Origin of the sequence: Allobosea caraganae, assembly GCF_003351345.1 — a bacterium.
In the GTDB taxonomy this organism is placed as follows: Bacteria; Pseudomonadota; Alphaproteobacteria; order Rhizobiales; family Beijerinckiaceae; genus Allobosea; species Allobosea caraganae.
In genome coordinates, this window is sequence record NZ_QQTO01000007.1 from 225,721 (window position 1) to 281,976 (window position 56,256).

At 67.7% G+C, this 56,256-nt stretch carries 51 protein-coding genes (2 of these 51 cut by a window edge); 22 read left to right on the forward strand and 29 right to left on the reverse strand.

The genetic code is table 11. The annotated features are described in order from the left end of the window. From DWF00_RS03775 to DWF00_RS03800, 6 genes are all read left to right on the forward strand, one after another. Positions 1–361 carry the end of a CTP synthase gene (locus tag DWF00_RS03775; RefSeq protein WP_114830069.1) on the forward strand. It extends 1,268 nt beyond the left edge of the window, so 361 of the gene's 1,629 nt are visible here — the last part of the coding sequence; its start codon lies beyond the left edge, outside the window; it ends in the stop codon at positions 359–361. Between the two features lie 276 nt (positions 362–637). After that, positions 638–1,039, forward strand: a complete 402-nt coding sequence (locus DWF00_RS03780; protein WP_114830070.1) for a DUF350 domain-containing protein — start codon at positions 638–640, stop codon at positions 1,037–1,039. A gap of 10 nt (positions 1,040–1,049) precedes the next feature. Then, complete coding sequence (locus DWF00_RS03785) at positions 1,050–1,682, forward strand: DUF1190 domain-containing protein (RefSeq protein ID WP_114830071.1); 633 nt, start codon at positions 1,050–1,052, stop codon at positions 1,680–1,682. 1 nt (position 1,683) lies between these two features. Beyond that, positions 1,684–2,850 carry a glutathionylspermidine synthase family protein gene (locus tag DWF00_RS03790; protein ID WP_114830072.1) on the forward strand — a complete coding sequence of 389 codons (1,167 nt, stop codon included), beginning with the start codon at positions 1,684–1,686 and terminating at the stop codon, positions 2,848–2,850. 198 nt (positions 2,851–3,048) lie between these two features. After that, positions 3,049–3,924, forward strand: coding sequence for a VOC family protein (locus DWF00_RS03795; protein ID WP_114830073.1), 876 nt, complete (start codon positions 3,049–3,051; stop codon positions 3,922–3,924). 33 nt (positions 3,925–3,957) lie between these two features. Continuing rightward, complete coding sequence (locus DWF00_RS03800; RefSeq protein ID WP_245973735.1) at positions 3,958–4,383, forward strand: DUF350 domain-containing protein; 426 nt, start codon at positions 3,958–3,960, stop codon at positions 4,381–4,383. A gap of 125 nt (positions 4,384–4,508) precedes the next feature. On the opposite strand, the gene mdoH is transcribed toward DWF00_RS03800, so the two are convergent. Together mdoH and DWF00_RS03810 are read right to left on the reverse strand one after the other, a co-directional pair. Beyond that, positions 4,509–6,668: a glucans biosynthesis glucosyltransferase MdoH gene (gene mdoH, locus DWF00_RS03805; protein ID WP_114830165.1), complete on the reverse strand. Its 2,160-nt coding sequence runs from the start codon at positions 6,666–6,668 to the stop codon at positions 4,509–4,511. Between the two features lie 11 nt (positions 6,669–6,679). Beyond that, on the reverse strand, positions 6,680–8,233 hold the full coding sequence (locus DWF00_RS03810) for an OpgD/OpgG family glucan biosynthesis protein (protein WP_245973736.1): 1,554 nt from the start codon (positions 8,231–8,233) through the stop codon (positions 6,680–6,682). Between the two features lie 335 nt (positions 8,234–8,568). Between DWF00_RS03810 and glmU the strand changes: the two genes are divergently transcribed. After that, a complete protein-coding gene (gene glmU, locus DWF00_RS03815) occupies positions 8,569–9,939 on the forward strand; it encodes a bifunctional UDP-N-acetylglucosamine diphosphorylase/glucosamine-1-phosphate N-acetyltransferase GlmU (RefSeq protein ID WP_114830167.1) in 1,371 nt (456 codons plus the stop codon). A gap of 108 nt (positions 9,940–10,047) precedes the next feature. Next, positions 10,048–11,874, forward strand: a complete 1,827-nt coding sequence (gene glmS, locus DWF00_RS03820) for a glutamine--fructose-6-phosphate transaminase (isomerizing) (protein WP_114830074.1) — start codon at positions 10,048–10,050, stop codon at positions 11,872–11,874. Between the two features lie 4 nt (positions 11,875–11,878). Here glmS and DWF00_RS03825 read toward each other — a convergent pair whose 3' ends face one another. Then, positions 11,879–12,277 (reverse strand): YbaN family protein, encoded by a 399-nt coding sequence (locus DWF00_RS03825; protein ID WP_245973737.1) that lies wholly within the window; start codon positions 12,275–12,277, stop codon positions 11,879–11,881. A gap of 142 nt (positions 12,278–12,419) precedes the next feature. On the opposite strand from DWF00_RS03825, the gene DWF00_RS03830 reads away from it, so the two are divergent. Both DWF00_RS03830 and DWF00_RS03835 read left to right on the forward strand, forming a co-directional pair. Continuing rightward, positions 12,420–13,133, forward strand: a complete 714-nt coding sequence (locus DWF00_RS03830) for a DUF502 domain-containing protein (protein WP_114830076.1) — start codon at positions 12,420–12,422, stop codon at positions 13,131–13,133. A 129-nt stretch (positions 13,134–13,262) separates the two neighbouring features. Continuing rightward, entirely contained in the window at positions 13,263–14,102 is an 840-nt protein-coding gene (locus tag DWF00_RS03835) for an FkbM family methyltransferase (protein ID WP_181832717.1), read from the forward strand. A 73-nt stretch (positions 14,103–14,175) separates the two neighbouring features. Here DWF00_RS03835 and DWF00_RS03840 read toward each other — a convergent pair whose 3' ends face one another. Together DWF00_RS03840 and recG are read right to left on the reverse strand one after the other, a co-directional pair. Further along, positions 14,176–15,009 carry an AraC family transcriptional regulator gene (locus DWF00_RS03840; RefSeq protein WP_114830078.1) on the reverse strand — a complete coding sequence of 278 codons (834 nt, stop codon included), beginning with the start codon at positions 15,007–15,009 and terminating at the stop codon, positions 14,176–14,178. Positions 15,010–15,230: 221 nt separating this feature from the next. Then, entirely contained in the window at positions 15,231–17,333 is a 2,103-nt protein-coding gene (gene recG / locus DWF00_RS03845) for an ATP-dependent DNA helicase RecG (protein WP_114830079.1), read from the reverse strand. A 206-nt stretch (positions 17,334–17,539) separates the two neighbouring features. Here recG and DWF00_RS03850 point away from each other — a divergent pair, with 206 nt between their 5' ends. From DWF00_RS03850 to mfd, 3 genes are read left to right on the forward strand one after another with little or no spacing between them, the layout of a single operon-like run. Continuing rightward, on the forward strand, positions 17,540–17,836 hold the full coding sequence (locus DWF00_RS03850; RefSeq protein WP_114830080.1) for an FAD assembly factor SdhE: 297 nt from the start codon (positions 17,540–17,542) through the stop codon (positions 17,834–17,836). A 23-nt stretch (positions 17,837–17,859) separates the two neighbouring features. Then, positions 17,860–18,354, forward strand: a complete 495-nt coding sequence (locus DWF00_RS03855) for a hypothetical protein (RefSeq protein WP_114852997.1) — start codon at positions 17,860–17,862, stop codon at positions 18,352–18,354. Continuing rightward, positions 18,351–21,896: a transcription-repair coupling factor gene (mfd, locus tag DWF00_RS03860; RefSeq protein WP_114830082.1), complete on the forward strand. Its 3,546-nt coding sequence runs from the start codon at positions 18,351–18,353 to the stop codon at positions 21,894–21,896. Before DWF00_RS03855 ends, mfd begins: the two co-directional genes overlap by 4 nt. A gap of 133 nt (positions 21,897–22,029) precedes the next feature. Here the strand turns inward: mfd and DWF00_RS03865 are convergent, their stop codons facing one another. Both DWF00_RS03865 and DWF00_RS03870 read right to left on the reverse strand, forming a co-directional pair. Then, entirely contained in the window at positions 22,030–23,046 is a 1,017-nt protein-coding gene (locus tag DWF00_RS03865) for an AMP-binding protein (protein ID WP_114830083.1), read from the reverse strand. Positions 23,047–23,055: 9 nt separating this feature from the next. Then, a complete protein-coding gene (locus tag DWF00_RS03870; protein WP_245973738.1) occupies positions 23,056–24,927 on the reverse strand; it encodes an extracellular solute-binding protein in 1,872 nt (623 codons plus the stop codon). 238 nt (positions 24,928–25,165) lie between these two features. On the opposite strand from DWF00_RS03870, the gene DWF00_RS03875 reads away from it, so the two are divergent. Then, on the forward strand, positions 25,166–25,969 hold the full coding sequence (locus tag DWF00_RS03875; RefSeq protein WP_114830085.1) for an invasion associated locus B family protein: 804 nt from the start codon (positions 25,166–25,168) through the stop codon (positions 25,967–25,969). Positions 25,970–26,076: 107 nt separating this feature from the next. On the opposite strand, the gene hspQ is transcribed toward DWF00_RS03875, so the two are convergent. Then, positions 26,077–26,406 carry a heat shock protein HspQ gene (gene hspQ, locus DWF00_RS03880; protein WP_114830086.1) on the reverse strand — a complete coding sequence of 110 codons (330 nt, stop codon included), beginning with the start codon at positions 26,404–26,406 and terminating at the stop codon, positions 26,077–26,079. Between the two features lie 125 nt (positions 26,407–26,531). Further along, positions 26,532–27,581 (reverse strand): HpcH/HpaI aldolase/citrate lyase family protein, encoded by a 1,050-nt coding sequence (locus tag DWF00_RS03885; protein WP_114830087.1) that lies wholly within the window; start codon positions 27,579–27,581, stop codon positions 26,532–26,534. A 274-nt stretch (positions 27,582–27,855) separates the two neighbouring features. On the opposite strand from DWF00_RS03885, the gene DWF00_RS03890 reads away from it, so the two are divergent. Together DWF00_RS03890 and DWF00_RS03895 are read left to right on the forward strand one after the other, a co-directional pair. Next, complete coding sequence (locus DWF00_RS03890) at positions 27,856–28,824, forward strand: AEC family transporter (RefSeq protein ID WP_114830088.1); 969 nt, start codon at positions 27,856–27,858, stop codon at positions 28,822–28,824. 41 nt (positions 28,825–28,865) lie between these two features. After that, positions 28,866–30,017, forward strand: a complete 1,152-nt coding sequence (locus DWF00_RS03895) for a CaiB/BaiF CoA transferase family protein (RefSeq protein WP_114830089.1) — start codon at positions 28,866–28,868, stop codon at positions 30,015–30,017. On the opposite strand, the gene DWF00_RS03900 is transcribed toward DWF00_RS03895, so the two are convergent. Continuing rightward, positions 29,997–31,169, reverse strand: coding sequence for a UbiH/UbiF family hydroxylase (locus DWF00_RS03900; RefSeq protein ID WP_114830090.1), 1,173 nt, complete (start codon positions 31,167–31,169; stop codon positions 29,997–29,999). The two genes, DWF00_RS03895 and DWF00_RS03900, sit on opposite strands and share 21 nt — an antisense overlap. Before the next feature lie 285 nt (positions 31,170–31,454). Here DWF00_RS03900 and DWF00_RS03905 point away from each other — a divergent pair, with 285 nt between their 5' ends. The 3 genes from DWF00_RS03905 to DWF00_RS03915 all read left to right on the forward strand — a co-directional run bounded on the left by DWF00_RS03905 (position 31,455) and on the right by DWF00_RS03915 (position 34,061). Continuing rightward, positions 31,455–32,429 carry a quinone oxidoreductase family protein gene (locus DWF00_RS03905; protein ID WP_114830091.1) on the forward strand — a complete coding sequence of 325 codons (975 nt, stop codon included), beginning with the start codon at positions 31,455–31,457 and terminating at the stop codon, positions 32,427–32,429. 84 nt (positions 32,430–32,513) lie between these two features. Continuing rightward, complete coding sequence (locus DWF00_RS03910; protein WP_147283724.1) at positions 32,514–33,578, forward strand: hypothetical protein; 1,065 nt, start codon at positions 32,514–32,516, stop codon at positions 33,576–33,578. Between the two features lie 99 nt (positions 33,579–33,677). Next, on the forward strand, positions 33,678–34,061 hold the full coding sequence (locus DWF00_RS03915; protein ID WP_114830093.1) for a hypothetical protein: 384 nt from the start codon (positions 33,678–33,680) through the stop codon (positions 34,059–34,061). A gap of 16 nt (positions 34,062–34,077) precedes the next feature. On the opposite strand, the gene rimO is transcribed toward DWF00_RS03915, so the two are convergent. The 18 genes from rimO to kdpF all read right to left on the reverse strand — a co-directional run bounded on the left by rimO (position 34,078) and on the right by kdpF (position 53,541). Continuing rightward, positions 34,078–35,397 (reverse strand): 30S ribosomal protein S12 methylthiotransferase RimO, encoded by a 1,320-nt coding sequence (gene rimO, locus DWF00_RS03920; protein WP_114830094.1) that lies wholly within the window; start codon positions 35,395–35,397, stop codon positions 34,078–34,080. Between the two features lie 102 nt (positions 35,398–35,499). Next, positions 35,500–36,360 (reverse strand): sulfurtransferase, encoded by an 861-nt coding sequence (locus tag DWF00_RS03925; RefSeq protein WP_114830095.1) that lies wholly within the window; start codon positions 36,358–36,360, stop codon positions 35,500–35,502. Continuing rightward, positions 36,357–36,794, reverse strand: coding sequence for an OsmC family protein (locus tag DWF00_RS03930; protein ID WP_114830168.1), 438 nt, complete (start codon positions 36,792–36,794; stop codon positions 36,357–36,359). Before DWF00_RS03930 ends, DWF00_RS03925 begins: the two co-directional genes overlap by 4 nt. Positions 36,795–36,986: 192 nt before the next feature. After that, entirely contained in the window at positions 36,987–38,033 is a 1,047-nt protein-coding gene (locus DWF00_RS03935) for a sulfate/molybdate ABC transporter ATP-binding protein (RefSeq protein ID WP_114830096.1), read from the reverse strand. A 14-nt stretch (positions 38,034–38,047) separates the two neighbouring features. Then, the gene (cysW, locus tag DWF00_RS03940) at positions 38,048–38,917 is read right to left on the reverse strand and encodes a sulfate ABC transporter permease subunit CysW (protein WP_114830097.1); all 870 of its coding nucleotides are present in this window, start codon (positions 38,915–38,917) and stop codon (positions 38,048–38,050) included. Beyond that, on the reverse strand, positions 38,910–39,818 hold the full coding sequence (gene cysT / locus DWF00_RS03945) for a sulfate ABC transporter permease subunit CysT (protein ID WP_114830098.1): 909 nt from the start codon (positions 39,816–39,818) through the stop codon (positions 38,910–38,912). The genes cysW and cysT overlap by 8 nt, the downstream gene beginning before the upstream one ends. A 6-nt stretch (positions 39,819–39,824) precedes the next feature. Continuing rightward, positions 39,825–40,856, reverse strand: a complete 1,032-nt coding sequence (locus DWF00_RS03950) for a sulfate ABC transporter substrate-binding protein (protein ID WP_114830099.1) — start codon at positions 40,854–40,856, stop codon at positions 39,825–39,827. Positions 40,857–41,083: 227 nt separating this feature from the next. Then, a complete protein-coding gene (gene cysG, locus DWF00_RS03955; RefSeq protein WP_114830100.1) occupies positions 41,084–42,544 on the reverse strand; it encodes a siroheme synthase CysG in 1,461 nt (486 codons plus the stop codon). Continuing rightward, on the reverse strand, positions 42,541–42,792 hold the full coding sequence (locus DWF00_RS03960; protein ID WP_147283725.1) for a hypothetical protein: 252 nt from the start codon (positions 42,790–42,792) through the stop codon (positions 42,541–42,543). The genes cysG and DWF00_RS03960 overlap by 4 nt, the downstream gene beginning before the upstream one ends. Next, positions 42,789–43,304: a DUF934 domain-containing protein gene (locus tag DWF00_RS03965; RefSeq protein ID WP_114830102.1), complete on the reverse strand. Its 516-nt coding sequence runs from the start codon at positions 43,302–43,304 to the stop codon at positions 42,789–42,791. Before DWF00_RS03965 ends, DWF00_RS03960 begins: the two co-directional genes overlap by 4 nt. Next, the gene (locus DWF00_RS03970; protein ID WP_114830103.1) at positions 43,291–44,961 is read right to left on the reverse strand and encodes a nitrite/sulfite reductase; all 1,671 of its coding nucleotides are present in this window, start codon (positions 44,959–44,961) and stop codon (positions 43,291–43,293) included. Before DWF00_RS03970 ends, DWF00_RS03965 begins: the two co-directional genes overlap by 14 nt. A 57-nt stretch (positions 44,962–45,018) precedes the next feature. Then, entirely contained in the window at positions 45,019–45,384 is a 366-nt protein-coding gene (locus DWF00_RS03975) for a DUF2849 domain-containing protein (protein WP_114830104.1), read from the reverse strand. A gap of 229 nt (positions 45,385–45,613) precedes the next feature. Then, positions 45,614–46,309 carry a response regulator gene (locus DWF00_RS03980; protein ID WP_114830105.1) on the reverse strand — a complete coding sequence of 232 codons (696 nt, stop codon included), beginning with the start codon at positions 46,307–46,309 and terminating at the stop codon, positions 45,614–45,616. Further along, positions 46,306–49,032, reverse strand: a complete 2,727-nt coding sequence (locus DWF00_RS03985; RefSeq protein WP_114830106.1) for a sensor histidine kinase — start codon at positions 49,030–49,032, stop codon at positions 46,306–46,308. Before DWF00_RS03985 ends, DWF00_RS03980 begins: the two co-directional genes overlap by 4 nt. Positions 49,033–49,042: 10 nt before the next feature. Then, positions 49,043–49,636 carry a potassium-transporting ATPase subunit KdpC gene (kdpC, locus tag DWF00_RS03990; RefSeq protein WP_114830107.1) on the reverse strand — a complete coding sequence of 198 codons (594 nt, stop codon included), beginning with the start codon at positions 49,634–49,636 and terminating at the stop codon, positions 49,043–49,045. Between the two features lie 25 nt (positions 49,637–49,661). Next, complete coding sequence (gene kdpB / locus DWF00_RS03995; protein ID WP_114830108.1) at positions 49,662–51,698, reverse strand: potassium-transporting ATPase subunit KdpB; 2,037 nt, start codon at positions 51,696–51,698, stop codon at positions 49,662–49,664. Between the two features lie 21 nt (positions 51,699–51,719). After that, positions 51,720–53,429, reverse strand: a complete 1,710-nt coding sequence (gene kdpA, locus DWF00_RS04000) for a potassium-transporting ATPase subunit KdpA (protein ID WP_114830109.1) — start codon at positions 53,427–53,429, stop codon at positions 51,720–51,722. Positions 53,430–53,454: 25 nt separating this feature from the next. Beyond that, on the reverse strand, positions 53,455–53,541 hold the full coding sequence (kdpF, locus tag DWF00_RS30080; protein WP_069691608.1) for a K(+)-transporting ATPase subunit F: 87 nt from the start codon (positions 53,539–53,541) through the stop codon (positions 53,455–53,457). Positions 53,542–53,880: 339 nt separating this feature from the next. Here kdpF and DWF00_RS04010 point away from each other — a divergent pair, with 339 nt between their 5' ends. From DWF00_RS04010 to DWF00_RS04020, 3 genes are all read left to right on the forward strand, one after another. Continuing rightward, the gene (locus DWF00_RS04010) at positions 53,881–55,047 is read left to right on the forward strand and encodes a GGDEF domain-containing protein (RefSeq protein WP_114830169.1); all 1,167 of its coding nucleotides are present in this window, start codon (positions 53,881–53,883) and stop codon (positions 55,045–55,047) included. 107 nt (positions 55,048–55,154) lie between these two features. Next, a complete protein-coding gene (locus DWF00_RS04015; protein WP_114830110.1) occupies positions 55,155–55,706 on the forward strand; it encodes a flavin reductase family protein in 552 nt (183 codons plus the stop codon). 52 nt (positions 55,707–55,758) lie between these two features. Continuing rightward, positions 55,759–56,085: a nuclear transport factor 2 family protein gene (locus tag DWF00_RS04020; protein ID WP_114830111.1), complete on the forward strand. Its 327-nt coding sequence runs from the start codon at positions 55,759–55,761 to the stop codon at positions 56,083–56,085. Here the strand turns inward: DWF00_RS04020 and DWF00_RS04025 are convergent. Continuing rightward, positions 56,042–56,256, reverse strand: the final stretch of a protein-coding gene (locus DWF00_RS04025; protein ID WP_114830112.1) for an endonuclease III domain-containing protein. Its footprint extends 556 nt past the window's final position; only the last 215 of its 771 coding nucleotides appear in the window; the start codon falls outside the window, past its right edge; it ends in the stop codon at positions 56,042–56,044. The two genes, DWF00_RS04020 and DWF00_RS04025, sit on opposite strands and share 44 nt — an antisense overlap.

Sequence of the window (56,256 nt, forward strand, 5' to 3'; positions counted from 1 at the left end):
CGAGCTCGAGCAGCGCGCCGCCGGCGGCAATCTCGGCGGCACGATGCGGCTCGGCGCCTACGCCTCGAAGCTCGAACCCGGCTCGAAGATCGCCAAGATCTACGGCTCGACCGAGATCTCCGAGCGCCATCGCCACCGTTACGAGGTCAACATGACCTATCGCGACCGGCTCGAGCAGAAGGGCATGGCGTTCAGCGGCGTCTCGCCGGATGGCTTGCTGCCGGAGACGATCGAGTATCCCGACCATCCATGGTTCATCGGCGTGCAATACCATCCCGAGCTGAAGTCGCGCCCGTTCGAGCCGCACCCGCTCTTCGCCAGCTTCATCGAGGCGGCGGTGGTGCAGAGCCGGTTGGTCTGACGGCCTTCCCTTCTCCCCTTGCGGGAGAAGGTGCCCCGAAGGGGCGGATGAGGGGTCGCGCTGCCCTTTCCGAATGTCGAGGACGTCACGCGCGATGTTGCAATCGTCGCGCGACCCCTCATCCGTCAGCGCTTCGCGCTGCCACCTTCTCCCGCAGGGAGAGAAGGGAAGGACGCGGCTCCCGAACAAATTGCCCGATACCCGCTGGCGAAACCGCGCCGGCCGCTTATAGTCTGCCGCAATATTCGATCAGTCGAAGGCTTGGGGGCAGGCACGATGACGATCTCCATGGCCGGCTTGCCGGCATTTCTGCTGTATTTCTGCGTGGGCAGCGCCTTGATCGCCGGGTTTGCGGTGATCTATTTGCGACTCACTGCGCATGATGAGATCGCGCTGATTCGCGCCGGCAATCTCTCCGCTGCGGTCGCCTTCGGCGGCAACCTCGCCGGCTTCTCGATCCCGCTCGAAAAGGCGATCGCTCAGGCGAGCAGCATTCCCGATTGCGTGCTCTGGGCCGTCGCCGCGATGCTGATCCAGTTCGCCGTCTACGGCCTGGCCCGCCTCCTGATCCCCGAGCTTTCCAAGAAGATCGAGGAGGACAAGCTGCCCTCCGCCGCGATGCTCGCGGTCATCGCCGTGATCAGCGGCACGCTGGCCGCCGCCAGCATGACGATCTGAGGGCAGGGCGATGAAGCGCTCGACCCAGATCGGACTTGCCGCCGTGGGCGTCGTGCTCGTCGCCTCGTTCTGGCCGCGCGGCGACGATTCGTCGGACGAGAACCTCGTCTACAACTCGCTGGCCGATTGCCGCGCCGCCGGCCAGCTCAGCGCGAGCCAATGCGAGCAGCGCTTCAACGAGGCCTCCGCCAACCATCTCCGCGATGCCAAGAAGTTCACCAGCACCAGCCAATGCGAGACCGAATATGGCAGCGGCAGCTGCCAGAGCGCGGTCTGGAACGGCGCCCAGGTCGTCATTCCCGCACTCGCCGGCATCATGCTGGCGCGCAGCTTCGCCCAGGGTGGCGGCGCGGCCCAGCCCCTGCTGCCGCCAACCAACCAGGCCTGCCCGCCTGGCAGCCAGGCCGAGGGCTGCCAGCAGGCACGCTCGTCGTCATCCTCGTCGTCCAGCAGCAGCGGTGGCGGCGGCTATCGCAGCAGCAGCTCCTCGTCCTCCTCGGCGCGCGCCTATTCGACCTCCTCGGGCGCTACGGTCATTGCTCGCGCCGGCTCGTCACCGGGAAGCGCCACGGCGACGAGCGTCTCCTCGCGCGGCGGCTTCGGCTCGACCTCGCATTCTTACAGCTCCTCGTCGTCGTCCTGAGATGCGCCGTATCAAGCTCGCTCCGCGCCCGAACTGGCAGGCCGAGGTCGAGCGCCTCGGCTTCGCCTTCCATACGATCGACGGCGAGACCTATTGGGATGAGAGCGCCGCCTATGCCTTCACGCTTGAGGAGATCGAGCGCGACATCGAAGCGCCGACCGGCGCGATCGAGCAGCTCTGCTTCGCCTTCATCGAGCGCGCGCTCGGCAGCGAGGAGATCCTGACCAAGCTTGCCATTCCGGACATGCATTGGCAGTTCATTCGCGATAGCTGGCAGCGCGGCGACCGCAATCTCTATGGCCGGCTTGACCTCGCCTATGACGGAAAAGGCCCGGCCAAGCTGTTGGAATACAACGCGGATACGCCGACTGCCCTGTTCGAATCGAGCGTGGTTCAATGGGACTGGCTGGAGCAGGCGATGGCGCGCGACGCGCTGCCCGCCGGCTGCGACCAGTTCAACTCGCTGCACGAGCGCCTGATCGCCGCCTTCGGTGCGCTGCGCCAGCCCTCGCCCTATCGACTGCACCTGACCTGCGTCCAGAACAGCAACGAGGACAAGGGCACGGTCGACTACTTGCAGGATTGCGCGGTGCAGGCCGGGCTCGACGCCCGCTTCACCTATATCGAGGAGATCGGCCTGCTCACGGATGGCAGGTTCTGCGATGGCTCGAACGTCGCCATCGAGACGCTGTTCAAGCTCTACCCCTGGGAATGGCTCTTCCGCGAGAACTACGCCAACGCGCTGGCCGGTGCGCAGTGCCAGTTCGTCGAGCCGCCCTGGAAGGCGATCCTCTCGAACAAGGGTCTGCTCGCCTGCCTCTGGGAGATGGAGGCCGGCCATCCCAATCTGCTGCCGGCCTTCTTCGAGGGCGATCCGCGCTGCGCCTCGCTGTCGCCCCGCCATGTCCGCAAGCCGCTCTATTCGCGCGAGGGCGCCAATATCGAGCTGTTTGAGCGCGGCAAGGTGCTCGACAGCGATGACGGCCCCTATGGCGCCGAAGGGCATATCCTGCAGGACGCCGCCACGCTGGCATCCTTCGACGGCAACTACGCCGTGCTCGGCTCCTGGCTGGTCGCCTCGGAGCCTTGCGGGCTCTGCATCCGCGAGGATACGACGCCGATCACCAAGAACACCTCGCGCTTCCTGCCGCACTATATCGAGCCGTGACCGCCTCGCGAAAGCTTGCTACGACAGTTGAGCAAACCGCCGCGAGCGGCTCCGAACCCTAGAGCCGGATGATTTCAGATGGAATCGCAAAGCGATCCCATCTGAAATCTGAATCCGTCTCTCATCAAAGAGTTAGAGCATGATGTCGTCCGAAAACCGGTGCCCACTTTTCGGCATCATGCTCTAGCGATTCCCGACATGACCGAGCCCAACCGGCCCCGCGGCCTCGACCATCTCGTCATCGGCGTTCGCGACCTCGACGCCGCCGGCCGGCTCTACGAGCACCTTGGTTTCCGCGTCGGCGCGCGCAACCGCCATCCCTGGGGCACCGAGAACCGCATCGTCCAGTTCCCCGGCGCCTTCCTCGAACTGGTCACGGTCGGCGATCCCGGCGCGATCCCGCCGCATCAGCCGCATCGCTTCTCCTTCGGTGCCTTCGTCCGCGACGCGCTGGCGCGGGGCGAGGGCATGTCGATGCTCGTGCTCGAGAGCAAAGACGCCTTAGCCGATGCCGGCGTTTTCAAGGAAAGGGAGATCGGCGACTTCGAGCCGTTCTTTTTCGAGCGCCAGGCGAAACGCCCCGATGGCAGCGAGGTCCGGGTCGCCTTCTCGCTCGCCTTCGCCGAGAACGGGCGCGCGCCGGAATGCGGCTTCTTCACCTGCCAGCAGCATGAGCCGCAGAATTTCTGGAACCTGGCCTTCCAGCAGCATCCGAACGGCACGACGGGTCTCGCCGCCGCGGTCATGGTCGCCGAGAATCCGACCGACCATCACATCTTTCTTTCTGCCTTCACCGGCGAGCGCAGCCTGAAGTCCAACTCGCTCGGCGTCAGCGCGCCGCTGCCGCGCGGCCGCCTCGACATCCTGACGCCGCACGCCGCCTTCCAGCTCTTTGCCGGCGAGGAGGGGGCGGCGGGGCCACGTTTCGCCGGCTTCGTCGTCACGGTTCCGGATCTCGCTCGCGTGCGCAGCCTTCTCGCCGCCGGCGACATCCCGGCGTTGCAGGTGGGTGAGAGGATCGTGGTGCCCTCATACGCCGCCATGGGCTGCATGGTTGCGTTCGAGGCTGGGTGACGTGCAGGATCGCGCGTCGAGCGGGTGAACCTGATGGACGAGGGAAGCTCAGTGATCTTTGGCCAGGCTTTGGCGCGACTGCCGGATTTCGCGCTGTTCTTTTCGGTCGCGCTCGGCCTCGTCGCCGTCTACCTCCTCGTCTACACGCTCGCCACGTCCCATAACGAGTTCGGGCTGATCCGGCGCAACAACATCGCTGCGGCGCTCTCGCTCGGCCTGAGCCTGATCGGCTTCGCATTGCCTTTGTCGAGCGCGGTGGTCCACTCGACCACGATCATCGACTTGACCGTCTGGGGCATCGTCGCGCTGGTGGTGCAGCTTCTGGTCTACGTGCTGGTCAGGCTGGTGCTGCCGAACCTCTCGGGCCGGATCGCGGCCGGCGAGCTTGCGGCCGCGCTCTTCCTCGGCGCGGCCTCGCTCGCCGCAGGCGTCATCAACGCGGCGACGATGACCTTCTGACAAACCTCGCCGTCATTGCGAGGAGCGAAGCGACGAAGCAATCCAGGGGGACCGGGTGAGCGAGCCCCCTGGATTGCTTCGCTGCGCTCGCAACGACGGGGAGGGCGCCACTCAGGCAGAGCAAATCAGGCTTCCGCCTTCTCCGGCGGCAGCGAGGCGAGCAGCCCGATCAGCGCCCGGTCGTGCAGCACGACCATGCGCTCCTTCGGCTTCAGCCAGATCGAGGCTTCCTCGACCGTCTCTGCATCGACCAGCTTGGCCTGCGCGACGGCGCGGTCGGGCTCGATCTCGCCACGGCGGCGGTTCAGCCCTTCCGGCAGCATCGCCTCATGCGCGGCGCGCAGTTGCGGCTCGGCATGCAGCGCCGTCAGCCCGCAGGCATCGTCATAGCCGGCCTTGGCGAACTCGGCCTGCAGCGCGTTGGCGCGGGTCGCGATCGCCGGCGGATCGCCTTCCTCCGGCGTCACCAGCAGCTTGTGCCGCTTCAGCCAGAGCCCGAGCGCAAGCTGGCCCGAGGCCCAAGACAGCGGGATCGCCAGCACCAAGCCGACGATCGTCGGCGACATCCAGGCGAAGAGCGAGGTCGCGATCATGAAGGCCGAGATGCCGGCGAGCAGGCCGAGCGCCGTGTGCATGCGGTGGCGCCGGACGATGTCCTTGAACGGGATCGAGCCGTCGTCGCGCCGCTGCGGGTTCCAGCCGGTATCGCGCCCGAGCAGGATCTGGAAGACCGAGCCCGACTGGATCAGCATCATGATCGGCGCGAAGAAGGCCGAGAACAGGATCTCCAGCAGCGCCGAGAGGATGAGCCTGATGCCGCCGCCGCAGGCCCGCCTGAGCCTGGTATGGAACAGCGTCAGCAGGATGCCGAAGAACTTTGGCGCGAGCAGGATCGCCATGGTCAGCGCGAACAGGTTCAAGGCTCGTTCGGGGTCGAACCGCGGCCAGACCGGGAAGAGCGTGAACTCCTGCGTGAAGTACTCGGGACGCGCGTAGTTGACCTGCAGCACGATCAGGATGCCGACCACCAGCTGCATCAGCCAGAACGGCGAGGCGACATAGCCCATGATGCCGGTGGCGAAATGCTGGCGCGTCGACCAGACGAAGCCCTTGGCGCCGATGATGCGCGAATGCTGGAGGTTGCCCTGGGCCCAGCGCCGGTCGCGCACGGAGATGTCGATCAGCGAGGGCGGGCTCTCCTCGTAGGACCCCGTCAGGTCGGGCAGCATGTAGACCGACCAGCCGGCGCGCCGCATCAGGGCGGCCTCGACGAAGTCGTGGCTGAGCACGTGGCCGCCGAAGGGCGGCTTGCCCTTGAGGTCGGGCAGGCCGCAATGCTCGGCGAAGGCCCGGGTGCGGATGATCGCGTTATGGCCCCAGTAGTTGCCGTCGCGGCCCGACCACATCGCGAGCCCGGTCGCGATCACCGGCCCGTAGACCCGCGCCGCGAATTGCTGCAGCCGGGCGAAGAAGGTGTTGCGGTTGATGATCAGCGGCAACGACTGGATGATGCCGGAATCGGGATCTGCCTCCATCGCGGCGGCGAGGCGGACGATGCAGGTGCCGGTCATCAGGCTGTCGGCATCGAGCACGACCATGTGCTCGTAGTGCCCGCCCCAGCGCGTGACGAAATCGGCGATGTTGCCGGCCTTGCGGTGATGGTTCTTCGGCCGGTGCCGGTAGTAGACGCGCGAATCCGGCCCGAGCCGCTCGCGCAGCGCCAGGAAGGCGCGCTCCTCGGCGATCCAGACGTCGGGGTTGGTCGTGTCGGAGACGATGAAATAGTCGAAATGCTCGCCCAGGCCGGTGGCCTCGACCGATTCGCGGATCGCCGCCAGCGCCGCGAAGGTGCGCGCGGTCGACTCGTTGTAGATCGGCATCACCACGACGGTGCGATGCTGCAGGCTCTCCGCCCGGCCGGCCTTGCCGGCTCCTGTGAGGAGCCCGAAGAAGCCGAGCAGGGCGCTGGTGAAGGCGAGCGCGATCCACGAGAAGTTGATCGTGAACAGCACGAGCAAGGCGTACTGGAGCAAGGTCGTGCGGCTGACCGACACGACATGGTACATTTCCCAGGCGCCATAGGCGGTGAGCGCCATGCCGCCGCCGAAGACGAAGAGGCGCTTCAGCCAGGGCGTCGTCCAGTCGCGCGGCGCGGCGGGCTTGCGCCGCTCCGAGCCGTTCCAGCTCCGAAACGATTGCACCGGCATCACCAGACGGCTCTCCGGCGGCGTCGCCGGCTCCACCACGGCCGGAGCGGGCGGCGCGGCCAGCTCGGCCGCGCGCATGGCGGTGCCGGTCACCATGTCCATCGGTCCAGCCAGGTTTCGGAGACGGGCTGGCCGCCGGCCTCGAGCACGAGGCGGAGCTCCGACAGGTTGTCGGTGCCGGGATCGATCTCGAAGCCGACGCGCATGCTCTTGCGCTCGGGATAGGGCCAGAGCCGCAGGCCCTGCACGGAGCCGGGCGTCGCGGTGATGTTGGCGCGCGTCGCCGCGACGATGCCGGCATCGGCGAGCTTGTCGCCGCTGAACTCGACCGAGAAGCGCCGGCGCCGGCCTTGGCTGCCGCGCCCCTGGCGGATGCGCGTTACTGTGGCGAGCGGGGCCGGCCGCTCCGGCGGCTGCCAGCACCAGGCCTGGCGATAGGCGACAGTGGTCTCGGAGCCCGCCGCGATCGCCTGGCGCGGCCGCCAATAGGCGATGATGTTGTCGTTGAGCTCGGAATCGCTGGGGATCTCGATCAACTGGACCGAGCCGGCGCCCCATTCGCCGAGCGGCTCCATCCAGACGCTGGGCCGCAATTCGAAGCGCTGGTCGTCATCCTGGAAGGCGCCGGGGTCGCGCTCGCGCTGGACGAGGCCGAAGCCGCGCGGATTCGTGTCGACGAAGGAGGAGACCTGCAGGGCGGCCGGGTTGTTGACCGGCCGGTAGATCCATTCGCCGCCGCCGGTCAGCATCTGTACGCCGGAGACCTCGTGGATCGACGGGCGCAGCTCGTCGAAGGTGCGCCGGCTCTGCGGGCCGGAGAGGAAGGTGCCCATGGTGCAGCCGAAGCCGACATGGTCGAGCACCTGCCGGGCAAAGAGCGTCATCTCGACATCGATGAAGGTGACGTCGCCGGGGCGCAGCGTCATCCGCACCGCGCCGGTCAGGCTCTCCGAATCGAGCAGGGCGTGGATCACGATGAAGCCCGAAGCCGGGCTCGGCCGCTCGATCCAGAAGGCGCGGAAGAACGGGATCTCCTCGCCACGCTGCTCGCCCGGCCGCAGGATCAGCGCCCGCGCCAGCGCGCCGAAATTCTGGCCGCGCGCCAGCGAGCGGAAGAAGGTCGCGCCCTGGAAGATCGCGACCTCGTAGGGCCGCTCATGCCCGGCCGCGATGCGGAAGCCGGAAAATTGCAGGTCGACATTGACTGGGGGCGGCGTCACCCGCCCGTAGTCGAACTTGCTGCGGTCGAAGGTGACGCGGCGCACCGTGTCGTCCTCGACCGTGAACAGGCTGACCGGCGCCGAGAAGACGTAGCCGCGATGCAGCGGCTCCACCGTGAAGCCGCGATTCTCGCCGGCCCAGATCATCCCGCTGGGCTGGGCCCGAATCCCGACGAACTGGTCGAAGGGCAAGGTCGCGTAGCCGTCCGGCAGGTCGGTGGTGACGGTGGGAATCGTCGGCTTGCGCGACAGCATCCGGGCGGCTTCGACCACCAGCGAAGGATCGAAGCGCTGGCCCTCTGCGATCACCGACTGCACGGCGGCGGCCCAGCCCGGCTGCTGGGCCTGGGCGGCGCTGGCGCCGAGGAGTGGCGCAGCAGCGAGACCGCACGCGGCACTCTCCAGAAACTGTCGGCGATTCAAGGATTTCGACATCATATCCAACATAGACGGGCGGCCCCTCAGCCCCCTGCGCTTCTAGAGCATTTCGCGTCTAGGTGAAAAGCGGTCACGGTGACGAAAGTGCAAAAACTGGGCAGGTGGGGCAGCGCTTTCGCTCCGGCTCCGGAAGGGTTTATCCACTCTGTCACGGCGAAGGTGTATGCCGGCTGACAATCTCTTGAGTTTTGGCAAATGCGGTCGGGATCGGCTATCCACCCCTACCGCAACGCCAGCATGCGCCGGATTGATCCGTCCGACCGTGAACGAGGCGCTGAATTGAAGGCAAGTCTGCAGGAAAGCCTAGAATCATGACCGAAATGCAGCCCGGCCGGACCTGTCTGGCGGTGATCCTCGCCGCGGGCGAGGGTACCAGGATGAAATCGCAGCGCCCGAAGGTGCTGCATCAGGTCGCAGGCCGTTCGCTGCTCGGCCACGCCATCGCCGCGGTCTCGGCAGCGGGCGCCGACGCGGTCGTGATCGTGGTCGGGCCCGACCGGCCCGAGGTCGCGGCCGAGGCCAAGGCGCTGCTGCCTTCAGCTGAAATCGTTGTCCAGGCCGAGCGCCGAGGCACTGCGCACGCCGTACTGGCGGCACGCGAGGCGTTGGCCCGGGGTTATGACGATGTCCTCGTCGCCTTCGCCGATACGCCGCTGCTGCGCCCGCAAACCTATGAGGCCTTGCGCGCGGCGCTGGCCGGTGGCGCGCAGATCACTGCGCTCGGCTTCGAGGCCCGCGACCCGACCGGCTATGGCCGGATGGTGATCGAGCACGGCGAGCTCAAGGCCATCGTCGAGCACAAGGATGCCAGCGAGGCCGAGCGCGGGATCACGCTCTGCTTTGCCGGGCTGATGGCACTCGACGGCCGCCATGCACTGGCGATCCTGGAGGCGATCGGCAACGTCAACGCCCAGAACGAATACTACCTGACCGAAGCCATTTCGATCGCGGGCTCGAAGGGCCTGAAGACCGTCGCGCATGTGGCGCCCGAGAGCGAGGTCCAGGGCGTCAACGACCGGGCCCAGCTCGCCGCCGCCGAAGCGGAGTTCCAGCGCCGCAAGCGGCTGGAGGTGATGGCCGGCGGCGCCACGCTGATCGCACCCGAGACGGTGTTCTTCAGCCATGACACGAAGATCGGCCAGGACGTGCTGATCGAACCCAATGTCGTCTTCGGCCCGGGCGTCAGCGTCGCCGACGAGGCCGTCATCCACGCCTTCTCGCATCTGGAGGGGGCCGAAGTCGGCCCGCAGGCCAGCGTCGGCCCCTATGGCCGGCTGCGCCCGGGAGCAAAGCTCGGCCGGAAGGCGCGCGTCGGCAATTTCGTGGAGATCAAGGCCGCCGATCTCGGCGAGGGCGTCAAGGTCAACCACCTGACCTATATCGGCGATGCCAGCGTCGGCGCCGATTCCAACATCGGCGCCGGCACGATCACCTGTAATTACGACGGCTTCCTGAAGAGCCGCACCACGATCGGCATCGGCGCCTTCGTCGGCTCGAACTCCTCGCTGGTCGCGCCGGTGACGATCGGGGACGGCGCCTATATCGGCTCGGGCTCGGTGATCACCCGCGACGTTCCAGCCGACGCACTGGCGATCGGCCGCGGTCGGCAAGTCGAGCGCGAGGGCTGGGCCAAGAGCTTCCGCGCCGAATCGCAGGAAAAGAAGAAAAACGCGGCCAAAACCAAGGATTAGATGAGCGCGGCAAGCCTCCGTTCATAGTTGGACATTCATCGTGATTGGGCGTTTGTGCCGTTGCCCGCTAAACGAACCGGCAACGGCAATCACGAATGAGGTTCGCTTATGTGCGGTATCGTCGGAATTCTGGGCAAGGAAGCCGTGGCGACGCAGGTGGTCGAGGCGCTCCGGCGGCTCGAATATCGCGGCTATGATTCCGCCGGTGTCGCGACGCTCGAAGGCGGTCTGCTGACCCGCCGCCGCGCCGAGGGCAAGCTCAAGAACCTCGAGATCCGCCTCTCCAACGAACCGCTCGAAGGCCTGATCGGCATCGGCCACACCCGCTGGGCGACGCATGGCAAGCCCAACGAGACTAATGCCCACCCGCACGCGACCGAGCGGCTCGCGGTGGTCCATAACGGCATCATCGAGAACTTCCGCGAACTTCGCGCCGAGCTCGAAGCCGACGGCCACGTCTTCCAGACCGAGACCGACACCGAGGTCGTCGCCCATCTCGTCACCCGCGAGATGGATCGGGGCAAGGATGCCGCCGCCGCGGTCGGCGCCAGCCTGCCGCTGCTGCGCGGCGCCTTTGCGCTCGCCTTCCTGTTCCAGGGCGAGGAAGACCTGCTGATCGGCGCCCGCCGCGGCTCGCCGCTCGCGGTCGGCATCGGCGACGGCGAGATGTACCTGGGCTCGGATGCGCTGGCGCTGGCGCCCTTCACCAACCTGATCGCCTATCTGGAGGAGGGCGACTGGGTCGTCCTCAACCGCAAGGGGGCGAGCTTCTTCGACAAGGCCAATAAGCCCGTCACGCGCCGGGCGCAGCGCGTCGCCGCCGGCGCCTTCCTGGTCGAGAAGGGCAACCACCGCCATTTCATGGCGAAGGAGATCTACGAGCAGCCCGAGGTCGTCGGCCACACGCTGACGCAATATCTCGACATGGTCGCCGGCAAGGTCCGTCTGCCCTTCGAGGCCAAGTTCGACTGGCAGGCGCTGTCGCGCCTCTCGGTCTCGGCCTGCGGCACGGCCTATTATGCCGGGCTGACCGCGAAATACTGGTTCGAGAAGCTCGCCCGCCTGCCGGTCGAGATCGATGTCGCCTCCGAGTTCCGCTATCGCGAGGCGCCGCTGCCGAAGGACGGGCTGGCGCTCTTCGTCTCGCAATCGGGCGAGACCGCCGACACGCTGGCCTGCCTGCGCTATGCCCGCCAGGAACAGCAGCACGTGCTTTCGGTCGTCAACGTCACGACCTCGACCATCGCCCGCGAGAGCGACGTCGTCGCCCCGACGCTGGCCGGCCCCGAGATCGGCGTCGCCTCGACCAAGGCCTTCACCTGCCAGCTGACCACGCTGGCCTGCCTCGCGCTCGCCGCCGCCCGGGCCCGCGGCGCGATCACCGCCGAGGACGAGGCCAGGCACGTCCAGAACCTGATCGCGCTGCCCGGCCTGATGGCCAAGGCGCTGGAACTGGAGCCGCAGATCGAGGCGCTCGCCCGCGAACTCTCCAAGGCCCGCGACGTGCTCTATCTCGGCCGCGGCACGAGCTTCCCGATGGCGCTGGAAGGTGCGTTGAAGCTCAAGGAAATCAGCTACATCCACGCCGAAGGTTATCCGGCGGGCGAGCTCAAGCACGGGCCGATCGCGCTGATCGACGAGGCCATGCCGGTGATCGTCATCGCTCCGCACGACGCGCTCTTCGAGAAGACGGCGTCGAACATGCAGGAGGTCGCGGCCCGCGGTGGCCGCATCATCCTCATCACCGACGCCAGGGGCGCGGCCGAATGCGGCATCACGCCTGAGGCGACGATCGTGATGCCCGACATGGACCCGCTCTTCGCGCCGATCGTCTACGCCCTGCCGATCCAGATGATCGCCTATCAGACGGCTGTCTTCATGGGCAAGGACGTCGACCAGCCGCGCAACCTGGCCAAATCCGTCACGGTCGAGTAGCGCCTCACTCCTCGCGGGCCGGCTCCGGCCGGCTCGCGACATAGGCGCCAGACGCCAGCAGGCAGAGCCCGGTCGCCCAGAGCGCGATCGGCGGCGCCGAAGTCAGCGCCACCAACCCGAAGCTCAGCAGCATCGAGCTGCAGGCGATCAGCTTCGCCTTGCGGTCGATCACGCCGCTCTCGCGCCAGCGCAGCACGTGCGGCCCGAGCCGCTCATGCCCCAGCAGCCAGGCCTCGAAACGCGGCGACGACCGCGAAAAGCACCAGGCGGCGGCGATCAGGAAGACCGTGCCCGGCATCAGCGGCAGGATGAGCCCGATCACGCCGAGCGCGGTGAAGACCCAGCCCGCGGCCAGCAGCAGGGCGCGGCGCCATCCTGATCCGTGCCCGGGTGCGTCGCTCACGTGGGTCCTTGCCTGAAATTCACCCAAGGCAGGGCTGGTCAGCGCCTGCCGCTCGGCTATCCTGCTCATATCGCGGCACGGGGCCGTCGAGACAAGGCTCTCTATCGGGCAGGGTCTTACAGGGAAGGTCTTCGGGACTGTCATGAACGCTGCCGGCCCGCCCGACCCCCGCCTCGTCATTCAGCCGGACCTGTTGCGCCCCAGCGCCGGCACGCGGCTGCGGCGCTATTTCCTCACCGGCCTCGTCATCGCCGGGCCCGTGGCGATCACGCTTTGGGTGACCTGGTGGTTCATCGGCCTGATCGACGGGATGGTGAAGGCGCTGATCCCGCCGAGCTACCTGCCCGAGGCCTATTTGCCTTATTCGATCCCGGGCTTCGGTCTCGTCATCGGCCTGATCGGCCTGACCCTGCTCGGCTTCCTCACCGCCAACCTCGTCGGCCGCACATTGCTGGATGCCGGCGAGGCGATCCTGAATCGCATGCCGGTGGTGCGCAGCCTCTACAAGGGCGTGAAGCAGGTCTTCGAGACCATCTTCTCGCAATCGGGCACCTCGTTCCGCAAGGTCGGCATGGTGCAATTCCCGCAGCCCGGCATGTGGTCGATCGTCTTCATCGCGCAGGAGGCGGCGCCCGAGATCGCCGGCGCCTTGCCCGATGGCGACGAGCAGATCGGCGTCTTCCTGCCCTGCACGCCGAACCCGACCACCGGCTTCTTCTTCTATCTGCCGCGCAAGGAGGTGGTCGAGCTCTCGATCTCGGTCGAGGACGGCGCCAAGCTGGTCATGTCGGCCGGCCTGATCCAGCCGGGCGAGGTGCAGCCCAAGGCGGCGCAGGCTGATGAGCCGCAGAAGTGAGCTATATCTGACCTTGCGTCAGCATTCGCGGGACGAAAATGCCTTGGGATGAGGGCTTTATTCCCTTGGCATAAGCTTCCGCCAGATGATTTGCTCACGATCCGCGATGGCAAATCAGGCGAGGCCGAGGTGCAGACCTATTTGAGCGAGGGCAAGTGGGGCAAGTTCCTGCTCCTGCGCGGCGACCTGATCAGCCAGTACGTCAGCATGTACGGCGAGTGGGCGGAAACCGAGGTCGACCTGTTCAAGACCTTGCTGCCGCGCGACGGAATCTGCATCGAGGTCGGCACCAATATGGGCACGCTTGCAGTGCCGATCTCGCGGATCTGCGAGGAGGGGGCGGTCTATTGCTTCGAGCCGCAACGGCCGATCTTCCACATTCTCTGCGCCAATATCGCGCTCAACAACCGCCTGAACGTCTTTGCCCGCAACGAGGCGGTCGGCGAGACCGACGAGCTGATCTCGATCGAGACCGGCTCCTATGACGCCACCTGGAACTATGGCGCCTTCTCGCTCGGCCGCGGCTTCAGCAACGAGCTGAGCTTTACCGGCCCGGTCCAGCGCGAGACGGTCAGGATGGTCCAGCTCGACAGGGACCTCCAGATCGCGGCCCTGTCCCGGATCGACCTGCTCAAGATCGACGTGGAGGGCTTCGAGCCGGCCGTGCTGCGCGGCGCGCGGGAGCTGATCACCAGGCATCGCCCCTATATCTTCGTCGAGGCCAACACCAGGGCAGGCTTCGACGACTGCATGCTGGAATTGGGCGGGCACGGCTATACCGGCCACTGGTACATCGCCGGCCGCTACCGTCAGGACAATTTCGCCCGCTCGCCCTTCGGCATCGCCGGCTGGGACACGAACCTGATCTTCCACCACGCGTCGCGCCCGCCGCTCCAGGGCAACCTGCCGAAGGCGAGCAGCTTCGACGACCTGGCGACCGGCCTGACGGTCCTCACGCAGTTTCCATGAGGCGACGAGCGCTGCGGGTCGCGCCCCATGGCGGCCCGCCGCCCGCTTGAGGGCAGGCGGCGGGAGGTTCGGCTCAGTCCTTCAGCGCCAGCCAGATCTCGATCACGCCGTTCCCGGTCGCACCATTGAAGCGCTCGTCCATCCGCTCCAGCGTCGGCCCGTCGGCGGGCTTGCGCCCGGATTTCGGCAGCCAGCCGCGAAAGATCGCCTCGTAGGTCTGCTTGATGCCGGTGACGTGGCCGCGATGCTCGAACACGGCGTAGCTCTGCTCCGGCACGCGGGTGCGCTCGAACTCGGCTGGCAGGTCGGTGAAGTCGGAGACCTCGGCGCCGGCGATGTAGTCGAAATTGCCGTGGTCGTCGCAATTATAGCTGACGCCATAGGCGATATAGCCGACCTGACCGGGGATATGCCCGAAATGCGGGGCGATCCTTTGCCAGAGCGAGGGGATGCCGGAGGTGTTCTCATAGGAGAAGCGCCCGCCATAGCCGGCGATCAGCACGGGCTTGCCGGTGACGAAGCGCGGCTCTGGCAGGGTGATACTGGTTTCGCTGTGCATGGAGAGGGGCTCCGCAAGTTTCAGTGACGAGAGGTCGCCCCTCGCGCGCAGCTCTTCCGGCGTGATGCCGAACTGCTCGCGAAAGGCGCGCGTGAACGCCTCGTGAGAGCCGTAGCCCCAATCCAGCGCGACCGAGAGGATGTCGGGCGCACCCTCGGCGAGCTGGCGCGCCGCCTCCGAGAGCCGGCGCTCGCGCACGTAGCGCATGATCGAGCGGCCGGTCGCCACGCCGAAGGCGCGGCAGAGATGGAAGCGCGACACGCCGCTGACCTCGGCGATCTCGTCGAGCGAGAGATCGGAGGCGAAGCGGCTCTCGATGCACCAGACGGCTTTCTTGATCGGGTCCATGGCACTCTCACGAAACGGCGCGACGATGTCGGAGGCAAGACCGGCCCGCTTGATCAGGATTGCTGCGAACGGAGATATAAGGAAGAAACACGCCGTCATCCCGGACAAGCGGCGAAGCCGCGCAGATCCGGGATCCATCGTAGAGCACGGAGCCCTACGATGGATCCCGGCGCTCCGCTCTGCTGCGGCCGGGATGACGGCGCGGGTTTTTGAACGTTGTACTATCCGGCCCGCAGCAGCCTGATCGCGACGTCGCGCTCGAACAGGTAGAGCAACGTCCTGACCGCCTGGCCGCGCGGCGTCTCCAGTTGCGGGTCGCGTTCGATCAGGAGGCGCGCGTCGTCGCGCGCCGCCGCCAGCAGGTCGCCGTCGATCTCCGGCCGGGCGATGCGCCAGTCGGGCGAGCCGGACTGCTTGGTGCCGAGCACCTCGCCCTCGCCGCGCAGGCGCAAATCCTCCTCGGCGATGCGAAAACCGTCCTCGGTCTCGCGCATGATCGTCAGCCGCGCCTCCGCCACCGGCCCGAGCGGACCCTTGTAGAGCAAGAGGCAGGTCGAGGCGGCCGATCCGCGCCCGATCCGCCCGCGCAGCTGGTGCAGCTGGGCAAGGCCAAAGCGCTCGGCATGCTCGATCACCATTACGCTGGCATTGGGCACGTCGACGCCGACCTCGATCACCGTGGTCGAGACCAGGATGCGGGTCTCGCCGGCCGAGAAGGCGGCCATCGCCGCATCCTTGTCGCGCCCAGGCATCTGGCCGTGCAGCAGCCCGACCTTGGCGCCGAACAGCTCGCGCAGCGCCTCGTAGCGCTCCTGCGCGGCGGCGACGTCGAGCGTGTCGGATTCCTGCACGAGCGGGCAGACCCAATAGACCTGAGCGCCGGCATCGACCGCGCGCCCGACCGCGCCGACGACCTCGTCGAGGCGCTCCGACGAGATCGCCCGCGTCACGATCGGCTTCCGGCCCGCCGGCTTCTCCGAGAGCACGGATATGTCCATGTCGCCGAACCAGGTCAACGACAGCGTGCGCGGGATCGGCGTCGCCGTCATCACCAGGATGTCGACCGCCTCGCCCTTGGACCCCAGCAGCAGGCGCTGGTGCACGCCGAAGCGGTGCTGCTCGTCGACCACGGCGAGCGCGAGGTCGCGGAAGACCACGCCCTCCTGGAACAGCGCATGCGTGCCGACGGCGATGTCGATCTCGCCATTCGCCAGCCCTTCCAGCACCTGCCGCCGCCCGGCGCCTTTCTCGCGCCCGGTCAGCAAGGCGAGCCTCAGCCCGGCCTTGTCGGCGAGCGGGGCCAGTCGTTCGGCATGCTGGCGGGCCAAGATCTCGGTCGGCGCCATCATCACCGATTGCCGCCTGGCCTCCGCGGCGGCGGCCATCGCCAGTAGCGCGACGACCGTCTTGCCGGAGCCGACATCGCCCTGCAGCAGCCGCAGCATGCGCTCCGGCTTCTCCATATCGGCATGGATGTCGGCGACGGCCTCGCGCTGGCCATTGGTCAGCGAGAAGGGCAGGGCGGCTTCGATCGCGCGGCGCAGCTTGCCGTCGCCCGCTGTGACGCGGCCTGCCGCCTTCTTCTGCTGCCGGCGCACCAGCGCAAGCGCGATCTGGCTCGCCAGCAACTCGTCATAGCCGACGCGCCTGCGCGCGATCGTGTCGCCCTCGACGGCGCGCAGGTCGGGTGGATGATGCAGCGCCTGCATCGCCTCAAAGAACGTCGGAAAGCTGCTCTTGGCGTGGAAGCCGGGATCCTGCCATTCGGCCAGATCGGGGCATTTCTCGGCGGCGCCGGCGGCGATCCGCGTCATCACCCGTGGACCGATCCCTTCGGTCAGGCCATAGACCGGCTCGATCGCCGGCAGGCTGGCGAAGGCTTTTGCATCCATGATCCGGTCGGGATGCACCATCTGGCGCATGCCGTCCCAGAGTTCGAGCTTGCCGGAGATGATGCGGTACTCGCCGATCGGCAGCGTCAGCAGCAGGTGCCGGACATCGGCGTGGAAGAAGACCAGCGTCACATCGCCGCTCTCGTCCTCGACCAGGACGCGATAGGGCGCCTTGGCCTTGCCGGCGGGCGCCGGGCGATGCTCGGCGACGCGGGCCGAGAAGGTCGCGATCTCGCCGACCGGCGCGTCGGCGATGCTCGGGCTCGGCCGCCGGTCGACCGCGCCGGTGGGCAAGTGGAACAGCAGGTCGATGACGCGCGCGCCTTGCGTCTCGTCGCCGAGCAGCTTGTCCAGCAGCTTGCCGAGCTTGGGGCCGACGCCGGAGAGCGTCGTCGCCGGTGCAAACAGCGGATCGAGGATGGATGGACGCAATCGGCCTCGCAGGACATGTCAGGAGTGTGGCGAACGCGGCGGTTGGGCCGCTGACTTCGCCCGACTCCCTCGCTATATAGCCGGAGACGGCAGGCTCCGCGACGGGGCCGGCCCGTTTCTCGTTTTCGTGCCCAAGAGCATGGCGCGAAAAAGTGGATGCCGGTTTTTCGCGTAAGCCATGCTCCAACTTTTGGGTGAGGATGACGATGTCCGGCACGACCCGCACCAGCGCCGATCTCGACCCGCGCCGCCGCAAGCTGCTTTTCCGCGCCTGGCATCGCGGCATGCGCGAGATGGACCTGATCATGGGCCGCTTCGCCGATGCCGAGATCGGCACGCTGAGCGAGGCCGAGCTCGACGAGTTCGAGCAGCTGATCGAGGTGCTCGACCGCGACCTGCTGTCTTGGGTGACGGGGGAGGCCGAGGTGCCGGGGAACTACGACTCGGAGCTGTTCCGGCGGCTGAAGAGCTTTCATCACCACGAAAAGCCGATTCACGTCTGAGCGCAATCCGAGGCTGCCGTTCCATGACTTCAGAAGACGATGCCCGCATCGCCGACACCGTCCTCGTCCTAAAGTCGATTCCAGGCGGGACCGAATTGCTGGATTGGTTTTGCGGCAGACCAGAATTCGGTGATGGCGAAATTCTCGACCTCAACCTGAACCGACGCGGCGCGTCCTTGAGCGTAGCGACCATGGTCAGTGAGAAGGGGCATTATGGCGGGCCGCCATTTAAGCACGCTCTGATCACGTTCACTTTCAAAGAAGGAGACATGATCGATGTGTCACTCCAAGGGTTCAGCCATCAGAATGTGATCGGCGGCATGTCGTTGCGCTTCGCTAAGGACTCGGCCGTTGATGGTCGCCTCGTCGGCTTCGGCCTTGGCCAGGGCGACATCGAATTTGAGATTGAGCCCTGCTTCGGTGCCTTCGGCACGCTGCGCGCCTCGGTCGAGAAGATCACCATCACTCCGGTCGCCGATTATCAGACGGCCGACGAAGCCATATCGGTTGTTGAATGATTCCCGCGCCCGCCCAACTCGCCAAGCTGCAGATCGACCGCATCCTCGACGCGCTCAACCGCGGCGACAAGCCGACGCTCGCCAGCGTTCCCGACGGTTTCGACGCCGTCGTCCTCGCCGACCTGACGCGGGCTCGGGCCAAGAAGTCCGAAGGCGCGGCCCTGCTGGTCTTCGTCGCGCGCGACGGGCAGCGGCTCCAGGTGCTCGAGAACGCCCTGCAATTCGTCGCGCCCGATCTTGAAGTGATGTCCTTCCCGGCCTGGGATTGCCAGCCCTATGACCGCGTCTCGCCGGCGCCGAGCATTGTCGCGCACCGGATGACGACGCTGTCGCGTCTCGCCAAGACCAAGTCGGGCGACAAGCCGCGCCTGCTGCTGACCACCGTCAACGCCGCGCTCCAGCGCGTGCCTGCCTTCTCACTGGTCGCGTCGGAGAGTTTTTCGGCCGCGCCGGGCAACATGGTCGATACCGAGCAGCTCGCGCGCTGGCTCGACATCAACGGCTACCTGCGCACCTCTACCGTGCGCGAGACCGGCGAATTCGCCGTGCGCGGCGGCATCATCGACCTGTTCCCGCCCGGCATGCCGGCGCCGATCCGGCTCGATTTCTTCGGCGACACGCTGGAATCGATCCGCACCTTCGATCCGGAGACGCAGCGCACCAGCGGGCAATTGCGCGGGCTCGACCTCGTGCCGATGTCCGAGGCGCAAATGACCAGCGAGAGCATCAAGCGCTTCCGCCAGTCCTACATCACGACCTTCGGCACGCCCGGCCGCGACGACACGCTCTACGAGGCGGTCAGCGAGGGCAGGCGGCCGGCGGGGCTGGAGCACTGGCTGCCGCTGCTCTCGGACAAGCTCGACACGCTCTTCACCTACCTCCCGGACGTGCCACTGGTACTCGACTCGCAGGCCGAGGACGCGGTCGGCGAGCGCATCAGCCTGATCAAGGACTATTACGACGCCCGCAAGGCCGCGATGGACCAGCCGAGCGCCGGCGGCATGCCCTATAAGCCGCTGCTGCCCGATGCGCTCTATCTCTCGCCGGCCGAATGGCGCGGCATCATCGACAATGCCGGCGTCGCCTCGATCACACCGTTCCAGCTGCCCGACAGCGCCGGCAAGCTCATCCTCGATCTCGGCGCCCGCCAGGGCCGCGGCTTCGCCGCCGAGCGCGCCGACAATGCCGGCAGCGTTTTTGACGCCGCCGTCCAGCATGTGAAGGCGCTCCAGGCTGATGGCCGCCGCGTCATCCTCGCCGCCTGGTCTGAGGGCTCGCGCGAGCGGCTCGCGCATGTGCTGGCCGACCACGGCCTGAAGACCGTCCAGACCACGGGCTCGCTGCGCGCCGCCTTCGATCTCAAGCCTGGCACCACGGCGCTCGCCGTCTGGGGTTTCGAGACGGGTTTTGAGGCCGGCAAGCTCGCGGTCATCGGCGAGCAGGACATCCTGGGCGACCGTCTCGTGCGCCCGCGCCGCAAGACGCGCCGGCCGCAGGACTTCATCGCCGAGCTCTCGTCGTTGGCGCCGGGCGATCTCGTCGTCCATGTCGACCACGGCATCGGCCGCTTCATCGGCCTGCAATCGATCACGGCTGCCGGCGCGCCGCATGATTGCCTCGAAATCCACTACGCCTCCGACGCAAAGCTCTTCCTGCCGGTCGAGAACATCGAGCTGCTCTCGCGCTACGGCTCCGAGGATACCGAGGTTCCACTCGACCGGCTCGGTGGCGGCGGCTGGCAGGCGCGCAAGGCCAAGCTGAAGCAGCGCATCCGCGAGATGGCTGGCAAGCTGATCCAGATCGCCGCCGCCCGCGCCCTCAAGGAAGCGCCACGCCTGATCCCGCAGGAAGGGCTCTACGACGAGTTCTGCGCCCGCTTCCCCTTCGAAGAGACGGAGGATCAGCAGAACACGATCGACGCGGTGCTCGACGATCTTGCCGCTGGCCGGCCGATGGACCGGCTGGTCTGCGGCGATGTCGGCTTCGGCAAGACGGAGGTGGCTCTACGCGCCGCCTTTGCCACGGCGATGGCCGGCAAGCAGGTCGCTGTCGTGGTGCCGACGACGCTGCTGGCGCGCCAGCACTACCGCAATTTCGTCGAGCGCTTCAAAGGCCTGCCGCTCCAGATCGGCCAGGCCTCGCGCTTCGTCTCGGCGCCGGACCTCAAGGCGGTCAAGCAGGGCATCAAGGACGGCACGATGGACATCGTCGTCGGCACCCACGCCCTGCTCGGCAAGGCCATCGAATTCCGGGATCTCGGCCTCGTCATCGTCGACGAGGAGCAGCACTTTGGCGTGAACCACAAGGAGCGCCTGAAGGAGTTCCGCGCCGAGGTCCATATGCTGACCCTCACGGCGACGCCGATCCCGCGTACGCTGCAGCTCGCCATGACCGGCGTGCGCGAGCTCTCGATCATCGCCACGCCTCCGGTCGATCGTCTGGCGGTGCGTACCTTCGTCACGCCCTTCGACCCACTGATCGTGCGCGAGGCGCTGCTGCGCGAACGATACAGGGGAGGCCGCAGCTTCTATGTCGTGCCGCGCATCGAGGACATCGCCGAGGTCAAGGATTTCCTCGACAAGCAGGTGCCCGAGGCAAAGGTCGGCATCGCCCATGGCCAAATGGCGGCGGGCCAACTGGAAGACGTGATGACGGCCTTCTACGAGGGCCAGTACGACATCCTGCTCTCGACCACGATCGTCGAATCCGGGCTCGACATACCCACGGCCAACACGCTGATCGTGCACCGGGCCGACATGTTCGGCCTGGCCCAGCTCTACCAGCTGCGCGGCCGCGTCGGCCGCTCCAAGGTCCGCGCCTACGCGCTCTTCACCATGCCGGCCAACCGCAAGCTGACCGAGCAGGCCGAGCGCCGGCTCAAGGTGCTGCAATCACTCGATACGCTGGGCGCCGGCTTCCAGCTCGCCAGCCACGACCTCGACATCCGCGGCGCCGGCAATCTGCTCGGCGACGAGCAGTCCGGCCATATCAAGGAGGTCGGCTACGAGCTCTACCAGCAGATGCTGGAGGAGGCCGTCGCCCAGCTCAAGGCCGGCATCGACATCGTCGCCGAGAGCCAATGGTCGCCGACCATCCAGATCGGCGCGCCGGTGATGATCCCGGAGCATTACGTCACCGATTTGACGCTCCGGCTCACCCTCTACAAGCGGCTCTCGACGCTCGACGACGATGGCGACATCCAGTCCTTCGGCGCCGAGCTGGTCGACCGCTTCGGGCCGCTGCCGGAGGAGGTCCAGCAGCTGCTGGAGATCGTCGCGATCAAGGCGCTCTGCCGCCGCGCCAATGTCGAGAAGGTCGAGGCCGGGCCGCGCGGCATCATCGTCGCCTTCCGCGACAACGAGTTCGCCAATCCGGAGGGTCTGGTCGGCTACGTCGCCAAGATAGGCACGTTGGCCAAGGTCCGCCCCGACATGCGCGTCGTCTTCATCGACGATTTCGAGACGGCGGAGCAGCGCCTGACCGGCACGCGCCGGTTGCTGACGGACCTGGCAAGGATTGCGGAGCGGAAGAAGGCGGCCTGAGCTCGGACCGGCGGCCCCTGCCGTCATGGTCGGGCTTGTCCCGACCATCCACGTCTTCGCTGATGACGTGCGGTGTTCAAGACGTGGGTGCTCGGCACAAGGCCGAGCATGACGGGCGCGCCCTACGCGATAGCTACCGCCTGACGACCTCGATCTCGGCTGCGGAACGCACCTCGATGTCGACGATGGCGAGGTCCGGCCGGTCGAGCGCCGGATAGGTCCGGCTTTCGCCGGGCCGCTGCACGAAGACGAGGCTGGCGAGAGCCTTGTGGCCGGCGAGCTTCGAGCGCGCCAAAGCCGGCTCCATCGCGCCGGGCACGACGAGATGCGCCTTGCGCCCGCCTTCGAGGCAGGCATGCAGGTCGCCGAGGTTGAACAGGCCGAGCGTCAGCAACTCGACGCCGGTCAGGATCGCCATACCCGGCCCGGAGGCGAGCGTCGCGAGGTCGCCGCCGACCATGGTGCTGATGATCCGCGACGAGGCCATCGGCTTCAGCACGCGCGAGATGTCGAGCGCCTTGCCGAGCAGCTCGCGCTCCGAGATCGATTGCGGCCCGGCCAGCGTCCGGGCATCGGCCACCTGCACGGCCGGGCGCTCCACCACTGGCGGCAGCGGATGCGGCGCGCCGCTGGCCATGAGCTGGTCGAGCGGGGCCACGCCATCGGGGATGTCGCCGCCGAAGCCGCCGACGAAGCGCGTGCCGAAGGCCCGCATCGCCAGGTTGCGCAGGACGAGAAGCGGCCGGATCGGCCCGACGCGACCGCTGCCCAGCGCCATCACGGCGCCGGAGGCCTCGATCAGCCTGAGCAATTCGAGCTCGTTGCCGTGCAGCGGCAGCATCAGCGGCGAGAGCCCCGCCCGCAGGCAGGCCAGTATCGAGAGGACCGCCTCAGGCCCAAGCGGCGCCAGGATGGCGACGCTGGCCCCGGGCTGCGCCCGGTTGGTGGCGAGGAGCCCGGCCAGCCGCTCGACCCGCTCGTCGAGCGCACTGAAGCTGAGCGAGCCCGGCTGCTCGTCGCTCCAGCCGCGCCGGCCCGGCGGATCGCGCAGCGCCGCCTCGTAGCCGCGCCCGCGCACCAGCGCCCTCAGCAAGGTGTCGAGGTCGAGCCCATCGAGCAGGGCGGCGGCTTCGTCCTGGTCGGCCCGCATCGGCAGCCTTCAATTCGCCGGCGCCGGCGGCGATGGGGACCGCGCCAGCACCTCGTTCGACAGGAAATAGGCCGGCCTGCGCTGGGGCATCACGACATCGCGTGAATGCGCCAGCCAGGTATCGGGCAGGTAGTAGAGCGGCACGACGTAGAAGCCGGAGATCAGCAGCCGGTCGAGGGACCTGACCGAGGCGACGAAATCCTCGCGCTCGCGGGCCGAGAGCATCGTCTTCAGCACGGCGTCGACCGCAGGCGACTTCACCCCGGCATAGTTGAGCGAGCCCTTGCGCTCGGCATTGCTCGAATCCCAGCGCCCGACCTGCTCGTTGCCGGGCGAGGCCGAGGCCGGCCAGGTCCACTGGATCATGTCGAAGTCGAAGGAGGACAGCCGGCGCCAGTACTGCACGTCGTCGATCATCCGCACGGTCGCGACGATGCCGAGCCGCTCCAGCGACTTGGCGTAGTTCAGCGCCAGCCGCTCCTGCGGCCGGCTGGTCACGGTGATCTCGAAGCCGAGCGCCTCGCCGGTCGCCTTGTGGCGCAGCACGCCGTCGCGCATCTCGTAGCCGGCGCTCTTCAACAGGTCGAAGGCCTTGCGCGCCTGCTCGCGGTCGCGGCCGGAGCCGTCGGTCGCCGTCGGCCTCCAGGTTCCGGCCAGGATGTCGTCGCGCACCGAGCCGGGAAATGCCGCGAGCAGCGCCTTCTCGCGCGCATCGGCCGGCACGCCCAGCGCCGACAGCTCTGAATCGGAGAAGAAGCTGCCGGCCCGGCGGTAGATGCCGTAGAACAGGTTGCGGTTGGCCCATTCGAAATCGAACAGCATGGCCAGCGCCTCGCGCACCTTGATGTCGGCGAAAACGGCGCGGCGGGTGTTGAAGACGAAGCCGGTCATGCCCTTGGGCGTGTCGAAATGCAGCGTCTCCTTGACGATGCGCCCGTCGCGCACCGCCGGCACGTCATAGCCGGTCGTCCAACGCGTCGGGTCGCCTTCGAGGCGGACGTCGTAGAGCCCGGCCTTGAACGCCTCGAACAGCGTGTTGGCGTCGCGGTAGAATTCGTAGCGGATCTCGTCGGGGTTGAAGAGGCCGCGCGTCAGCGGGTGATCCTCGGCCCAGAAGTCGGCGCGCCGCTTGAGCGTGATCGATTCGCCCGGCCGGACCTCGCTGACGACATAGGGGCCGGAGCCGAGCGCCGGCTTGAAGCTGGTCTCGCCGAAGCTCTCCGCATTGGTCGCGTGCTTGGCGAAGATCGGCATGGCGCCGATCACCAACGGCAATTCGCGGTTGGAGCCGTCGCCGAGCTCGAACTCGACGCGGCCGGGGGAGGGCGCGCTCGCCTTGGTGACGCGCGCCAGGCTGGAGCGGTGGAACGGCTTGCCCTTCGTCTTCAGCATCTCGAAGGTGAAGAGCACGTCCTCGGCCGTGACCGGGCTGCCATCCGAGAATTTTGCGCGCGGGTCGATCTCGAAGGCGAGCCGGGTCCGCTCGTCATTGAGCTCGACCTTGCTGGCGAGCAGCCCGTAGGCGGTGAAGGGCTCGTCGGCCGAGCGGAAGAGCAGGCTCTGCTGGACGTAGCGGGGCACGGCGTCGGGCGCCACGCCGAGCACCACCAGCGGGTTCAGGCTGTCGAACGTGCCTTGCAGGGCGAAGGTGATGCGCCCACCCTTCGGCGCGGCCGGGTCGGCATAGGGCAGATGCGTGAAGCCGCGCGGCAGGGCCGGCTCGCCATGCATCGCGATGGCGTGGTCGGGCAAGCTGGCGTGATTGGGCAGGGGTGATTCGGCGCGCGCGCTCGCGCCCGCCGCCAGGACGAGCATGAAGAGAGCGAAGATTTGCCGGGCCGCGGCGCCTATGCCCGCGGACGACGCACGAAGTGAACTCATCGCCGGACCTGATTCCCACAGAAGAGGATAACATGTCCGGGGCACAGTCACGCACGCTCTTCGGGCTGGAAACCTGCGCCGGAACTCGCTAAACGCAACCAAGGTGTCATTCAAACGCCTCAATCACGCTGGATGTGCACGGCCCCAGAAGGCCGGCCCGGACGCGGTTGGGTCGTCGACAATGACGCGCGCGGCTTGCGAAGTCGTGTTGTCGAATTCGCCTGGTAAGGAAAAACATATGTCCGCTTCGTCCAGCCCGTCTCGCCGCGCCCTCGGCCTCGTCCTGAGCGCCGCACTTGGCCTCAGCCCCGTTTCCGCCTTCGCCCAGCAGCCGCGTCCCGCCCAGCCGCGCCCGGCGCAGCCGGCCCCGCAGCAGCCCGCGCAGCCGCCGGCCGGCCAGGGCCAGGCCGCCGGCCCGACCGTGGTGCAGGTCAAGGCCGAGCCGTCGCAGACCAACTGGACCAAGGTTTGCGGCAAGGACCAGGCCGCCAACAAGGAGATCTGCTACACCACCCGCGACTTCGTCTCGGACCAGGGCCAGCCGGTGCTCGCGGTCGCGATCTACGACGTCAAGGGCGATCCGACCAAGATCGTGCGCTTCCTGATGCCGCTTGGCCTGCTGCTTGGACCCGGCATCCGCTTCGGCGTCGATACCGCCCAGCCGGTGGCCGGCCGCTATGCGATCTGCTTCCCGAATGGCTGCTTCGCCGAGGCGCAGGTCAAGGACGACTTCATCAACGCGATGAAGAAGGGCACGACGCTGAGCGCCAGCGTGCAGAACCAGGGCGGCCGCGAGGTCTCCTTCCAGATCCCGCTCACCGATTTCGCCAAGGGCTTCGACGGCGCGCCGATCGACCCGAAGGTGCTCGAAGAGCAGCAGAAGCAGCTGCAGGACGAGCTCGCCAAGCGCCAGGAAGAGCTGCGCCAGCGCCTCGGCGGCAGCGGCGCCAGCGCTGTCCCCGGCGCTCCGGCTGCTCCCGGCGTCGCGCCGGCCCCCGGCCTGGCTCCCGCCCCGGGCGTCGCTCCCGCGCCGCGTCCCTGATCCGGACGCCCTCGCAGGCAAACGAAAAGGCCGGTCCCATGGACCGGCCTTTTTCATTGAGCGGCAGGGAAGCTTGGGCGCTTGCTGCGACGGGCCGTCAGCTCAGCTCAGTTCAGCCCGGTCCGGTCGAGCGTGTAGCGGCCCTTGCGGTCGCGCCGGAAATATTCCTTGGCCTGCGGATGCCGGATCGGCTGGCCGGATTCGTCGACCACGAGGTTCTGCTCGGAGACGTAGGCGACGTACTCCGTCTCCTCGTTCTCGGCGAAGAGATGGTAGAACGGCTGGTCCTTGGACGGGCGCAGATGCTCGGGAATGGCGAGCCACCACTCTTCCGTGTTGGAGAAGATGGGGTCGACATCGAAAATGACGCCGCGAAACGGGTAGACGCGGTGCTTCACCACCTGGCCGATCCGGAACTTGGCCGAACGTGCTTCCATAGTCGCTTCGATCTTCTTCAAGCCGCGAGGATTACGTCGCGCAAGGTGATGCCGCCCATTTCGCGCATGCGGTAGGATTGCGTCGCAAATACGTCAAGATCAACGGCGTGGCGCCGGATTGCTGTTCACAATCCGTAGCGCTCGGCCAGGGCCGGGTCACGTGCGGCGACTTGCCTCGCCAGGTCGACGATGACCTTGGCCTGTTTCCAGGTCGCGTCGTCCTGCATCTTGCCGTCGATCATCACGGCGCCCGAGCCGTCCGGCATCGCTTCGAGAATGCGCTTGGCGAAGCTGACCTCGTCGGGATCGGGACTGAAGACGCGCTTGGCGATCTCGATCTGCGAGGGGTGCAGGGTCCAGGCGCCGGCGCAGCCGAGCAGGAAGGCGTTGCGGAACTGCGCCTCGCAGGCCGCCGTGTCGGCGAAGTCGCCGAAGGGCCCGTAGAACGGCTTGATCCCGGCCGCGGCGCAGGCATCGACCATCTTGGCCATCGTGTAGTGCCACAGGTCCTGCTGCGCCACCGCGCGCGGCCCGCCATCGGGGGAGGGGTCGGCGATCACCTTGTACTCGGGATGGCCGCCGCCGACCCGCGTCGTCTTCATCGCGCGCGAGGCGGCGAGGTCGGCGGGCCCCAGGCTCATGCCGTGCATGCGCGGCGAGGCGGTGGCGATCGCCTCGACGTTCTTCACGCCCTCCGCCGTCTCCAGGATGGCGTGGATCAGGATCGGCTTGGGCAGCTGGTGCCGCGCCTCGAACTGCGCCAGCAACTGGTCGACATAGTGGATGTCCCAGGGCCCCTCGACCTTCGGCACCATGACGACATCGAGCTTGCCGCCGATCTCGGCCATCACAGCCGTGATGTCGTCGAGGAACCAGGGCGAGTTCAGCGCATTGACCCGCGTCCACAGGCCGGTCGCGCCGTAGTCCACCGCCTTGGCCATAGCGATGAAGCCGTCGCGCGCCGCCTGCTTGGCCTCGACCGGGATGGCGTCCTCCAGATTGCCGAGCACGATGTCGACCTGGCCGGCGAGGTCGCCGACCTTGGCGCGCACCTTCTCCAGATGCGGCGGCACGAAATGGATCATCCGCTCCAACTTCAAGGGCAGCTCGCGCCACGGCTCCGGCGCACCGATGGCGAGCGGGCGGAAGAACTGGCGCGGCGTCTTGACCGTCATGGCGCACTCCATGCTGCAATGCAGCGACTGTGCCGGAGCAGGGCGGCGCCGTCCATTGCTGCTTTCGCATCGCCCGAAAGATGAGAGACAATAAGCCTAGGAATAATAGCTCCTGAATTTCATGAGACGATAATCCTAGGCATTCTATCCGAAATGACGAGGCGCCCATGCCCTGCACGGCCTTGCTTCGAGGCGGGAAGCCGCTAAACCGCGCGGATCGCTGCCATTCCGGCTGCATTGGGCGGCCAGAGCCCGCCGAGGTCGTTTTCGCCGCATGGCCGAGCTTGCCAACCTCTTCAATCTGGTCGCGCCGTTCTTCGGGCTGATCCTGCTCGGCTTCGCCGTCGGCCGGTACAAGCAGATCCCTGAATCCGGCCTGGCCTGGATGCAGCACTTCCTGATCTACATCGCGCTGCCCTGCCTGTTCTACCGGCTGATCGCCGACAAGCATTTGAGCGAACTGGCCAACTGGGCCTTCATCGGCACGACCACGCTCTCGACCTTCTGTGCCTTCGTGCTCTCCTTCGCCGTCGGCTGGAGATACACCCGCGAGATGCCGCAATCGGTGATGCAGGCCGTCGCCGGCGCCTATTCCAACATCGGCTACATGGGCCCGCCGCTGATCCTCTCGGCGCTCGGCCCGGTAGCGAGCGCGCCGGTCGTGCTGATCTTCGTCTTCGACAACATCCTGCTGTTCTCGCTCGTGCCCTTCCTGATGGCGCTGGCCGGGGTCGAGAAGAGGAGCCTCATGGCCACGGCGGGCGAAGTGGTCTGGCGCGTGCTGACCCATCCGTTCAACATCGCGACGCTGGCCGGCGTCTTCGCCGCCTATACCCAGCTCCAGCTCCCGACCGCGATCGACCAGATGACGCTCTGGCTCTCGCAGGCGGCGGCGCCCTGCGCGCTCTTCCTGCTCGGCGTCACCGTGGCGCTGCGGCCGATGAAGTCGATGCCGGGCGAGGTGCCCGCGCTGGTCGTGATCAAGCTGATCCTGCACCCACTGCTGGTCTGGGTGCTGCTCTCGCTGTTCGGCGGCTTCGCCGCGCCCTGGATCTATGCGGCGGTGATCATGGCGGCGCTGCCGCCGGCCCTGAACATCTTCGTGATCTCGACCCAGTACAAGGTCGGCATCGAGCGGGCCTCGGCCTGCATCCTCGTCGGCACCTTGGTCTCGATGGTCACTTTGACGGGCTTCCTGTGGCTGGTCAGAACGGGCAGGATGGTCGCCGACCTCTTCCCCTGACGGCTGCCCTCCGTGCGGCCGGCCCACCCCGCGGGATAGCGATGCTGCCGCTCGACGACGTCTTCGTGCTCGATTTCTCGACCTTGCTGCCCGGCCCGCTCGCCAGCCTGTTCCTGGCCGAGGTGGGCGCGCAGATCGTCAGGGTCGAGCGCCCCGGCGGCGAGGATTTGCGCCGCTTCCCGCCGCGCTTCGGCGAGACCTCGGCCCCCTTCGCCGTGCTCAACCGCGGCAAGAGGAGCGTCGAGATCGACCTGAAGGCGCAAGACGCGCTAGCCCGGCTCACGCCGCTGATCGAACGCGCCGATATCCTGATCGAGCAGTTCCGCCCCGGCGTGATGGAGCGGCTCGGCTTCGGCTACGCGGCGCTGCAAGCGCTCAACCCGCGCCTGATCTATTGCTCGATCAGCGGCTACGGCCAGTCCGGCCCACGCGCCCAGGAGGCCGGTCACGACATCAACTACCAGGCGATCGGTGGCCTGCTCGGCCAGTCGTTGAAGCGCGGCGAGGTGCCGCCGCTGCCGCCCGCGCTGGTCGCCGACATCGGCGGCGGCGCCATGCCGGCCATGGTCAACATCCTGCTGGCGCTGCGCCAGCGCGAGCGCAGCGGCGCGGGCTGCCATCTCGACATCGCCATGATCGACGCCATGCCGACCTTCGCCTGGTACGGGCTCGCCCAGGGCCAGGCGACCGGCCGCTATCCCGCGGGCGGCGAAGGGCTGCTGACCGGCGCGAGCCCGCGCTACGGGCTCTATGCCACCTCGGACGGCTGGTTCCTTGCGGTCGGCGCGTTGGAGCAGAAATTCTGGGAGACATTTTGCGAGGCGATCGAACTTGCTCCGGCCCTGCGCGATGATCGCACCGCGCCAGAGGCGACGCGAGCTGCCGTCGCAGCTCTGATCGCCAGCCAGCCGACCGCCCATTGGCGCGCCCATCTCGAACCGTGCGATTGCTGCTGCACCGTGGTGCGGACGCTGGAGGAGGCCATGGCCGATCCGCAATTCACCGCGCGCGGCGCGCTCGAGGCCCAGGCCGAGGAGCCGGGTGGCCGCAGGCTGGTTTCGACGCCGCTGCCGCTGGCGCCGGTGTTCCGCGAGAAAGCGGAGGGCTTGCGGAAGGTGCCGGCGAGCGGCGGAGATCAAGCGGAATTCCTTCTCCCTTCGGGGGAGAAGGGCCTAACCTGTCCCGCCCGCTAACCCCTGCCGCATCACCAGCCGCCGCAACGGCCCGATCCGCGACAGAGCCAGCAACCCCGCCCCGCGCAGCAGGTCGGCCGGCAGCAGGTCGGTCAGCAAGGTCCGGTTGAGGGCATCGACCGCGCCGGTGCGTAGCCGCACATCGGTCTGGCGCGTCTTGTCATAGGCCGCGATCACCTCGTCGCCGCCAGGATCGCTTGCGCCGTCGAGCGCCTGCCGCAGCGCCGCGACATCGCGCAGGCCTAGGTTCAGCCCCTGCGCACCGATCGGCGGAAACACATGCGCCGCCTCGCCGATCAACGCCATCCGGCCGGCGCCGAAACGCTCGACCGAAAGCCCGCCCATCGGCACCCGCCCGCGCGGCCCCTCGACCTTCAGCGCGCCGAGCAGCGAATGCGTCTGCTGCTCGACCCGGCGGGCGAAACCGGCATCGTCCAACGCCGCGACGCGCTCGGCCTCGCCCGGCTCCAGCAGCCAGACCAGCGAGGAGCGCCGGCCGGGCAGGGGCACCAGCGTGCACGGGCCGGAGCGGGTGTGGAATTCGGTCGACGTCTCGCGGTGCTCGCGCCGATGCGACAGGATCGCCGTCAGCGCCACCTGCGGATAGGCCCAGTCGCGCGCCGGTATCTTTGCCGCAGCCCGCACCCGCGACTGCCGTCCATCCGCCCCGACCACGAGCCGCGCGCGCAATGGCGCGAAACCCTCGCCCGTCAGCGTGACCGCCTCCTCGCCCGGCTCTATGCCAGAGACCATATGCGGCAGGATGCGGATTGCCGGATTCGCCTCGGCGAGCTCCGCCATGGCCGCAACCAACTCGGCATTCTCGATATTCCAACCGAAGGCCTCGAGCCCGACCTCGGAGGCCTGGAACTCGACCGGCGGCTGGCGGAACAGGCTGCCGGTATCGTCGACGAGCCGCATCACCGCGAGCGGGGCGGCCTTTTCCTCCAGCGCCGGCAGCAGCCCGAGCCCATCGAGGAAGCGCCAGGAGCCGTCGAGCAGCGCCACCGTGCGTCCGTCGCGCGGCGCGGTCGGCTTGCCGAACAGCGCGACCTGCCAGCCATCGGCGGCCAAGGCGAGGGCTGCGGCCAGTCCGACGGCGCCGGCGCCGACGATGGCGATATCGACCTGTTCGTGCTGCTGAGAACTCATGTCTCTTGGCTAGAGCATCGGACCGAAAAGTGGAATCCGGTTTTCGGAAAAATCCGATGCAATAATAATGGCTAGATCGCCACATTGCGTCCGATAGGACCCATGACGATCAAGCCGAACGCCGGGCGCTTGGCCAGAACGAGATCGCCGCAGTCGATCCGCAGTCGATCATGCAAATTCGCAAGACCGCTGGGCGTGGAGCGCTGGTCCAGCAGGCGTTTCGGCCATTGCCTGAGGGCAAGCCGACTCCCTATGGTCCGGCCTTCACGTCAGGGAGTTCTTTTCATGGTCAAGGCCATCCGCGTTCATAAAAACGGTGGACCCGAAGTTCTGCAATTCGAGGATATCACGCTGCCGGCTCCCGGCCCCGGCGAGCTGCTGATCAAGAACCGCGCGGTCGGCCTCAACTTCATCGACACCTATTTCCGCTCAGGCCTTTATCCCGCCCCGCACTTCCCGCTCGTGCTCGGCAATGAATCGGCCGGCGACGTGCTCGCGGTCGGCCCCGGCGTCACCGAGTTCAAGGTCGGCGACCGCGTCGCCGTCGTCTCGGCGCACGGCGCCTATGCCGAGGAGCGCATCGCCCCGGCCACTGCCACCGTGGCGCTGCCGGAGGCGATCTCCTACGAGGCCGCCGCCAGCATGATGCTGAAGGGCATGACCGCCGAGTACCTGCTGCACCGGACCTACAAGGTGAAGCAGGGCGACACGATCCTCGTCCACGCCGCCGCCGGCGCCACCGGCCTGATCCTGTGCCAATGGGGCAAGGCGCTGGGTGCGACCGTGATCGGCACCGTCGGCTCCAAGGACAAGGCCGAGCTCGCCAAGGCCCATGGCGCCGACCACGTCATCCTCTACCGGGATGAGGACGTCGCCGCCCGCGTCAAGGAGATCACCGGCGGCGCGATGTGCGACGTGGTCTATGACGGCGTCGGCAAGGACACCTTCATGGCCTCGCTCGACTCGCTCAAGCCCTTCGGCCTGCTCGCGAGCTTCGGCAACGCCTCCGGCGCGGTCGAGGCCTTCAACCTCGGCATCCTGGCCGCCAAGGGCGCGCTCTACGTGACCCGCCCGACGCTGAACCCCCACATCGCCAAGCGCGAGACCATGGTCGCGATGGCGAAGAACCTGTTCGACACCGTCGCCAGCGGCAAGGTCACGGTGCCGGTCAACGCGACCTTCGCGCTGAAGGACGCCGCCGACGCCCACCGCGCGCTGGAAAGCCGCGGCACCACGGGTTCGACGGTCCTGCTGCCGTAAGACTGGTCGACGCGCCAATATCGCCCAGATTACCCTGTAGAGCCGTCGCCGTCGACGCGGCGGAAAAACGGGTGGCTGGGCGATATGAGGCGAAGCTTGCTGGCGCTGGCGCTCGTACCGGGATTGGCCGGCACGGGCCTCTATGTCGGCCCCAATGGCTGGCAGAGCTGGCAATTGCGCGCCGCCGCCGATGATCCGGCGGCGCTGTCGCAGATAAGGCTGCGCGAGGTCGCAACGCCCGAGCGCATCGCGGCCGAGATCGATCTCGCTTTGGCCGAGGCAGACACCGAACTCGCCGACAGCTTCGTCGGCCTCGCCCAGGAGCGCGGCATCGTCGTCGCGCCCGAGCAGAGCCAGCGCCTCGCCACGCTGAAGGACGAGGCGCTGAGCCGGGCCGTGCAGGATTTCGGCTATGGCTTCTTCATGGGCGAGCGCGTCAGCGGCGCCGGCTTCGCCGGGGCGCTGACGGGAGACGTCATCGGCTTCGGCGACCTGCGCGACCTCGCTCATGAAGGCCAGAAGCTCGTCCGCGGCGAGGCGATCGATAACACCATCCTGGCGCTGGCCGGCGCCGGGCTGGTCCTCAGCGCCGCGACCTGGGTCAGCCTCGGCGGCGGATTGCCGGCGCGAGGTGGCCTCAGCATCGTCAAATCGGCGAGCAAGGCGGGCAAGCTGTCTCCGGCGTTGACCGCTGGCCTCGCCCGCACCGCCGCAAGCGCCATCGACCGGCCGGCGCTGAAGGCCAGCCTCGCTGCTGCCGCGAAGCTCGACCTTGCCGGCGCCCGCATGGCCAGCGCCAACCTGATCCGCCCGGCCGCAATGAAAAGCTTCGCCGCGCTCGGGCAGGATACCGGCACGCTCTACGCCAAGACCGGCCAGCGCGGCCTGCGCCAGGTCCTGAACGTTGCCGAGGACGCCGGCGATATCGGCAAGGCCGCCAAGCTCAGCAGCACGGCCGGCTCGAAGACGCGCGCCATCCTCAAGCTACTCGGCCGCTCGGCCCTCGTGCTTGGCGGCCTGAGCCTGACGGCGGCGAGCTGGCTCCTTGCCCTCGTGGGTTGGGCTCTCGCCGTGGCGATGGTCGCGCAGCGGCTCGGCTGGTGGCTCGGCCGCCGGCTCATGCCGGGGCCGAAACGGCAGGCTGCCTGAGTCCGCCTGAAAATTTCTCGCGCTTGCTTTGAACCTTCTCCCGCGTCGCCGCGACGAATGGGGGTCAGCACCTGCTGATCCTCATTCGGGAGAAAGATCATGAACCGCGCAATTCGCATCACCGGCCTGATCCTGGCCTCGCTCACCGTCTCGACAGTCGCCATGGCCCAGCAGGGCGGCGGTGGAAATGGCGGCGGGGGCGGCGGCGGTGCTGGTGGAGGCTCCGCCGGCGGCGGCGGCGACAACTCGATCATCGCGCTGCGCCTTCAGGACCACGAGCGCTCCCGCGCCCGCCTCACCCGCCCCGTGCAGCCGCGCCGTGGCAGCACCGACTGCATCACCCATGCCTGCAACGAGCCGCCTCCGCAGCGTCGTCAGCCCGCCGAACTCGCTCGCCTCAACGAGAGCTGCGGCGGCGGCGAGTACCTGGTGATCCGCAACCGCCAAGGGCAGGTCGTACGCTATGTCTGCGAGTATCGCTGAGGGTCAACAGAAGGTCCTAGACCGCCACGCCGTGCAGGTCGTAGGCATCGGCCCGCTCGATCTTCACGGTGACGATATCGCCGGCCCTGAGCGGCCGGCGGCTCGCCACGTAGACATTGCCGTCGATCTCCGGGGCGTCCCATTTCGAGCGGCCCTTGGCCACGGTCGGGCCGGCTTCGTCGATGATGACGGAAATGCGCTTGCCGACCCGGTTCTTGACGATGCGGGTGCTGATCTCGGCTTGCGCCTTCATGAAGCGGTGCCAGCGCGCCTCCTTCTCCTCCTCCGCGATCAGCGGCAGGCCGAGATCGTTGGCGGGCGCCCCCTTGACCGGCTCGTACTTGAAGCAGCCGACGCGCTCGAGCTTCGCTTCCTTCAGCCAGTCGAGCAGGAACTGCACGTCCTCCTCGGTCTCGCCGGGGAAGCCGACGATGAAGGTCGAGCGTATCGCGAGGTCGGGGCAGATTTCGCGCCATTTCCTGATGCGGTCGAGCGTGCGGTCCTGATGGGCCGGGCGCTTCATCGCCTTGAGGACATTCGGCGAGGCATGCTGGAACGGGATGTCGAGATAGGGCAGCACCAACCCTTCCTGCATCAGGGGGATGACCTCGTCGACATGCGGGTAGGGGTAGACGTAGTGCAGGCGCACCCAGATGCCCATCTGGCCGAGTTCGCGCGCCAGCTCGAAGAAGCGGGTGCGGATCTCGCGGTTCTGCCACATCGACGGCGCGTATTTGATGTCGAGCCCGTAGGCGCTGGTGTCCTGCGAGATCACCAGCAGCTCCTTGACGCCGGCCTTGACCAGCTTCTCGGCCTCGCGCAGCACGTCGCCGATCGGCCGCGAGACCAGGTCGCCGCGCAGCTTCGGGATGATGCAGAAGGTGCAGCGATTGTTGCAACCCTCTGAAATCTTGAGATAGGCATAGTGGCGCGGCGTCAGCTTGATGCCCTGGTCGGGCACGAGGTCGACGAAGGGATCATGCCTGGGCGGCACCGCCTGATGCACGGCCGAGACGACGCTCTCATAGGCTTGCGGCCCGGTGATCGCGAGCACGTTGGGGAAGGCATCGCGGATCTGCTCGGGCTCGGCGCCCATGCAGCCGGTGACGATGACCTTGCCGTTCTCGGCCATGGCCGAGCCGATCGCCTCGAGCGACTCGGCCTTGGCGCTGTCGAGGAAGCCGCAGGTGTTGACGATGACGAGATCGGCGCCCGCATGGCTCTTGCTGAGCTCGTAGCCCTCCGAGCGCAGCGAGGTGATGATCCGCTCGGAATCGACCAGCGCCTTGGGGCAGCCCAGGGACACGAAAGAAATCTTCGGCGCGACGGCATTCATCGGCGGCAAACTCGGACTTGGAAAAGGGAGAGGCGCGGCAGAGCCGGCGCGTTGCGCGCCTCTTTGAGCCTTTTCGGTCGATTTGGCAAATGCGCGCGGGCCTCAGCCCGCCGCAACCGGCCGCTCGGGATCCTGCGTCCAGTCGGTCATCGAGCCATCATAGAGCGAGATCTCGTCGCGGCCGAGCACCTCCGACAGCACGAACCAGTTCAGCGAAGCGGTGTGGCCGGTGTTGCAATAGGAGATCGCCGGCCCCTTCGGCACCGCGTTGAACAGCGCGTTGAGATCGCCGACCGGCTTCAGGCGGCCGGTCGAGAGGTCGAAGGCCTCGGCATAGTCGCGCGAGATCGCTCCGGGAATGTGGCCGGCGCGGGCCGCTTCCGCCGCCTTCTCCTTGCCCTCGTAGTAGCTCGCCGAGCGCGCATCGACGAGCGTGGCGAGCTTGCTCCTGGAGGCGACGAGCGTGGCGTCGCTGGTGCTGCGCAGATTCTGCTTGACCACCACCGGATAGGGCGCCGCCGGCTTCGGCTGCGACGAGCCCGTCTCGACCGGGCGCTTGGGATCGGCGCTCCAGGCCTTGAAGCCGCCGTCCAAAATGGCCTGCTGGCCGTGGCCGATCAGCTTCAGCGTCCAGTAGACCCGCGACGCGGCGGCGAAGTCGGTGGCGCTGACCCCGGCCGGCACGATGACGACGTCGTCGGCAGGCTTGATGCCGAGATTGCCGACCAGCTCGGAGAGCTTGTCGAGCGGCGGCAGCATTCCGGGAGCCGCGCCGACCTTGGCGCGCCAGCCATCGGCGACATAGTTGGTATGGACAGCGCCGGGCACATGGCCGGCCTCATAGGCCGCCTTGCCGCCGCCATCGACCGAGGAGCGGATGTCGAGGATGACGAGATTGCTGTCGCCGAGCCGCTTCTGCAGCGCCTCGGGCGAGATCAGTCCGGAAAGCTGGGTTTCACTCATTCGGCGGCCACCTGCTGGAGTTCGTCGACGACGTCGAGGGTGTAGCTCATCTCGGCCGTCGCACCGAGCATGATCGACGCGGAGCAGTACTTCTCCTTCGACAATGTGACGGCACGTTCGGCCTTGGCATGGGAGAGCCCGCGCCCGGTGACGCGGTAGGAGAGGCGGATCTTGGTGAAGACCTTCGGGTCCTCGGTCGCGCGCTCCGCCTCGACCTCGACCTCGCAGCCGGTGACGTTCTCACGGCCCTTCTTCAGGATCGAGACGACGTCGAAGCCGGTGCAACCGGCAAGGCCGATCAGCAACATCTCCATCGGCCGGATGCCGATGTTGCGGCCGCCATATTCCGGCGCGCCATCCATCATCACGGCGTGGCCGCTGCCGGCCTCGCCCATGAAGGCCATGCCTTCGACCCAACGCGCGCGTGCCTTCATCGTCATATCCTCTCGTCTCGGCTGACCTGAGACTTAGAGCATGATGCCGAAAAGTGGGAACCGGTTTTCGGACGACATCATGCTCTCACTCTTTGATGAGAGACGGATTCAGATTTCAGATGGGATCGCTTTGCGATTCCATCTGAAATCATCCGGCTCTCGTCGCTCGGCCGCCGACAGGCGAGGGCGCCGTCACGCCGCCGCGAACAGGCTGCCATGTGTGATGCGCAGCCGGATGCGCTCGCCGAGCGCCGGCGCGACCTGGCTGGCGAGGTCGACGTCGAGGCGCTTGGCCAGGCCCTGGACCGCGACCTCGGCCCGCCGCAGCGCGCCGTTGCGGCGGATGTCCTCGACCACCCCGGGCAGCGAGAGCGGCGCGTCGTCGACGATGCGCAGGTGCTGCGGCCGGACATAGAGCGAGGCCGGGCCGCCCTGGTTCTGCTGCAGCCCGCCGAGGACCGGCCGGTCGCCGAAGAAGGCCTGGCTGCCGACGACCTTGACCGGCAGCTTGTTGGCCTCGCCCAGGAACTCGCAGACGAAGGGCGTCGCCGGATGGTCGTAGACGTCGTCGGGCGAGCCGACCTGCTCGAGCCGTCCCTCGTTCAGGATGGCGACGCGGTCGGCGAGCTCCAGCGCCTCCTCCTGGTCATGCGTGACGAAGAGCGTGGTGTGGCCGGTGCGCCGGTGCAGGTCGCGCAGCCAGCCGCGCAAATCCTTGCGCACCTTGGCGTCGAGCGCGCCGAACGGCTCGTCGAGCAGCAGCACGCGCGGCTCGATCGCCAGCGCGCGGGCGAGCGCGACACGCTGGCGCTGGCCGCCGGAGAGCTGCACCGGGAAGCGCCGCTCCAGCCCCTTGAGCTGCACCAGCTCCATCAGGTCGGAGACGCGCTTGTCGATCTCGGCATTGCCCGGCCGCTCCAGGCGCGGGCGGGCCTTGAGGCCGAAGGCGATGTTGGCGGCGACGTTCATGTGCTTGAACAGGGCGTAGTGCTGGAAGACGAAGCCGATGCGCCGGTCGCGCAGGCTGAGCTGGCGCGTATCGGTCTCGTCAAAGAGCACGCGGCCGCCATCGGCTTGCTCCAGCCCGGCGACCAGGCGCAGCAAGGTGGTCTTGCCCGAGCCGGAAGGGCCGAGCAGCGCGACGAGCTCGCCGGGCTGGACGTCGAGCGAGACGCCGCGCAAAGCCGCGAAATTCGCGAAGCTTTTCTGGATGGACTCGACCGTAACCGCAACGGACATAGGTTTAGCCTCCGTCAATGGCGCTTGGTCGCGGCGATGGCGTCCGCGTAGTGCCATTCGAGATAGGTCTTGAGGGTGAGCGTCACCAGCGCCAGCCCGGCCAGCAGCGAGGCGACGGCGAAGGCGGCGACGCTGTTGTACTCGTTGTAGAGGATCTCGACATGCAGCGGCATGGTCGTGGTCAGGCCCCTGATCCGGCCCGAAACCACGGTCACGGCGCCGAATTCGCCCATGGCGCGGGCGTTGCAGAGCAGCACGCCGTAGAACAGGCTCCACTTCACGTTCGGCAGCGTGATCGTGAAGAAGGTGCGCCAGGGCGAGGCGCCGAGCGTCAGCGCCGCCTCCTCGTCGGTCGAGCCGAGCGCCTGCATGTGTGGGATCAGCTCGCGCGCCACGAACGGGAAGGTGACGAAGACCGTCGCCAGCACCAGTCCGGGCAGCGCGAAGATGATCTCGATGTTGTTCGCCTTGAGCCATGGCCCCAAAAAGCCCTGCGCGCCAAAGAGCAGGACGAAGACCAGCCCGGAGATCACCGGCGAGACCGAGAAGGGCAGGTCGATGAAGCTGATCAGCAGGCTCTTGCCGCGGAATTCGAACTTGGCGATGGCCCAGGCGGCGGCGATGCCGACCACGACGTTGAAGGGCACCGCGATGGCGGCGACCAGCAGCGTCAGGCGAATGGCGCTGAGCGCGTCGGGCTCGGTCACCGCTTCGGCAAAGGCGGCATAGCCCTTGCGCGAGGCCTCGACGAAGACCGAGAGCAGCGGCAGGAACAGGAAGAGCGTCAGGAAGGCGAGCGCCAGCGTCAGCAGCAGCGCCCTGATCCAGAAACCGTCGCGCAGCGCCGTGTCGGTGCGATAGACGGGGGTCGTCGGGTCAGCCATGGCCGAGCCTCCCGCGGCTCCAGGCCTGGATCGCGTTGATCGCCAGGATCAACGTGAAGGAGACGATCAGCATGATCATCGCGACCACGGAAGCCCCGGCATAGTCGAAGCCCTCGAGCTTGATCACGATCAGCAGCGGCGCGATCTCCGAGACCATCGGCACGTTGCCGGCGATGAAGATCACCGAGCCGTACTCGCCGACCGCCCGAGCGAAGGCGAGCACGAAGCCGGTCAGCAACGCCGGCACGATGCCCGGCAGGATGACGCGGAAGATCGTCCGCAGCCGGCTGGCGCCGAGCAGGGCGGCGGCCTCCTCGGTCTCGACCTCGGCCTCCTCCAGCACCGGCTGGACCGTGCGCACCACGAAGGGCAGGCCGATGAAGATCAGCGCGACCATGACGCCGAGCGGCGTATAGGCGACCTTGCCGTCGAAACCGATGGAGAGGTCGATCAGCGGAATGGTGAATTTGAAGGAGAGCGGCGCCAGCAGCGAGCCGATCCAGCCATTGGGTGCATAGATCGCCGCCAGCGAGATGCCGGCAACCGCCGTCGGCAGGGCGAAGGGCAGGTCGACCGCCGCATCGAGCAGCCTGCGTCCGGGGAAGCGGTAGCGCACCAGCACCCAGGCGATGATCAGCCCGAAGATCGCATTGACGATTGCCGAGAACGCCGCTGCGCCGAAGGAGAGGCGCAAGGCGGCCTGCGTGCGTGAGGAAGTGACGATTGCCCAGATATCGGCCGGGCCGGCGCTCGCCGCCTTGAGGAAGAGCGCGGCCAGCGGAATCAGGACGATCAGCGACAGGGCGCTGATCGTGATCCCGAGCGACAATCCGAACCCCGGAAGGATGCTCGGTTGCCGCCAGGATGAGCTGCGACTGGCAGCGGGGAGCGCAAGCGTCACGCGGTCCTACCTCGCCGGCTTGTAGAGCTGGTCGAAGCTGCCGCCATCGGCGAAGTGATCCTTCTGCGCCTTGGCCCAGCCGCCGAATGCGTCGATGGTGATCAGGTCGACCTTGGGAAAGCGCGCGAGGTCCTCCTTGGCGGCCGCCTCGACATTGCGCGGCCGGTAGAAGTTCTTGGCAATGATCGCCTGCGCCTGAGGCGTGTAAAGGAACTCGAGATAGGCCTGCGCCACGGCGCGGGTGCCCTTGGCGTCGACATTGGCGTCGATCAGCGCCACAGGCGGCTCGGCCAGGATCGAGAGCGAGGGCACGACGATGTCGAACTTGTCGGCGCCGAACTCGGCCAGCGCCAGGAAGGCCTCGTTCTCCCAGGACAGCAGGACGTCGCCGATGCCGCGCTGGGTGAAGGTCGTGGTCGAGCCGCGGGCGCCGGTGTCGAGCACCGGCACGTTCTTCAGCACCGTGCCCATGTAGTCGCGGACCTTGGCGTCGTCCTTGTTGTAGGCCTTCTCGGCCCAGGCCCAGGCGGCGAGGTAGTTCCAGCGCGCGCCGCCCGAGGTCTTCGGGTTCGGCGTGATGATCTGCACGCCCGGCTTCGCTAGGTCGCCCCAGTCGTTGATGGCCTTGGGATTGCCCTTGCGCACCAGGAAGACGATCGTCGAGGTGTAGGGCGATGAGTTCTGCGGCAGGCGCGTCTGCCAGTTCAGCGGCAACTTCTGCGAGCGCTCGGCGACGGCGTCGATGTCGCCGGCCAGCGCCAGCGTCAGCACGTCGGCGTTGAGCCCGTCGATCACGGTGCGGGCCTGCGCGCCAGACCCGCCATGCGATTGGCGGATCGTGATCTTCTGGCCGGTCTTCTTCTGCCATTCCTCGATGAAGGCGGCGTTGATGGCGCGGTAGAGCTCGCGCGTCGGGTCATAGGAGACGTTCAGCAGCTCGGTCTGGGCCCGCGCGCCGCTGACGACGCCGAAGCAGATCGAAAAGGCACCGAGTATGAGGGCCGCCTCAAGAATGCGGCGAATGCGCTGTCGCGTCATGTCAGTGCTCCGTCGAGATCATCATCGCAAACCCGCACCCGCGAAGCCTGCGATTGTTCTGAATAACAAACGAAACGTACTGAATTGGCGGTACTTCCACAACGGCATGACACAGCATGGCCGTTCTAAACTTGGGCCTCGCGGGAGAAAACGCCTCTCTTTGGAAGACGTTCCGGCCATTCCGACGCGCCCATCGGTCACGCCGCGAAGCGCAGGATAGGCTACCCCTAGGCGCGGCGCAAACCGGGCAGGTCGACGGCCTTCATCGCGGCCGCGCCAAGCGCGTGCCCGATCAGGACGAGCAGCGGACCCTTGGCGGGCAATTCGCCGAGCCGCTCGGGCAGGGTCGCGATCGTGGCGTGCAGGCGCTGTTCGGTGGGTTGCGTCGCGGCCAGCACGGCGATTGCGGGCGTTTGCGGATCGAGCCCGGCGGCAATCGCCCGATCGCGGAACCCGGTCAGCGTGGCGCGCGCCATATAGACCACGGTCGTCGCATGCGGGTCGGCCATGGCTTGCCAGTCGAGATCCTCCGGCAGATCGCCGGTGCGGGCATGGCCGGTGACGAATTGCAGCCGGCGGGCATGGTCGCGATGGGTCAACGACAGCCCGAGCGAGGCTGCCGCACCTTGCGCCGCCGAGATGCCGGGCACGAGCGCGACCGGGATGCCGGCCTTCTCGCAGGCCTCGATCTCCTCGCCGGCGCGGCCGAAGATGCCGGGATCGCCGCCCTTGAGCCTGACGACGTGCTTGCCCTGCGCGGCCAGCGAGATGATCATCGCGTTGATGTCGCCCTGCTGGACCGAGGGGCCATAGCCGGTCTTGCCGACCAGCATGCGCTTGGCCTCGCGCCTAGCGAATTCGAGCACGCTGGTCGAGACGAGGTCATCATAGAGAATGATATCAGCGCTTTGCAGCGCGCGGATCGCCTTGAGCGTGAGGAGTTCCGGATCGCCGGGGCCGGCGCCGACCAGGGTGACGCGGCCGGTGCCGTCATGCGCGCCTTCGAGCCGGCGCAGCGCCGCGAAGAGCTCACCCTCATCCGCGGCATCGGGCGCGCGCTCCGGCTCGGCCATGGCGCGATCGGTGAATTTTTCCCAGAAGGCGCGGCGCAGCGCGAAGGGCAGCTCGCGCCCCTGCACGGCCGGCCGCCAATCCTTCGCGGCCTGGGCCCAGCCCTTCAGCCCGGCCGGCAGCAAGGCCTCGATCTTGGCCCGGATGGTCTGACCGAAGACGGGCGAGGCGCCGTCGGTCGAGATCGCCACCACGAGCGGCGAGCGGTTGACCAGCGAGCCGAAGGCGAAATCGCAGAAATCAGGCTTGTCGACGACGTTCACGGGGACACCAACCTGCCGCGCCGCCGCGGCGAAGGCGCGCGCCTCATCATCCGATTCGATGTCGCCGACGGCAATCGCAGCGCCGTCGAAATCGGCAGGCTGCCAGTTGCGGGGGACGATGGTGACAGTCCCGGCCGGAGGGTCTTTGGCGAGGGCTTCGAACAGACCGCCTGCGTGACCGGCGAGAATTACCAGATCGGCACCCGCCGCCGCCAGCAACTCCGCTTTCCAGAGAGCGCCTTCGCCCGACCCCGCCAGTACGACCTTGCGCCCGTCCAGCTTGTGGAACAGCGGCAGGGTCGCCAGCCGCTCGATGCGGCGTGCGCTGGTGGCTTCGGGATCTCTATCCGTCATCGCGTCGTTTCTGCTGCCTTTACATCACCAGCCGGACGCTGCGAGACACCGGCCGGCGGCATCAGCAGCCAGAAACCGGCAAGCGCCAGGATGATAAGGCGAAAGCAAAGATCGAACCAGCGCTCATGGGCGCGGGGAGGGACCGTGCGCATCACATCGTCGCTCATGTTCTCCTCCTCGTCGCTGTCGAGCGCCGGATGACGCCCGCGGAAGTCCTTGCCTTGCATGGCCCAGACCATCGGGCTCACGCCGCTCCGCCGGCGGCGCGCGCCGCCCGGCGCTGGTCCAAAATATTGCGGCTGTCGCCATAGCCGCGCTGGTAGCCATGGCTGATCTGCGCGACGGCCTTGAGCCATTGCTCGGCCGGCTGGCGTCCAGCGCTGGTGTCCGGCAGCTCGATCTCGTCGAAGCCGCAGGAGATCGCATAGGCGAACTGATCGGCGATCAGCGGGCCGCTGGCGCGCAAGGCGCCGGTGAAGCCATGGTTGCGGATCAGCTTGGCCAGGCTGAAGCCGCGCCCGTCCGAGAAGGCCGGGAAGCTGACCGCGACCAGCGACAATTGCCGCAGCACCAGCTTGAGCTCGGCGATGCTGATATCGTTGGGGATGATCACGCCGATGCGCTGGTCGCGCGTCTTCTGCGCAAGCGCTTCCGGCAGCGCCTCCCAGGTGACGAGCGCATGCGAGATGTTGTCGATGGCCGCGCCTTCGCTGCGCGTCCAGACATCGGCCTTGGCGCCGGTCTTATCAAGCAACAGCATGGGCGACCTCCTGGAAGGCGGCCTTGAACGGGGCGAGCCCGAGCCGGCGCACGCTTTCGATGAAGCTCTCGTTCCCGACGCGCTGCGTCAGATAGACCTCGACGATGCGCTCGATCGCCTCGGGCACGTCCTCGGCCGCGACGCCGGGGCCCAAAATCTCGCCGATCTTGGCATTCTCCGTCGACTCGCCGCCGAGCGTGATCTGGTAGGATTCGATGCCGCGCTTTTCCAGGCCGAGAATGCCGATATGACCGACATGGTGATGGCCGCAGGCATTGATGCAGCCGGAGATCTTGATGTTGAGCTCGCCGATCAGGCGCTGGCGCTCGTCATCGGCGAAGCGCTGCTGGATCGCCTGCGCGATCGGGATCGAGCGCGCCGTCGCCAGCGCGCAATAGTCCAGGCCGGGGCAGGCGATGATGTCGGTGATCAGGCCGATATTGGCGCTGGCCAGCCCGGCCTCGCCGAGCTTCTGCCAGATCGCGAAGAGGTCGCGTTGACGCACATGCGGCAGCACGAGGTTCTGGGCGTGGGTGACGCGGAGCTCGTCATGCGAGTACTGCTCGGCCAGATCGGCGACGAGCCGCATCTGGTCGGAGGTCGCATCGCCCGGCGCCTCGCCGATCGGCTTCAGCGAGATCGTCAGCGCCGTATAGCCCGGAGCCTTGTGCGGGGTGGTGTTGGTCTCGACCCAGCGGGCGAAGGCCGGATTGCCCGCCTTGGTCGCCTCCAGCACGCGGCTGACTTCCGGCAAGGTCTCGTAGGCCGGCGGCGCGAAATAGGCGGCGATGCGCGCGATTTCGGCCGGATCGGCATTGACGGAGGGGCCGTCGAGCCGCGCGAACTCTTCTTCCACGCGACGCTTGAATTCCTCGACGCCGATCTCGTGGACCAGGATCTTGACCCGCGCCTTGTACTTGTTGTCGCGCCGGCCTTCGAGGTTGTAGACCCGCATGATCGCCTCGAGATAGGCGAGCAGGTCGGGCTTGGGCAGGTAGTCGCGCACGACCTTGCCGATCATCGGGGTGCGGCCCAGCCCGCCGCCGACGCTGACCTCGTAGCAGGTCTCGTGCGTGTCGGGATGGCGGCGCAGGCGCAGGCCGATGTCGTGGGCCTTGATCACGGCGCGGTCGTGCTCGGCCCCGGTCACCGCGATCTTGAACTTGCGCGGCAGGTAGCTGAACTCGGGATGCAGGCTCGACCATTGCCGCAGCAGCTCGGCAGTCGGGCGCGGGTCCTCGAGCTCGTCCTGGGCGACGCCGGCGAAATGGTCGGCCGTGACGTTGCGGATGCAGTTGCCGGAGGTCTGGATGCAATGCATCTCGACATCGGCGAGCAGGTCGAGAATGTCCGGGATGTCGCGCAGCTTCGGCCAGTTGAACTGAAGGTTGGTGCGCGTGGTGAAATGGCCGTAGCCGCGGTCGTATTTCTCGCCGATCAGTGCGAGTTGGCGCAACTGCCGCCCCGACAGCGTGCCATAGGGCACCGCGATGCGCAGCATATAGGCGTGGAGCTGGAGGTAGACGCCGTTCTTGAGGCGGAGCGGCTTGAACTCGTCCTCGGTCAGCGAGCCGTCGAGCCGGCGCGAGACCTGGTCGCGGAACTGCGCCACCCGCTCGCGGACAAAGCGCTCGTCGAATTCATCGTAGCGATACATCTCAGGCCCTTTGCTCGCGCATGACGCCGAAAAGTGCGAAGCGGTTTTCGGACAACGTCATGCGCTCACTCGCTTGGACTGCGCGTCGATGCCTTCACCGGCCTGCTTGCCGAGATCGAGGCGGTTGCTCGGTCCGAGCGTCTTCATGCGTTCGCGGTAATGGCGCGGCACCGGCAGGCCGCCTTCGATCGCGACATCGACCAGATAGGCGTCGACGACGTGGTTGGTCGCGAGCTGGTTGGCGGCATAGGCTTCCAGCCGTTCGGCCGCCGGGTCGTCGGCCGCGACCAGCGCATGCGCAGGGTCACGCGTCCAGACCAGCGCGCCGTCCGGGGCCGCCGTCGCGAACACGATGTCGCCGTCGAGCAGGTCGTTGGCGAGCAGGATCGCCGGCAGAGGCGGACGCTTCACGGCAGCAGCCATCACGCGGCCTCCGCCAGGAGCTGCCCTTGCCAATCGATGACGTTCAGGATGGCCATCTTTTCCGCTCGCCGCGTTCGTTCTTCCGAACATTTCAAATAAACCTGCGCGGCGGCGGGTTCAATTCACGTCAGGTAGCGGGTTTTTCCTTATTCCCGTTCAAAAAGAGGAGAATTATCTTCCGATCCGGCAGATGGGCGCTCAAGCGGGAAAAATCGTCTCGAAGCGCGCTCTAGACCAGCCCGCCCAGCCGATAGCCCACGCCCGGCTCGGTCTCGATCAGCTTCGGCGCGGCCGGATCGTCCTCCAGCTTCTGGCGCAATTGCCCGACGAAGACGCGCAGGTACTGCACGTCGTGCTCATGCGCCGGGCCCCAGACGGCGGTGAGGATCTGGCGGTGGGTCAGCACCCGGCCATTGCCGCCGGCCAGCGATGCGAGCAGGTCGTACTCCTTGGGCGAGAGCTTCACATGGGCGCCGTCGCGGCTGACGCGGCGGTTGACGAGGTCGATCTCGACATTGCCGGAGACGATCGTCGCCTCGGCGCCCTGGCGCTCCAGCTTATGGCGCAGCGCCACCCGCAGGCGGGCCAGCAATTCGCCGACGCCGAAGGGCTTTTCGACATAGTCGTCGGCGCCGGCATCGAGCGCGTCGATCTTCTCGGTCTCGCGGTCGCGGGCGGACAGGATGATCACCGGCCCGTCATAGAAGGCGCGCGCCTTGGCCAGCGCCTCCTTGCCGTCCATGTCGGGCAGGCCGAGGTCGAGCACGACGGCGTCCGGCGGCTTGCGGGCGAGCTCGCGCAAGCCGGAGGCGGCGTCGTCGGCCCGGATCGGCTCGTAGCCGGCGGCGTCGAGCGCGGGGCCCAGGAAGCGGTGGATCTGCGGCTCGTCGTCGATGACGAGGATGCGGGGGCGAAAAGCTGTCATGATGTCGGTCGGGCCTCCGTGCCCTCCTTGCGCAGGCTGATCAGGATGCGCGTGCCGCCCTTGCTACCATCGGGCCGGTCGTGGATCGGGCTCGCGGCGGCGATGCGCCCGCCCATCGCCTCGACGAAGCCCTTGGCGATGGCGAGGCCGAGGCCGGCGCCCTTGCCACGCTCGCCGCCGCGGTCGATCGATTCCTCCAGCCGGCGGAATTTTTCGAAGACGCGTTCAAGTTCTTCCGTGGGAATACCGCGCCCCTCGTCCTCGATCGAGATCACGACGTTGCCCCTGTCCTCATAGGCCGCGGTTTCGATCAGCGCGCCATCCTCGCTATAGGTGATGGCGTTTTCCAGGATGTTGACCAGCACCTGCTCGAGCAGGCCGGGATCGGCCCGCACCATCGAGAGTTCGGCCGGAAAATCGCGCAGGATCCGCCGCTTGCCGAGCCGGCGCGAGACGCGCGCGATCGCAGAGGCGATGACGTCGCGGACATCGGTCCAGTCGCGCCGCGTCACCAGCGCGCCACCTTCGAGCCGGGTCATGTCGAGCAGGTCGCCGACATAGCGGTTGAGCCGCTCGGCCTCCTCGCGGATCGAGAGCAGCAGGTCGTCGCGCACCGCAGGCTCAACGCTCCTGCCGAAATCGATCAGCGTCGTCACCGATCCCAGCACCGTCGCGAGCGGCGTGCGCAGGTCGTGGCTGACCGAGTTGAGCAGGGCCGAGCGCAGCCGGTCGCTGCGGCGCAAAGCCTCGGCATCGACCGCGGCGGCAGCCAGTTCCGCCCGCTCCAACGCGATCGCGCCCTGGTCGAGCAATGCCAGCGCGAAGCGCTCGTTCTCGGCGCCGCTCAGTGCCTTGGGCTCGAAGCCGACGACGCCGGAACGCGAGCGCACGCCCTGCAGGGCCCGGAAGCTCCAGGCGGCATTGGGCAGGGTGCCGGTGCCGGCGCCGGCCGGCTCGCCGCGCGTCCAGGTCCAGCGCGCCGCGGTCATGTCGGCGGTGCTCAGCACCTCCAGCTCCGGCGCGCCTGCTGTCGCGACGATCTCGTCGCCTTGCGGCAGAAAGACCACGACCTTGCCGGCCGTGGCCGCCGACAACTGCTCGGCCAGGATCGTCGCCGCATCCTCCTTGCGCGCGGCGCCCGACAGCCGCCGGCTCGCGGCCAGCAGCGCGGTGATGGCGGAGGCGCGCCGCGCCGTCGCCTTGGCCTGGTCGCGGATGCGGCCGGTGAGCCCGCCCGTAGTCATCGCCACGGCGAAGAACACCAGGAAGGTCAGGACATCGGCCGGATGGCCGATCCAGAAGCTCAGCAGCGGCTGGAGGAAGAAGAAGTTATAGGCGACTGCGGCCAGGGCTGCCGCCGTCAAGGCCGGCCACAATCCAAAAGCCAGCCCGGCCAGCAGCACGCTCACCATGAAGAGCATGGCGAGATTGGCGTTCTCGACCTGGCTCTCGACCAGGCGCCCGAGGAAGATCGCGCCTGCGACCAGGGCGACGGAGGCGAGATGGCCTCCCCAGGCGATCACAGGTCTTGGCGCGGGCATTACCGGCACGGACGACGCCCCTGGTCCGGTCGCAACCTCGGTGATGATGTGCAGCGCCGCGCCACTTTGTTCCTTGAGCAGCGCCGGCGCCAGCGATTTGTGGAACCAGGCGCGCCAGCCTTTGCGGTGCGACTTGCCGACGACGATCTGCGTGACGTTGTTGCGCCGGGCATATTCCAGCACGGTCGCGACGAGGTCGTCCCCGGTCAGCACGACATTGGCGCCGCCGAGCTGCTCGGCGAGCTTGAGCGCCTCCGACAGGCTGCGCCCGCGCGCCGGTCCCGTTTCGGCGGCGTTGGGCCGCTCGACGTAGGCGACGGTCCAGGGCGCATCCATCATCATGTCGGAGAGGCGCCGCCCGGCCCTGACCAGCGAGTTCGCCATGGCGTCGGGGCCGATCAGCACGAGGATGCGCTCGCCTGCCGCCCACGGGCCCTCGACGCCGGCGCGCTTCATCGCCTGGCTGAGCTGGTCGTCGACGGTCTGCGCGGCGCGGCGCAAGGCGAGCTCGCGCAGGGCCGTGAGGTTCTCGGGCTTGAAGAAGTGATCGGCGGCGAGCCGCGCCGTCTCCGGCAGGTAGACCTTGCCCTCGGCCATGCGCTGGCGCAGTTCGGTCGGGGTGATGTCGATCAGCTCGATCTCGTCGGCGCCGCTCAGCACGCTGTCGGGCACGGTCTCGCGCTGGCGCACGCCGGTGATCTTCCAGATCACGTCGACCAGGCTCTCCAGGTGCTGGACGTTGAGCGTGGTCCAGATGTCGATGCCGGCGGCGAGGAGCTCGTCGACATCCTGCCAGCGCTTCGGGTGGCGGCTGCCCGGCGCATTCGAATGGGCGTATTCGTCGACCAGCAGCAGGCGCGGCTTGCAGGCGAGCGCGGCGTCGAGGTCGAACTCCATCAGGATCCGGCCGCGATGCTCGATCGGCCGGCGCGCCATCACCTCGAGCCCGTCGAGCAGTGCCTCGGTCTCGCGCCGGCCATGGGTCTCGACGACGCCGACCAGCACCTCGCCATGCTCTTGCTGGGCGCGGCGGCCCTGCGTCAGCATCTCGAAGGTCTTGCCGACGCCCGGAGCCATGCCCAGAAAAATCTTGAGCCGGCCGCGTTTGCGGCCGGCCTGGGCGAGCAGGGCATCGGGGTCGGGGCGACCCTCTTCCCGGAAGCGCGTCTCGTCTGCTGTCATAATCTGCGGCTCATGGCGCCTTAGCTTGGGCTTTCGGGTAGCGCGCGTCGAGGGCGAGGTTCGCGGTCAGCACGTTGACGCGGGGCCGGCCGAGGAAGCCGAAGGTGTAGCCCTGCGTGTTCTCGGCGATCACAGCGGCAACCGCGGCCGGCGCCGTGTTCCGCGCCGCGGCGACGCGGGCGATCTGGCGCGCCGCGTTCTCGGGCGAGATATGGGGATCGAGCCCCGAACCGGAAGCGGTCACGGCATCGGCCGGAATCGAGCCCGGGCCGTCGGCGGCGCGCAGGGCCTCGGCATCGCCCTTGATGCGGGCGGCGAGATCCTCGTTCAGCGGCCCGAGATTGGAGCCGGACGAGGCCGAGGCGTCATAGCCGTCCTTGCCGGCGGCCGAGGGGCGGGGATGCAGATAGGCCGCGTCCTTGAAGGTCTGGCCGATCCATTCGGAGCCGACGACCTCGCCGGCCTGGTTGCGGATCAGCGAGCCGCCGGCCTGGGCGGGGAACAAGGCTCCCGCCAGCCCGGTGACGGCGAGCGGATAGGCTAGGCCGAGCAGGGCGGTGAAGAAGACCATCGAGACGATGGCGGGGCGGAGTTGGGACAACATGGTCGTGGTCCTTGCTTTCTTGGTCTCAGGCGAGCTTCAGAGCCGCGACGATGACGTCGATCAGCTTGATGCCGACGAAGGGCGCGATCAGCCCGCCGATGCCGTAGATGGTGAGGTTGCGCGAGAGCAGCTTGGCCGCGCCGATGGCCCGGTAGCGCACGCCGCGGAGCGCCAGCGGGATCAGCGCGACGATGACGAGCGCGTTGAAGATCACCGCCGAGAGGATGGCGCTCTGCGGGCTCGACAGGCCCATGATGTTCATCGCGCCCAGCGCCGGCAGCGAGCCGACGAACAGCGCCGGCAGGATGGCGAAATACTTCGCCACGTCGTTGGCGATCGAGAAGGTCGTCAGCGCGCCGCGGGTGATCAGGAGCTGCTTGCCGACCTCGACGATCTCCAGGACCTTGGTCGGGTCGCTGTCGAGATCGACCATGTTGCCGGCCTCGCGCGCGGCCTGCGCGCCGGTCTGCATGGCGACGCCGACATCGGCCTGCGCCAAGGCAGGGGCGTCGTTGGCGCCGTCGCCGCACATCGCGACCAGCCGGCCCTTGGCCTGCTCGGTGCGGATGATGCGCAGCTTGTCCTCGGGCGTCGCCTCGGCGAGGAAATCATCGACGCCGGCCTCGGACGCGATTGCAGCCGCCGTGACGGGGTTGTCGCCGGTGATCATCACCGTGCGCACGCCCATCCGGCGCAGGTCGGCGAAGCGGTCCTTGACGCCCGGCTTCACCACGTCCTTGAGGTGGATGATGCCGACCAGCGCGCCGTTCTCGCTGACGGCGAGCGGCGTGCCGCCCGAGCGGGCGATGCGATCGACCGCCTGGCGCATCTCGGCCGGGACCTGGCCCTCGCTGAGGTCGAGCGAGCGCAGCACGGCATCAACCGCGCCCTTGCGCCAGGACTTGCCGTCGGCGTCGAGGCCGGACTGGCGCGTCGTGGCGCTGAACGGGATCGAGGTGGCGCCGACCGGCACTTCCGCGGTGATGCCCTGGTTGCGAGCGAGCTCGACGATCGAGCGGCCCTCCGGCGTCTCGTCGGCGAGCGAGGCGATCAGCGCGGCGCGCATCGCCGCATCGGGGCGCACGCCCGGCGCCGGCACGACCTCGACCGCCATGCGGTTGCCGAAGGTGATCGTACCGGTCTTGTCGAGCAGCAGCGTGTCGACGTCGCCGGCGGCCTCGACGGCGCGGCCGGAGGTGGCTAGCACGTTGACCTTGAGCAGCCGGTCCATGCCGGCGATGCCGACGGCGCTGAGCAGGCCACCGATCGTGGTCGGGATCAGCGTCACGAAGAGCGCCCCCAACACCATCGGGTCGAGCGTGATGCCGGAGAAGGCGCCCAGGCCCGTCAGCGTTACGACGGCGATCAGGAAGACCAGCGTCAGGCCGGCGAGCAGCACGGCGAGCGCGAGCTCGTTCGGGGTCTTGCGCCGGTCGGCGCCCTCGACCATCGCGATCATGCGGTCGAGGAAGGACGAGCCCGGCTGCGAGGTGACCCTCACCTTGATCCAGTCGGAGACGACGGTGGTGCCGCCTGTGACGGCCGAGCGGTCGCCGCCGCTCTCGCGGATCACGGGCGCGGATTCACCGGTGATGGCGGCCTCGTTGACCGAGGCGACGCCCTCGATGATCTCGCCATCGGCGGGGACGACGTCGCCGGCCTCGACCAGGACGACGTCGCCCGGGACGAGCTCATGCGCCGGCGTCGGGATCATCGCATTGCGCGAGGCGTCGATGATCAGCTTGGCCTTGGTGGTGACGCGGGTGGCGCGCAGCGAATCCGCCGCCGCCTTGCCGCGCCCCTCGGCGATGGCCTCCGCGAAATTGGCGAAGAGCACGGTCAGCCAGAGCCAGACCGCGATCTGGACCGGGAAGCTGGCCGATTGGCCAGCCGAGATCGCGACCACGGCCGAGACCGTCGCGAGGGCGGCGACCACTTCGGTCGCGAGGATCACCGGGTTGCCGGTGAGCTGGCGCGGATCGAGCTTGGTGAAGGCGCTCTTCAGCGCCGTGATCACCACGCCCTGGTCGATGGCGCCGGATTTGGCGAATGATAGGCTCATGGAAGGAGCTCCTTTGTCGGCTCAGCGAGCGGCCGCAAGCACTTGGAAGTGCTCGACGATCGGCCCCAATGCGAGCGCGGGGAAGAATTGCAGGCCGCCCAGGATCAGGACGATGCCGATGAGCAGGCCGACGAAGAGCGGGCTGTCGCTCGGCAGGGTGCCGGCGGTGGGCTGGAGCTTCGGCTTTGCTGCGATGGCACCAGCGATGGCCATGACCGGAACCAGGTAAGCGAAGCGGCCGAGCAGCATCGCGATGCCGAGCGTGGTGTCCCACCAGGGCGCGTTGGCGGTCAGGCCGGCAAAGGCCGAGCCGTTATTCCCCGCCGCCGACGAATAGGCGTAGAGGATCTCGGAGAGCCCGTGCGGGCCCTTGTTCAGCAGCCCCTCGAGCGCGACCGGCAGCACGGCGGCGATGGACGAGAAGCCGAGGATGGTGAGCGGCAGGATCAGCACCGCCAGCATGGCGAACTTGATCTCGCGCGCCTCGACCTTCTTGCCGAGATATTCCGGCGTGCGCCCGACCATCAGGCCGGCGACGAAGACCGCGAGCAGGGCCATCACCACCATGCCGTAGAGGCCGGAGCCGACGCCGCCCGGCAGGATCTCGCCGAGCTGGATCATGAACATCGCGACGCCGCCGCCGAGCGGCATGAAGCTGCCATGCATGGCGTTGACCGAGCCGTTCGAGGCGCCGGTGGTCTGCGCCGCCCAGATCGAGGAGGCGGCGGGGCCGAAGCGGACCTCCTTGCCCTCCATGTTGGAGGGAGCGTCGGAGATGCCGGCCGAGATCATGGCGGGCTGCGGCGTCAGCGTCTCCGCGGAATAGATCGCGGCGGCGGCGACGCCGACGAGGATGACCATCACGGCGATCAGCGCCTTGGCTTCCTTGCGTGCGCCGGCGACGCGGCCGAAGGCGATCACGGTGCCGAAGGCGAGCGCGTTCAGCGAGACGACCTCGATCAGGTTGGTGAACGGCGTCGGGTTCTCGAACGGATGCGCCGAGTTGACGTTGAAGATGCCGCCGCCATTGGTGCCCCATTGCTTGATCGCCTCCTGCGAGGCGGTCGGGAACAGCGAGATCACCTGCTTGGCGCCCTCGACGGTCGAGGCCTCGACATTGGCGAGCAGGGTCTGCGGCACGCCGGCTGCGACCAGCACGAGCGCGGTGACGATCGAGAGCGGCAGCAGCACGTAGAGCGTGGTGCGGGTCAGGTCGACCCAGAAATTGCCGAGGTTCTCGCCGCGGTCCGCCGCAAAGGCCCGCGCCATCGCCGCAGCGATCGCCAGGCCGGTGCCGGCCGAGACGAAGTTATGCACGGTCAATCCTGCCATCTGGCTGAGATTGCTCATCGTCGCCTCGCCGGCATAGGACTGCCAGTTCGTGTTGCTCACGAAGCTGACGGCCGTGTTGAAGGCGAGGTGCGGCGACAGTCCGTCGAACCCTTGCGGGTTGAGCGGCAGCAGGTTCTGGAAGCGCAGCTGCAGGTAGAGCAGCACGAAGCCGACCGCGCTGAAGGCCAGCGCGGCAGCGGCATAGCCCAGCCAGTTCTGCCCCTTGCTGCGGTCGACGCCGAAGGCGGCGTAGGCGAGCGCCTCGACCGGCTTCAGCACCGGGTCGAGCCAGGTTCGCTCGCCCGCCCAGACGCGCGCCATGAAGATACCGAGTGGCCACCCTACGGCCACCGTCAACGCGATCGTGAAAACGATCTCGGCCCAGCCCCGCCAGTCCATGCGAGGTCTCCTTTATGTTCTTGTTTCAGAAACGGTCGGGGCGCAGCAGCGCGGCGACCATGTAGACCGCCAGCCCGAGGGCCGCGGTCGCGTAAAGCCAGGTGAGCGCCATGATCGTCAGACCTTGCGCAGCAGGACGGCGTAGTAGCCGAAGAGCGCGAAGCTCCCGGTACCGAGCACGAGGAAAAGGATGTCGGCCATGGCCGTATCTCCTGTCAGGTTAGACCGGAGATGTGGTGCCGGGGTCCGTAAGGGGTCGAGCGGGAAGGCCGGGGAGGGGCATAAGGGTTGCGTAAAGATTTGGCCGTGCGGGCATAAAAATCGCTTGTCCGGGTGAGCGATCCCTCTTGTCGCGCTCCCGGCGCATGGACATGGTCGGGGGCAGCGCATTAAAGCTTACGCAACGTCGGCCTACCTAAGATTGAGGCGGACACAGCGCGCAAGGATGGCCGTGCCGCTCGATTACAATTCCCTGCTCATTGCGATCGGCTTCTCCTCCGCCGGTCTGGCGCTGACCTTCTTCACCAGCTGGCTCGTCGCCAAGACCGAGCGCTTCCTGATGACCTGGTCGGTCGGGTTGGCGCTCATCGTGGTCGCGACGCTGATCTATGCGGCCTTCCTGCAGGACTTCGCGCCGATCCTCGGTGCGACCGGCTTTTCGGTGCTACTGATGGGGCTGGTCGTGGTCATGGCCGCCGGTCGGCAGTTCCGCACCGGGCGCTTGCCGGTGAAGACGATGGCGCTGAGCGCCGCGCTCTCGATCGCGCCGATGGCCGTGCCGATGCTGACGGGATATACCGGCATCGCCTTCATCGCGCTGAATCTCGGTGCGACCGCGATCCTGTTCGCGACGGCCTGGGACTACTGGCTCGGCCGCGCCGAGGCGCGCACGCCGATCCTGCTGCTCGCGGTGCTCTACGCGCTTACCGGCGTGTCCTTTGCGGCCTGCGCCGTCGTCCTGGTCTACGAGCGCCAATGGATCATCCATGAGGCGCCGGTGAATTGGGTCGAGAACCTCAATCTCGCGGTGTCGCTGGCGAGCACGGCCGGCATCGGCGCGCTCTCGCTGGCGCTCAACCAGTCGCGGCTGGCGCGCGGCCACAAGCTCGACGCCGAGACCGACGCCTTGACCGGGCTGTTCAACCGGCGCGCCTTGTTCGGCAAGGTCCCGGTGGATCTCGCTGCCCCGGTTGCTGCGATCGTGTTCGACGTCGACCAGTTCAAGCGCGTCAACGATGTCCACGGGCATCAGGCCGGAGACGAGGTTCTGCGGGTTTTTGGCGAGCTTCTCGCGGCGAATACGCGGCGCGGCGATATCGCTGCGCGGTTGGGCGGTGAGGAGTTCGCGCTGATCCTGCCGGAGACCTCGCTCGACGAGGCGCTGATGATCGCCGAGCGCGTGCGCACGCGCATCAGCAGGCACGGCTTCGCCTCGCCGGCCGGCGCGCTGACCTGCACCGTGAGCGCCGGGGTCGCGGGCTGTGACGTTGGGCGGACCGGCCGCGACGAGTTGCTCCGCGCGGCCGATGCCGCGCTCTACAGTGCCAAGCGGGCAGGCCGAAACCGCGTCGTCAACGCAGCGGCTGATACCGGCCACGATGTCGGACGCGTGGCCTAGCGGGCCGACGTTCCGGCGAGCTGCATCATTGTGCCGCTCGCGCGGCCTCGAACCGAGCTTCGCATGATTGCGTTGCAGGTCTGGGGGCTGAGCCGAGGGAGACGACGATGCAGGACATGCCGGCCTCAAAAGCCTATCGACTGCTCGAAGCCGGGCCGATCGTGCTGGTGACGACCAGCTACAAGGGCAAGCTCAACGTCATGACCATGGGCTTCCACATGGTGGTGCAGCATTCGCCGCCGCTGCTCGGCTGCATCATCGGCCCCTGGGACCACAGCTACAAGGCTCTGCGCGCCAGCGGCGAATGCGTGATCGCGATCCCGACAGTGGATCTCGCCCGCAAGGTCGTCGATATTGGCAATTGCTCGGGCGACCGGATCGACAAGTTCGAGACGTTCAAGCTGACGCCGAAGCCGGCGCAGGCTGTCGCCGCGCCGCTGATCGCCGAATGCCTCGCCAATATCGAGTGCCGCGTCGCCGACGACGCGATGGTCGACAAGTACAACCTCTTCATCCTGGAGGCGGTCAGGATCTGGACCGACCCCGACCGCAAGGAGCGCCGCACCTTGCACCACCGCGGCGACGGCACCTTCGCGGTCGACGGCCGCACCATCGACCTGCGCGAGCGCATGGTGCTGTGGAAGCAGTTCCAGGACTGAGGATCGGACGAGTTCGCGCGACCGGCTCAGCTCGGCCGCCAGAGGAGGAGCCATGCCGACATCCTTGCAGGAACCGATCGCGGCCTATTTCGCTGCCACGAACCGCCATGACGTCGCGGCGATGCTGGCGCTCTTCGCCACGGATGCCGTCGTCCACGACGAGGGGCAGATCATGGCGGGCCACGCCGTGATCCGGACCTGGATCGTGGAGACCATCCGGAAGTACCACGCCAGGGCCAAGGTGACCGACGTCCAGGCCGCCGATGGCAGGACGATCGTCACGTGCGAGGTCTCGGGCAACTTCCCGGGCAGCCCGGCGAGCATCCGCTTCGCTTTTACGCTTGCCGGGGCCGCAATCGCCCGGCTGGAGATCGGCTGACGCCAGTCTCCGTGTTGCTCGACCGGGCGGCCCTGGCCTTGCGCAAAGCCTCTCTGCAAACCCGGTCGAGCGGGCAGATCGTGCAATTTTCGCGGCCCTTGCGGCAAATGCTTTGGCCGAGATGCTTCAGCAGGACATGGAACTCGGCCAACTCGGCCGCGCTCCATCCTG

What these genes read in the sequence shown, in the direction of transcription:
- glmS (WP_114830074.1), top strand. Translation starts at nt 10,048, where the DNA reads ATGTGCGGTATCGTCGGAATTCTGGGCAAGGAAGCCGTGGCGACGCAG.
- DWF00_RS03980 (WP_114830105.1), bottom strand. Translation starts at nt 46,309, where the DNA reads ATGACAGCTTTTCGCCCCCGCATCCTCGTCATCGACGACGAGCCGCAG.
- DWF00_RS03870 (WP_245973738.1), bottom strand. Translation starts at nt 24,927, where the DNA reads ATGAGTTCACTTCGTGCGTCGTCCGCGGGCATAGGCGCCGCGGCCCGG.
- DWF00_RS03785 (WP_114830071.1), top strand. Translation starts at nt 1,050, where the DNA reads ATGAAGCGCTCGACCCAGATCGGACTTGCCGCCGTGGGCGTCGTGCTC.
- mdoH (WP_114830165.1), bottom strand. Translation starts at nt 6,668, where the DNA reads ATGCGCGCGGCCGAGCTGGCCGCGCCGCCCGCTCCGGCCGTGGTGGAG.
- DWF00_RS04015 (WP_114830110.1), top strand. Translation starts at nt 55,155, where the DNA reads ATGCAGGACATGCCGGCCTCAAAAGCCTATCGACTGCTCGAAGCCGGG.
- DWF00_RS03905 (WP_114830091.1), top strand. Translation starts at nt 31,455, where the DNA reads ATGGTCAAGGCCATCCGCGTTCATAAAAACGGTGGACCCGAAGTTCTG.
- DWF00_RS03925 (WP_114830095.1), bottom strand. Translation starts at nt 36,360, where the DNA reads ATGAGTGAAACCCAGCTTTCCGGACTGATCTCGCCCGAGGCGCTGCAG.
- kdpB (WP_114830108.1), bottom strand. Translation starts at nt 51,698, where the DNA reads ATGAGCCTATCATTCGCCAAATCCGGCGCCATCGACCAGGGCGTGGTG.
- DWF00_RS03930 (WP_114830168.1), bottom strand. Translation starts at nt 36,794, where the DNA reads ATGAAGGCACGCGCGCGTTGGGTCGAAGGCATGGCCTTCATGGGCGAG.
- DWF00_RS03970 (WP_114830103.1), bottom strand. Translation starts at nt 44,961, where the DNA reads ATGTATCGCTACGATGAATTCGACGAGCGCTTTGTCCGCGAGCGGGTG.
- DWF00_RS03780 (WP_114830070.1), top strand. Translation starts at nt 638, where the DNA reads ATGACGATCTCCATGGCCGGCTTGCCGGCATTTCTGCTGTATTTCTGC.
- DWF00_RS03790 (WP_114830072.1), top strand. Translation starts at nt 1,684, where the DNA reads ATGCGCCGTATCAAGCTCGCTCCGCGCCCGAACTGGCAGGCCGAGGTC.
- DWF00_RS03900 (WP_114830090.1), bottom strand. Translation starts at nt 31,169, where the DNA reads ATGAGTTCTCAGCAGCACGAACAGGTCGATATCGCCATCGTCGGCGCC.
- kdpA (WP_114830109.1), bottom strand. Translation starts at nt 53,429, where the DNA reads ATGGACTGGCGGGGCTGGGCCGAGATCGTTTTCACGATCGCGTTGACG.
- cysG (WP_114830100.1), bottom strand. Translation starts at nt 42,544, where the DNA reads ATGACGGATAGAGATCCCGAAGCCACCAGCGCACGCCGCATCGAGCGG.
- DWF00_RS03865 (WP_114830083.1), bottom strand. Translation starts at nt 23,046, where the DNA reads ATGCGGGCCGACCAGGACGAAGCCGCCGCCCTGCTCGATGGGCTCGAC.
- DWF00_RS03950 (WP_114830099.1), bottom strand. Translation starts at nt 40,856, where the DNA reads ATGACGCGACAGCGCATTCGCCGCATTCTTGAGGCGGCCCTCATACTC.
- DWF00_RS03885 (WP_114830087.1), bottom strand. Translation starts at nt 27,581, where the DNA reads ATGACGGTCAAGACGCCGCGCCAGTTCTTCCGCCCGCTCGCCATCGGT.
- DWF00_RS03795 (WP_114830073.1), top strand. Translation starts at nt 3,049, where the DNA reads ATGACCGAGCCCAACCGGCCCCGCGGCCTCGACCATCTCGTCATCGGC.
- mfd (WP_114830082.1), top strand. Translation starts at nt 18,351, where the DNA reads ATGATTCCCGCGCCCGCCCAACTCGCCAAGCTGCAGATCGACCGCATC.
- DWF00_RS03850 (WP_114830080.1), top strand. Translation starts at nt 17,540, where the DNA reads ATGTCCGGCACGACCCGCACCAGCGCCGATCTCGACCCGCGCCGCCGC.
- DWF00_RS03975 (WP_114830104.1), bottom strand. Translation starts at nt 45,384, where the DNA reads ATGGCTGCTGCCGTGAAGCGTCCGCCTCTGCCGGCGATCCTGCTCGCC.
- DWF00_RS03915 (WP_114830093.1), top strand. Translation starts at nt 33,678, where the DNA reads ATGAACCGCGCAATTCGCATCACCGGCCTGATCCTGGCCTCGCTCACC.
- DWF00_RS03895 (WP_114830089.1), top strand. Translation starts at nt 28,866, where the DNA reads ATGCTGCCGCTCGACGACGTCTTCGTGCTCGATTTCTCGACCTTGCTG.
- DWF00_RS03890 (WP_114830088.1), top strand. Translation starts at nt 27,856, where the DNA reads ATGGCCGAGCTTGCCAACCTCTTCAATCTGGTCGCGCCGTTCTTCGGG.
- glmU (WP_114830167.1), top strand. Translation starts at nt 8,569, where the DNA reads ATGCAGCCCGGCCGGACCTGTCTGGCGGTGATCCTCGCCGCGGGCGAG.
- DWF00_RS03935 (WP_114830096.1), bottom strand. Translation starts at nt 38,033, where the DNA reads ATGTCCGTTGCGGTTACGGTCGAGTCCATCCAGAAAAGCTTCGCGAAT.
- rimO (WP_114830094.1), bottom strand. Translation starts at nt 35,397, where the DNA reads ATGAATGCCGTCGCGCCGAAGATTTCTTTCGTGTCCCTGGGCTGCCCC.
- kdpF (WP_069691608.1), bottom strand. Translation starts at nt 53,541, where the DNA reads ATGGCGCTCACCTGGCTTTACGCGACCGCGGCCCTCGGGCTGGCGGTC.
- DWF00_RS03800 (WP_245973735.1), top strand. Translation starts at nt 3,958, where the DNA reads ATGGACGAGGGAAGCTCAGTGATCTTTGGCCAGGCTTTGGCGCGACTG.
- kdpC (WP_114830107.1), bottom strand. Translation starts at nt 49,636, where the DNA reads ATGTTGTCCCAACTCCGCCCCGCCATCGTCTCGATGGTCTTCTTCACC.
- DWF00_RS03965 (WP_114830102.1), bottom strand. Translation starts at nt 43,304, where the DNA reads ATGCTGTTGCTTGATAAGACCGGCGCCAAGGCCGATGTCTGGACGCGC.
- DWF00_RS03855 (WP_114852997.1), top strand. Translation starts at nt 17,860, where the DNA reads ATGACTTCAGAAGACGATGCCCGCATCGCCGACACCGTCCTCGTCCTA.
- cysW (WP_114830097.1), bottom strand. Translation starts at nt 38,917, where the DNA reads ATGGCTGACCCGACGACCCCCGTCTATCGCACCGACACGGCGCTGCGC.
- DWF00_RS03830 (WP_114830076.1), top strand. Translation starts at nt 12,420, where the DNA reads ATGAACGCTGCCGGCCCGCCCGACCCCCGCCTCGTCATTCAGCCGGAC.
- DWF00_RS04020 (WP_114830111.1), top strand. Translation starts at nt 55,759, where the DNA reads ATGCCGACATCCTTGCAGGAACCGATCGCGGCCTATTTCGCTGCCACG.
- DWF00_RS03875 (WP_114830085.1), top strand. Translation starts at nt 25,166, where the DNA reads ATGTCCGCTTCGTCCAGCCCGTCTCGCCGCGCCCTCGGCCTCGTCCTG.
- DWF00_RS03985 (WP_114830106.1), bottom strand. Translation starts at nt 49,032, where the DNA reads ATGACAGCAGACGAGACGCGCTTCCGGGAAGAGGGTCGCCCCGACCCC.
- DWF00_RS03910 (WP_147283724.1), top strand. Translation starts at nt 32,514, where the DNA reads ATGAGGCGAAGCTTGCTGGCGCTGGCGCTCGTACCGGGATTGGCCGGC.
- DWF00_RS03840 (WP_114830078.1), bottom strand. Translation starts at nt 15,009, where the DNA reads ATGGACCCGATCAAGAAAGCCGTCTGGTGCATCGAGAGCCGCTTCGCC.
- hspQ (WP_114830086.1), bottom strand. Translation starts at nt 26,406, where the DNA reads ATGGAAGCACGTTCGGCCAAGTTCCGGATCGGCCAGGTGGTGAAGCAC.